Origin of the sequence: Sphingobacterium sp. BS-2, from assembly GCF_046161205.1 — a bacterium.
GTDB lineage: Bacteria > Bacteroidota > Bacteroidia > Sphingobacteriales > Sphingobacteriaceae > Sphingobacterium > Sphingobacterium mizutaii.
The window spans coordinates 1-57671 of sequence record NZ_JBIXGO010000008.1 but is presented as its reverse complement, the minus strand read 5'-3'; the positions used below and the strand labels follow the sequence as shown (position 1 = coordinate 57671).

At 39.6% G+C, this 57671-nt stretch carries 48 protein-coding genes (1 of these 48 running past the window's edge); 18 read left to right on the top strand and 30 right to left on the bottom strand.

All coding sequences use genetic code 11. The features are described 5' to 3' along the window. A protein-coding gene (locus tag ACK2WI_RS01800) for a hypothetical protein (RefSeq protein ID WP_169918963.1) crosses the window boundary here: on the top strand, positions 1–48 show its 3' end. Its footprint begins 117 nt before the window's first position; 48 of the gene's 165 nt are visible here — the last part of the coding sequence; the start codon falls outside the window, past its left edge; it ends in the stop codon at positions 46–48. Positions 49–249: 201 nt separating this feature from the next. On the opposite strand, the gene ACK2WI_RS01795 is transcribed toward ACK2WI_RS01800, so the two are convergent. From ACK2WI_RS01795 to ACK2WI_RS01770, 6 genes are all read right to left on the bottom strand, one after another. Next, positions 250–2544 carry a GH92 family glycosyl hydrolase gene (locus ACK2WI_RS01795; RefSeq protein WP_312698562.1) on the bottom strand — a complete coding sequence of 765 codons (2295 nt, stop codon included), beginning with the start codon at positions 2542–2544 and terminating at the stop codon, positions 250–252. A 72-nt stretch (positions 2545–2616) separates the two neighbouring features. After that, a complete protein-coding gene (locus tag ACK2WI_RS01790; protein ID WP_312698561.1) occupies positions 2617–3591 on the bottom strand; it encodes an NAD(P)H-quinone oxidoreductase in 975 nt (324 codons plus the stop codon). Further along, positions 3592–6291 (bottom strand): outer membrane beta-barrel protein, encoded by a 2700-nt coding sequence (locus ACK2WI_RS01785; RefSeq protein WP_093096028.1) that lies wholly within the window; start codon positions 6289–6291, stop codon positions 3592–3594. Positions 6292–6470: 179 nt separating this feature from the next. Beyond that, positions 6471–6998, bottom strand: coding sequence for a ferritin (locus tag ACK2WI_RS01780; RefSeq protein ID WP_409149572.1), 528 nt, complete (start codon positions 6996–6998; stop codon positions 6471–6473). A 168-nt stretch (positions 6999–7166) separates the two neighbouring features. Beyond that, the gene (locus ACK2WI_RS01775; RefSeq protein WP_312698560.1) at positions 7167–7529 is read right to left on the bottom strand and encodes a DUF6686 family protein; all 363 of its coding nucleotides are present in this window, start codon (positions 7527–7529) and stop codon (positions 7167–7169) included. 841 nt (positions 7530–8370) lie between these two features. After that, positions 8371–9327 carry an IS110 family transposase gene (locus ACK2WI_RS01770; RefSeq protein WP_312906545.1) on the bottom strand — a complete coding sequence of 319 codons (957 nt, stop codon included), beginning with the start codon at positions 9325–9327 and terminating at the stop codon, positions 8371–8373. Between the two features lie 402 nt (positions 9328–9729). Between ACK2WI_RS01770 and ACK2WI_RS01765 the strand changes: the two genes are divergently transcribed. Continuing rightward, a complete protein-coding gene (locus ACK2WI_RS01765) occupies positions 9730–10014 on the top strand; it encodes a GIY-YIG nuclease family protein (protein ID WP_312696979.1) in 285 nt (94 codons plus the stop codon). Between the two features lie 540 nt (positions 10015–10554). Here ACK2WI_RS01765 and ACK2WI_RS01760 read toward each other — a convergent pair. From ACK2WI_RS01760 to ACK2WI_RS01740, 5 genes are all read right to left on the bottom strand, one after another. Then, complete coding sequence (locus ACK2WI_RS01760) at positions 10555–11100, bottom strand: plastocyanin/azurin family copper-binding protein (RefSeq protein WP_093100823.1); 546 nt, start codon at positions 11098–11100, stop codon at positions 10555–10557. 65 nt (positions 11101–11165) lie between these two features. Continuing rightward, positions 11166–12788 (bottom strand): response regulator, encoded by a 1623-nt coding sequence (locus ACK2WI_RS01755; protein WP_093100873.1) that lies wholly within the window; start codon positions 12786–12788, stop codon positions 11166–11168. Positions 12789–12796: 8 nt separating this feature from the next. Then, positions 12797–13366: a chemotaxis protein CheB gene (locus ACK2WI_RS01750; protein WP_409149568.1), complete on the bottom strand. Its 570-nt coding sequence runs from the start codon at positions 13364–13366 to the stop codon at positions 12797–12799. 2 nt (positions 13367–13368) lie between these two features. Then, complete coding sequence (locus ACK2WI_RS01745; protein ID WP_312696977.1) at positions 13369–14202, bottom strand: protein-glutamate O-methyltransferase CheR; 834 nt, start codon at positions 14200–14202, stop codon at positions 13369–13371. After that, the gene (locus ACK2WI_RS01740) at positions 14190–17612 is read right to left on the bottom strand and encodes a response regulator (protein ID WP_409149566.1); all 3423 of its coding nucleotides are present in this window, start codon (positions 17610–17612) and stop codon (positions 14190–14192) included. Before ACK2WI_RS01740 ends, ACK2WI_RS01745 begins: the two co-directional genes overlap by 13 nt. Before the next feature lie 533 nt (positions 17613–18145). Between ACK2WI_RS01740 and floA the strand changes: the two genes are divergently transcribed. The 3 genes from floA to ACK2WI_RS01725 all read left to right on the top strand — a co-directional run bounded on the left by floA (position 18146) and on the right by ACK2WI_RS01725 (position 20620). After that, entirely contained in the window at positions 18146–19123 is a 978-nt protein-coding gene (floA, locus tag ACK2WI_RS01735) for a flotillin-like protein FloA (RefSeq protein ID WP_093100815.1), read from the top strand. A gap of 382 nt (positions 19124–19505) precedes the next feature. Beyond that, positions 19506–20024, top strand: coding sequence for a KdsC family phosphatase (locus tag ACK2WI_RS01730; protein ID WP_409149563.1), 519 nt, complete (start codon positions 19506–19508; stop codon positions 20022–20024). Beyond that, the gene (locus tag ACK2WI_RS01725) at positions 20024–20620 is read left to right on the top strand and encodes a Maf family protein (protein ID WP_312696974.1); all 597 of its coding nucleotides are present in this window, start codon (positions 20024–20026) and stop codon (positions 20618–20620) included. The genes ACK2WI_RS01730 and ACK2WI_RS01725 overlap by 1 nt, the downstream gene beginning before the upstream one ends. 69 nt (positions 20621–20689) lie before the next feature. On the opposite strand, the gene ACK2WI_RS01720 is transcribed toward ACK2WI_RS01725, so the two are convergent. From ACK2WI_RS01720 to ACK2WI_RS01675, 10 genes are all read right to left on the bottom strand, one after another. Continuing rightward, positions 20690–23347 carry a TonB-dependent receptor domain-containing protein gene (locus ACK2WI_RS01720; protein ID WP_409149561.1) on the bottom strand — a complete coding sequence of 886 codons (2658 nt, stop codon included), beginning with the start codon at positions 23345–23347 and terminating at the stop codon, positions 20690–20692. 59 nt (positions 23348–23406) lie between these two features. Continuing rightward, positions 23407–23859 (bottom strand): hypothetical protein, encoded by a 453-nt coding sequence (locus ACK2WI_RS01715; protein WP_409149559.1) that lies wholly within the window; start codon positions 23857–23859, stop codon positions 23407–23409. Positions 23860–24132: 273 nt separating this feature from the next. After that, on the bottom strand, positions 24133–24891 hold the full coding sequence (trpA, locus tag ACK2WI_RS01710) for a tryptophan synthase subunit alpha (RefSeq protein ID WP_409149557.1): 759 nt from the start codon (positions 24889–24891) through the stop codon (positions 24133–24135). A gap of 1 nt (position 24892) precedes the next feature. Continuing rightward, positions 24893–26077, bottom strand: coding sequence for a tryptophan synthase subunit beta (trpB, locus tag ACK2WI_RS01705; protein ID WP_313367566.1), 1185 nt, complete (start codon positions 26075–26077; stop codon positions 24893–24895). Continuing rightward, complete coding sequence (locus tag ACK2WI_RS01700) at positions 26055–26693, bottom strand: phosphoribosylanthranilate isomerase (protein ID WP_409149555.1); 639 nt, start codon at positions 26691–26693, stop codon at positions 26055–26057. Before ACK2WI_RS01700 ends, trpB begins: the two co-directional genes overlap by 23 nt. After that, on the bottom strand, positions 26686–27675 hold the full coding sequence (trpD, locus tag ACK2WI_RS01695; RefSeq protein WP_409149553.1) for an anthranilate phosphoribosyltransferase: 990 nt from the start codon (positions 27673–27675) through the stop codon (positions 26686–26688). Before trpD ends, ACK2WI_RS01700 begins: the two co-directional genes overlap by 8 nt. A gap of 204 nt (positions 27676–27879) precedes the next feature. Continuing rightward, complete coding sequence (locus tag ACK2WI_RS01690; protein WP_093100801.1) at positions 27880–28350, bottom strand: hypothetical protein; 471 nt, start codon at positions 28348–28350, stop codon at positions 27880–27882. Between the two features lie 141 nt (positions 28351–28491). After that, entirely contained in the window at positions 28492–28713 is a 222-nt protein-coding gene (locus ACK2WI_RS01685) for a DUF2795 domain-containing protein (protein ID WP_002996718.1), read from the bottom strand. A 135-nt stretch (positions 28714–28848) separates the two neighbouring features. Next, positions 28849–29586, bottom strand: a complete 738-nt coding sequence (locus ACK2WI_RS01680; protein ID WP_409149548.1) for a lysophospholipid acyltransferase family protein — start codon at positions 29584–29586, stop codon at positions 28849–28851. Positions 29587–29655: 69 nt separating this feature from the next. Beyond that, positions 29656–31026 (bottom strand): dipeptidase, encoded by a 1371-nt coding sequence (locus ACK2WI_RS01675; protein ID WP_093100799.1) that lies wholly within the window; start codon positions 31024–31026, stop codon positions 29656–29658. Positions 31027–31247: 221 nt separating this feature from the next. On the opposite strand from ACK2WI_RS01675, the gene ACK2WI_RS01670 reads away from it, so the two are divergent. Continuing rightward, positions 31248–34034 carry an outer membrane beta-barrel protein gene (locus ACK2WI_RS01670; RefSeq protein WP_409149545.1) on the top strand — a complete coding sequence of 929 codons (2787 nt, stop codon included), beginning with the start codon at positions 31248–31250 and terminating at the stop codon, positions 34032–34034. Between the two features lie 8 nt (positions 34035–34042). After that, positions 34043–34828 (top strand): GLPGLI family protein, encoded by a 786-nt coding sequence (locus tag ACK2WI_RS01665; protein WP_169918972.1) that lies wholly within the window; start codon positions 34043–34045, stop codon positions 34826–34828. A 285-nt stretch (positions 34829–35113) separates the two neighbouring features. Here the strand turns inward: ACK2WI_RS01665 and ACK2WI_RS01660 are convergent, their stop codons facing one another. Together ACK2WI_RS01660 and ACK2WI_RS01655 are read right to left on the bottom strand one after the other, a co-directional pair. Then, positions 35114–35293 (bottom strand): histone H1, encoded by a 180-nt coding sequence (locus tag ACK2WI_RS01660; protein WP_093100795.1) that lies wholly within the window; start codon positions 35291–35293, stop codon positions 35114–35116. Positions 35294–35420: 127 nt separating this feature from the next. Beyond that, positions 35421–37559 (bottom strand): S46 family peptidase, encoded by a 2139-nt coding sequence (locus ACK2WI_RS01655; RefSeq protein WP_409149543.1) that lies wholly within the window; start codon positions 37557–37559, stop codon positions 35421–35423. Between the two features lie 81 nt (positions 37560–37640). Between ACK2WI_RS01655 and ACK2WI_RS01650 the strand changes: the two genes are divergently transcribed. From ACK2WI_RS01650 to ACK2WI_RS01625, 6 genes are all read left to right on the top strand, one after another. After that, the gene (locus ACK2WI_RS01650) at positions 37641–39002 is read left to right on the top strand and encodes a DEAD/DEAH box helicase (RefSeq protein WP_409149541.1); all 1362 of its coding nucleotides are present in this window, start codon (positions 37641–37643) and stop codon (positions 39000–39002) included. Then, entirely contained in the window at positions 38999–39241 is a 243-nt protein-coding gene (locus tag ACK2WI_RS01645; protein ID WP_093100792.1) for a hypothetical protein, read from the top strand. Before ACK2WI_RS01650 ends, ACK2WI_RS01645 begins: the two co-directional genes overlap by 4 nt. Before the next feature lie 2 nt (positions 39242–39243). Further along, a complete protein-coding gene (gene gldC / locus ACK2WI_RS01640; protein ID WP_093100791.1) occupies positions 39244–39594 on the top strand; it encodes a gliding motility protein GldC in 351 nt (116 codons plus the stop codon). A gap of 50 nt (positions 39595–39644) precedes the next feature. Beyond that, the gene (locus ACK2WI_RS01635) at positions 39645–40055 is read left to right on the top strand and encodes an EVE domain-containing protein (RefSeq protein ID WP_093100789.1); all 411 of its coding nucleotides are present in this window, start codon (positions 39645–39647) and stop codon (positions 40053–40055) included. A 159-nt stretch (positions 40056–40214) separates the two neighbouring features. Beyond that, positions 40215–40952 carry a LytTR family DNA-binding domain-containing protein gene (locus ACK2WI_RS01630; protein WP_093100788.1) on the top strand — a complete coding sequence of 246 codons (738 nt, stop codon included), beginning with the start codon at positions 40215–40217 and terminating at the stop codon, positions 40950–40952. Between the two features lie 11 nt (positions 40953–40963). Next, a complete protein-coding gene (locus tag ACK2WI_RS01625; protein ID WP_409149537.1) occupies positions 40964–44167 on the top strand; it encodes a histidine kinase in 3204 nt (1067 codons plus the stop codon). Positions 44168–44355: 188 nt separating this feature from the next. Here the strand turns inward: ACK2WI_RS01625 and ACK2WI_RS01620 are convergent, their stop codons facing one another. The 7 genes from ACK2WI_RS01620 to ACK2WI_RS01590 all read right to left on the bottom strand — a co-directional run bounded on the left by ACK2WI_RS01620 (position 44356) and on the right by ACK2WI_RS01590 (position 52963). Next, on the bottom strand, positions 44356–44883 hold the full coding sequence (locus ACK2WI_RS01620) for an acyl-CoA thioesterase (protein ID WP_093100784.1): 528 nt from the start codon (positions 44881–44883) through the stop codon (positions 44356–44358). Between the two features lie 2 nt (positions 44884–44885). Continuing rightward, positions 44886–45815 carry an SDR family oxidoreductase gene (locus ACK2WI_RS01615; RefSeq protein ID WP_409149535.1) on the bottom strand — a complete coding sequence of 310 codons (930 nt, stop codon included), beginning with the start codon at positions 45813–45815 and terminating at the stop codon, positions 44886–44888. Further along, positions 45803–46744 carry a M20/M25/M40 family metallo-hydrolase gene (locus ACK2WI_RS01610; RefSeq protein ID WP_409149533.1) on the bottom strand — a complete coding sequence of 314 codons (942 nt, stop codon included), beginning with the start codon at positions 46742–46744 and terminating at the stop codon, positions 45803–45805. The genes ACK2WI_RS01615 and ACK2WI_RS01610 overlap by 13 nt, the downstream gene beginning before the upstream one ends. 67 nt (positions 46745–46811) lie before the next feature. Beyond that, complete coding sequence (locus ACK2WI_RS01605; protein ID WP_093100780.1) at positions 46812–47462, bottom strand: lipoprotein signal peptidase; 651 nt, start codon at positions 47460–47462, stop codon at positions 46812–46814. A gap of 57 nt (positions 47463–47519) precedes the next feature. After that, positions 47520–47903 carry a TraR/DksA C4-type zinc finger protein gene (locus ACK2WI_RS01600; RefSeq protein ID WP_093100778.1) on the bottom strand — a complete coding sequence of 128 codons (384 nt, stop codon included), beginning with the start codon at positions 47901–47903 and terminating at the stop codon, positions 47520–47522. Between the two features lie 3 nt (positions 47904–47906). Beyond that, positions 47907–51320 carry an isoleucine--tRNA ligase gene (gene ileS / locus ACK2WI_RS01595; protein ID WP_409149641.1) on the bottom strand — a complete coding sequence of 1138 codons (3414 nt, stop codon included), beginning with the start codon at positions 51318–51320 and terminating at the stop codon, positions 47907–47909. Between the two features lie 1289 nt (positions 51321–52609). Next, the gene (locus ACK2WI_RS01590; RefSeq protein WP_093100865.1) at positions 52610–52963 is read right to left on the bottom strand and encodes an iron-sulfur cluster assembly accessory protein; all 354 of its coding nucleotides are present in this window, start codon (positions 52961–52963) and stop codon (positions 52610–52612) included. Positions 52964–53321: 358 nt separating this feature from the next. Between ACK2WI_RS01590 and glyA the strand changes: the two genes are divergently transcribed. The 5 genes from glyA (at position 53322) to ACK2WI_RS01565 (ending at position 57283) form a co-directional block, all read left to right on the top strand. Continuing rightward, positions 53322–54593, top strand: a complete 1272-nt coding sequence (glyA, locus tag ACK2WI_RS01585; protein WP_409149530.1) for a serine hydroxymethyltransferase — start codon at positions 53322–53324, stop codon at positions 54591–54593. Between the two features lie 235 nt (positions 54594–54828). Then, positions 54829–55419, top strand: a complete 591-nt coding sequence (locus ACK2WI_RS01580) for an RNA polymerase sigma factor (RefSeq protein ID WP_093100770.1) — start codon at positions 54829–54831, stop codon at positions 55417–55419. Between the two features lie 343 nt (positions 55420–55762). Beyond that, positions 55763–56446 carry a zinc metallopeptidase gene (locus ACK2WI_RS01575; RefSeq protein ID WP_093100768.1) on the top strand — a complete coding sequence of 228 codons (684 nt, stop codon included), beginning with the start codon at positions 55763–55765 and terminating at the stop codon, positions 56444–56446. A gap of 207 nt (positions 56447–56653) precedes the next feature. Continuing rightward, positions 56654–56887: a hypothetical protein gene (locus tag ACK2WI_RS01570; RefSeq protein WP_409149527.1), complete on the top strand. Its 234-nt coding sequence runs from the start codon at positions 56654–56656 to the stop codon at positions 56885–56887. A gap of 90 nt (positions 56888–56977) precedes the next feature. Continuing rightward, entirely contained in the window at positions 56978–57283 is a 306-nt protein-coding gene (locus tag ACK2WI_RS01565; protein ID WP_409149525.1) for a hypothetical protein, read from the top strand. Positions 57284–57671 lie beyond the last annotated feature (388 nt).

The window sequence follows — 57671 nt, the reverse complement described above, 5'->3', positions numbered from 1 at the left end:
TCGATCGGCGGCTACGATGATTTTGATGACGAAGATGAAGATTTTTAATCTTCACTAGCCAAAACAATTAATTTACCAGAACGCATCTAGTAAAGGAACATGTGCGCGCCCTAAGGTATGGGGTAAGATAAAACGAATTTTTACGGGCTTGAATTTATTTCAAGCCTTTTTTTCTCTCCAACCTATTAACCTAAAAAAGCTCCAAGAAAGATATTCTTGGAGCTTTTTTTTCACTAGGTATTGATCAATCTATTGATCGTCCTTACTGATGGAGTATGGAAGATCAGCTTTATTGATTCCTCTTTTCTTATTGGGCTCTGCACCCATATCAAACTGTAGATTGGCACCCTTCAACAATTCACTATGATTGATATAGTTCTTTGTGTAGTTCTTACCATTCCATTTCATATTCTGGATATAACGGTTTTGATCTGAATTGTTTTTCGATTCAATATTTACGGTCTTACCATTGCTTAAATGCAAGGTTACTTTATCAAATACCGGTGAACCAAGGACATATTCGTCAGTTGCTGGAGTCACTGGATAGAATCCGATTGCTGAGAATACATACCAAGCAGAAGTCTGACCGTTGTCCTCGTCACCACAGTAGCCATCAGGATTTGGCGAATACATTCTATTCATCGTCTCCCTGATCCAATATTGTGCTTTCCAAGGGGCTCCAACATGGTTATACAAATAGATCATATGTTGGATCGGCTGATTTCCATGTGCATATTGCCCCATATTAGCGATCTGCATTTCGCGGATCTCATGGATTGGGAAACCATAATAGCTATCATCAAAAATTGGAGGCAAGGTAAATACAGAGTCCAATTTGATTTCCATTGCTTTGTGACCGCCTAACAGTTTTGCAAATCCTTCCACATCCTGGAATACCGACCAGCTATAGTGCCAGCTGTTACCTTCTGTAAAAGCATCTCCCCACTTGAATGGATTGAATGGTGTAGACCAAGATCCATCTTTATTCTTTCCGCGCATCAATCCGGTAGATGGGTCAAATAACTTCTGATAGTTATAGGCTCTCTTTTTATAGAAATCTTTATCAGAATCTTTATTCAATGATTTAGCCAACTGATAGATGGCAAAGTCATCATAAGAGTATTCCAGAGAACGGGCTGCATTTTCATTGATCTTCACATCATAAGGCACATAACCCAATTCATTATAATATTCAGCACCGGCTCTTCCTACAGCTGTAATCGGACCAGCATTGTTGGCTCCTTTTATAACTGCCTCGTACAAAGTCTCAATATCTTTTGATCTCACCCCTTTGATATAGGCATCAGCTACTACAGAAGCAGAGTTGTTACCAACCATGATATTTCTGTAACCAGGACTCGCCCACTCTGGCAACCAGCCACCTTCACGATAAGCGTTTGCCAAGCCTTCCTGCATCTTCTCGTTGATCTCTGGATACATCAGGTTCAAGAAAGGAAACAAGGCTCTAAAGGTATCCCAAAATCCGGTGTCAGTAAACATATATCCCGGTAATACCTTTCCATTATATGGAGAATAGTGCACAACCTCTCCTTGCGCATTGATCTCGTAGAACATCCTTGGGAACAATAAAGAACGGTACAAGGAAGAATAGAAAGTCCTCATCTGATCGATATTTCCACCTTCTATTTCAATCTTACCCAATTCCTTATTCCAAATGTCCTCACCTTTTTTCACCTGCTCGTCAAATGTAACGCCATCCAATTCCTTCAAGTTCTGAACGGCCTGTTCTGGACTGATAAAGGAAGAAGCAGCTTTCATCAGCACTTGCTCGCCAGCATTCGCATTTTGGAAGCCAACAATAGCACCAACATGGTTTGCCTTCACCATATACCTGCCATCCGTCAAAACGGAATCAGCAAAGGTTGAAACATTCGCAAATGGCTTGTCAAAAGTCATTACGAAATAATTCTTGAAGTTCTCTGGAACACCACCACTGTTTTTGGTACTATAACCTATGATTTTGTTTTCCTTAGGGATTACTTCCACATAAGAACCTTTGTCAAATGCATCGATCAACACAAAGGCTGAATCGGTCTTTGGAAAAGTAAATCTAAAGTAAGACGCACGCTCGGTTGGAGTAAGCTCTACTTTAGTATCATAATCAGCAAGATAAACTGAATAATAATGTGGTTTAGCGACTTCGGCTTTATGCGAAAAATAACTCGCACGTTTGTCCTGATCAAAGGTCTTATTATTGACCATCGCCATAATGGAAAACTGTCCATAATCATTCATCCATGGAGATGGCTGATGCGTCTGTTTTATTCCACGCAGTTTTTCCGCGGTATAGGTATACATCCATCCATCGCCCATCTTCCCGGTTTGAGGACTCCAAAAGTTCATCCCCCATGGAAGGGCTATTGCTGGATACGTATTACCGCTGGATAAAAAATAAGTAGATTGTGTACCCACCAAGGTGCTCACTAGATCGATCGGTTTCTCAACCTTCCCAACTTTCTGAGCAAATCCTGATAAGACAGTCGTACCTATCAATAAAGCTGTAGTAAGAAATTTTAAGTTCATGTTGTGAAAAATAGGTTTTATCAATTTTTTAAATATAGGAAAATAATTGATAAAACAAACCGCTAAAAGTATTTAGCCATTCATTCTAAGCACTATTTTCCCGTATTGTTCAGGGCTCTCAAAATAGCGATGTGCCTCAATGACCTCCTCAAAGGGAAAGATTTTAGTCAATAATGGTCTCAGCTGCCCTTTTTCCAAAAGAGGTAAAATATTTGTTTCAATTTCATGAGTGAGCTCAGCTTTGAAAGAAAGGTCCCTTCCTCTCAAAGTCGAACCTGTTACGGTGATCCGCTTTTGCATCAACTTCAAAAGGTTCAATTCTACTTTAGCACCTTCCATCGCATTAATCTGTACCAATCGACCATCTTCATGAAGTAAAGCAATATGTTTGTTAAAATACACCCCGCCTATGCTATCCAAAACCACATCCACTCCTACTGGCTTTAGTATATCAACAAAATCTTCGGTTTTATAATTTATGACTTTATCAGCACCAAGGTCCAAGGCTATTTTCCGCTTTTCCTCAGAGCCAACGGTACAATAGACGATAGCACCAAAAATCTTACAGATTTGAATAGCAGTGGTCCCAATACCACCCGTTCCACCATGGATCAAGACTTTTTCGCCTTTTTTCAAGCGACCTCTCTGAAATACATTGTGCCATACGGTGTAAACAGTTTCGGGTAGACATGCCGCTTCCTCAAAGCTTAAGTTTTTAGGCTTAGGGAGGCAAGCTCTTTCCGAAACACAGGCTTGGGTCGCATAGCCTACACCGGGCAATAAGGCCATCACTTCGTCCCCAACATTAAATTTCTTGGCATCTGGCCCAACAGCACGCACTACCCCAGAAACCTCCAATCCCGGGATCTCCTGGATCACATTGGGAGGAGCTGGATAATGACCCTTTCGTTGAAAGACATCAGGACGGTTTATTCCCGCTGCCCTCACTTCAATGACAAGTTCATCCCCTTCTGGCGATAAATCCGCTCTTTCCTCAATTCTAAACACTTCTGGCCCTCCAAAAGTCGTCATTACCGCTACTTTCATTTATTTATTCGGATAAGTTTGCAAACGCAGGTTAAAAGTCAACATAAGATATCTTCCCAACCTATTGTTTCTAGATTCAAAGACATCGTTACCAACATATGAAGTCATGACACCCACATTCTTGTTCTGGTCCATGATATCATTACATTGTAACCTAATTAACGCTGCTTTGTTTTTTAAAAAACTATATTCTAGATAAGTATTGATTATCGTCGGATTAACATCACTTAATTCGCTCACATAACCATTATAAAACTTCTGGGACATTTCCGCTCCTAACACAAAGTTCTCCGATAGGTAGCCTCGACCCGCCAAACTCAACAAAAAGGAATGGGCAGCAATCTTATTTTTGTACGGCAATTCATAAACCGCCCGATTCAAGAAATAGTTCGTATTGAATACCGATTCAAAGTACTCATTCGGCAAGTACCTAAATTGGATATTCTGGTTAAAGAGAACCTGTTGTGTGGTACTTTTCATGCTGTTGATATAAGACAGGTTATTGTAATAATCCACATTGCCGGAAAGCCCAAGATTCAGCTCATCTGAAAAAATCGGAGAATTAAACTCGTAGTACCATTTTATATCGTAATAACCATCGGTATTTTCAAAGGTGGTTTCCTGTATTGTTTCATTCGACAATGATTTCTTAGAAGTCACGATTTTATTCGCAATAAAAGTATAGGCAAAATCGGTCTGGAAATATTGACCTCGAGTAGGCACAAACTTCCTTAAGGTCGTAGAAAACTGATTGGAAAATTCAGCCTTTAGTGAGGGATTACCAATAATAATGTTCCTTGAATTGGAGTTATCTCTGACTGGTGAGATATGTAAAAAGGTTGGTTGGATATTTCTGCCTAAATAGGCCAATTTGATTTCCAGATCATTGCTGAATTTATAACGGATGGTCGTCGAAGGAACCAGATTTACATTATTATATTTATAGATCATGGTATCCCCTCGCACTCTACCTGAAAGATTGACTGGCTGCACTGAAAAACCCATATTCACCCTAAATTTCTTGTTTGGCTCATATTGGTAGTTTAATCCTGTCTTAAAACTTCTAAATTGATAGGCATAGTCCATGGCCAATGAATCCACAAATTCTCCACCCAGATAATAAGGATCCCTTACCGTACGGACTGCTTCAATATTGTTGATATCCATCTCATGGAAGATCTCCAACAAACTATGTTCATAGAATGGCTCCACATAAGATAAAGAACTCTTCACCCCTGCAACATCATTTCTAGCATCCACTAATTGTCGTTGCCTATAACTCGTCATCGTTGGGATGGTACCAGTAGAGTCGAAACTTTCATAGTATTCCGAAACCACATCATCTTTCGTCAAGGATTGATAGTTTAGTTTCAGATCTCCTACTAGCTTTCTTCCAGGCTTATGGAAGTATTTGGAATAGAGGACCGATATATCGGCCGAAGGTTTACTGTTAACGGTTGTATCTTGTCTTTCACCCAATTCATGCAATCTCCGGTTGGTCAAATCCGTACTTCTTTGGTTATAGAAATATTCCCGATTATATGCAACTTTAGGATTGATCTTTAATACATCATTATTTTTGAACTTGGCATTCATTTCTAAATTTAGGGTATGCAAGTTATCGTAGGTGCGATTCCGGTATTTCTCATAGCGATGGATCTTATAGCCGGCATAAGAAGATGTCAATAAGGAATTACCCTCTGTCAAATTAAATTTACTTTGATAGGAATAGCCACCATTCAAGGTGATATTATCTCCTAGATTATCAGTAAATGAAATCCCTAGGGATCCCAATTTATTTAACCCATCATTAGGGTCAGAGAAATCTCCTACCTCGGAAAGATCCGTATTTCTACCTCCTGCTCCGTCTGGTGACCCAAAAAGAAACAGACTGGTATTGGTATTATTCAGGGAACCGATGATGGACATCTCTTGGCCATCATTGAATTTATTGATCCCTATACTTCCAATAAATCGATCCCTCGTTCCGGCCCCTATGGTCCCCTGACCAAAGGTGATCCTTTTCTTGTCTTCCTCTAGGATAATGTTAATGATCTTTTCCGGATCAGAAGTTTTGATACCCTTCGCCGTAGAAAGGTCTCCATAATCATTGATCACTTCCACCTGTTTCACAAAGCCTGAAGGAAGATTACGGGTCGCGGTCAATAGATCCCCACTAAAGAACTTTTTACCATCTACACGTACCCCTCTAATCAGTTGCCCATTATAATAGGTGGTTCCGTCTCTCAGGACCTGAAAACCCGGCAATTGCTTGATGGCCTCTTCAAGGAGGGAATGTTCTGGAAAGGAGAATGCCGACATATTAAACTGAATGGTATCCCCACGGTCCACCACAGGAATGACCTTCACAATCCTAACCTCTGGAATTAACGTGGATTGCGGATAAAGCACCACACGAGGAACAAAGATCTTATTGATAAAAACGGTTGTTGGAATACTTTTGTTGACTATCTGAAACCCCAACATACTATAGGAAATATTGAGATTTTTCCCCTTGATATTTCTGAATCGGTAGAAACCATTCTCATCGGTGGTGGTGCTCATGGTGTCGGCATTACTTACCAACCTTACCGATGCGTCTTTCATGCCTAGACCTGTACTGTCAACTACCACACCCTCTACACTTTTCAAGCCTTCTTGAGCATGTAACTCATGAAATCCTAAAAAAGTAAGAAGCAAAATAAGTATACCTGAACAGTAATTTCTCACAGAGCAATAGACTAAATTGGCAATCTAAAAATTCACTAAATAACTATAAACTGAAATTTACTTATAAAACGTATAAACTTAAAATAATTGTATAAAAAAAAGGGGCTAAAATGTGATTTTAACCCCTTTTTTTATTTTTTTAAAGAATTTTATTCTCCATCGAAGGTCACTTTCACCAAATGACGGTCTATTTCCCAACGTCCAGTTCCTTCTTCACCGATTACATCGAATAGTTCAAGGATACGTCTAGCAATATATTCTTCCTCTACTTGCTCTTCTAAGAACCACTGAATAAAGTTGAATGTTACGAAATCTTTTGCTTTGAAACATTTGTCAGCGATTTTGTTGAATTGCTCAGTTACGAACATTTCTTGCTCCAATGTTTGTTCGAATACGCCTCTGAAAGATTGAAAATCAACTGGTACATTTGTGATTTCTGGCGAAATAGAACGGCCACCACGGTCGCTGATATATTTGAAGATCTTCAACATGTGAGTACGCTCTTCATCTGATTGTTTAGCAAAGAAATCTGCTGCATTGTCCAAGCCTTGATCATCACACCAAGCCGACATTGCTAGATACAATGCTGATGAGTGTGCTTCAACTTTTACTTGGGCATTCAATATGTTTTCAATCTCTTCAGAGATAGATGTTTTTAATTTCAATAAATCTTTCATAATATATTTTCCTTTTTATGTAATAACAAGAAACCTTATGTCGATTTCCTTAACACAAAGATAAAGCTAAACGAAAGAAATTGTAGGAAAAATATGTAATACAAATTCAGTCTAAATTAGCTATAATATTAGCTAAGCTATTTAGAATCAGTATAATTATAAAGAATATTAAATTGCAAGCAAAGCCTTGGATTGAAGGCAGGCTTTGATTTCGCTGTTCAGCTCGATCATGAACTTCGCCCCCGAAAGAACTTCCTTCAATTTAATGATATCTTGAGCAGACAAGATAAAGATGCTATCTGTCCTGAAAGGCATAATAATCTCAAAATCAAAGGATCTAGCCGAATTGCTCAGCATCATTTCCAGATCAACTGCATCTACCCTCTTTTTAAAAGCAAAAAAATCCCTAACCTTAAAAGCAGTTGTGGACCCTTGAAAATCTAACCAATAACAGTTTTTACGGCTACATTGGTATACAGCCCCATCCTCAGTTTGGAAAATCTCTTCAAAATTTGCTAATGGACAAATCATGTGCTCTTTTTTAATTTGGAACAAATCTAAATATTGTTAAGAATTATTCCAAATAAAAAGAGACATATTGTTTAGACAATAGACAACAGACATTATACAACAGAATTTTATGTTTTATTAACCGATCAAGTTCTCAAAGCCAGCAACTGAGGTTTAATTGTTTTTGTCGATTTGTAGGCGAATATTCCCTACCAAACTTCAGCAACCAAATCCCTATCCAATAATCCTGTGCCGGGTCTCGACGGTTATTGAGCGAAGCAGAGATGCCGCTCCATCGGAATAGATCGATCTTGATCCATCCTCTAATTCTCGCTGGATGCGAGCTCCGAGCGGAGTCGAGGGGGAATCGAACTCCAACCTTGGTACATGTCCAGATCTTGGTCCATCCTCTTATCCCGTAACCTGAGCGAAACCGAAGGGCATCCTGGTTCAAATGCATGTGGCGGGCGTATGCGATACGCCCCTACGAAAATTGGAGAATTTATTGTTAAATGAATAGCCAACAATAATCCCGTGCCGGATCTCGATGGTTATCGAGAGAAGCCGAGATGCCGCTCGACCATCGGAATAGATCTTGGTCCATCCTCTAATTCTCGCTGGATGCGAGCCCCGAGCGGAGTCGAGGGGGAATCGAACCCCAACCCTGGTACATGTCCAGATCTTGGTCCATCCTCTTATCCCGTACCCTGAGCGAAGTCGATGGGCATCCTGGTTCAAACCCCGTTCTTGGTCCATCCTCCAATCCTTCACATCCTGGTTCAACACAACGTACAGGTCCTCAATCTTCGATTGAGGATGAACTGTGTCTATTTCCAAATTTATTTTAAATTTTTTCCAAATTTTATTCTGCTAATCCTTTTTCCACTCGATATACCTCACCAGACTTTGCAATGGCGAACGCCTGTTTGATCAGTTTGTTTACAACCGCAATCATGGCCACCCGATGTGCCTTTCCTGCCGTCCTCAGTCTTTCATACAGCTCCTTGCAGCTTTTGTTGTGTAGCCTTGCCGCCCTTGCTGCCATGTACAGGACTGCCCGTACAGATGACATCCCCATTTTGCAGATACTGGCCTTTCCCCTGACGCTCGATCCCGACTCATAGATCCTGGGTGCCAGTCCGAAATAGGAGATGACCTGCTTGTGGCTTTCAAAATCCTGGAACCCATTTGTCGTTACGATCATCAGCACAGCGCTTTTTGGACCTATACCAGGTATACTCCTTAGGTTCCTGTGCAGTTCAGGGAAGGTGTCCTGGATCAAGGTGTGGATCTTGTCTTCAATCTGCTGGATATCCAGCTCATAACCCTGTAGTTGACCTTCCATTTTCTCACGGATATAACCGATGAAATTACCTCCGTGTTCAAATGCATGGAACTGGTTCATCAGTACCTGCCTGCGCTTGACCACACCTTTCAGATAGGTCTCCAATTGCCTGATCTCCTGTATCTTTTCATTGGGAACGCTCCATAACGGGGGTTGGTACATCGTGCCATATTCCGCTATGGTCAGGGCGTCCTTGCGGTCTGTCTTGGCCCTGTTCATCTTGGTCTGTGAAAACCTCCGGATGATCAGCGGGTTCACTACAGACACCCGGACATGGGATTCGCAGAGGAAGCATGCCAGGGAAAAATAGTACGGACCTGTGTGCTCCAGGACAACATGCGAATGCTGGATATAGGGGAGCAACTCCTGGAATCCCTTTGGGTTGTTGGCAAACCTGCCTTCAAAAACTTTCCTGTTCCCGTCTAAAAGAACAACATCAAAATAATCCTTTGAACAATCGATACCTGTTACCATATTTGTATATATTATTTTTGTGATCACAGCAGTTCTTATTCGTAACTTATCAATCGTAAAAACAGGCTCTGCGGGCCTAATGAACTGTCCAAGTTTGAATAAGGATAAGAGAGGGGGACTAACATCCTCCGGGGTCTTTATGACCAATGACAAGTTAAAGTCTTGTTCCCTCTCTCGGCTGGATCATCAAATAGACCAACAAAATAATATTCTGTCGATTGATCTCCAATTATACTTTCTCAAACTTACGATGACAGGATCAAAGGGGGGGGGAAGCGTACAGATTCTTCGCTATTCGCTCAGAATAAAATTTACTGAAAATCATTAAAAAAACACAAAATTCATATGTTTGGAACGAAGGCTTAATAGTAAAATGCTTATTTGTGAAAAAATCAAAATATAGTGTATTACGTTTATATTCTAACAAATTCCAATCGATCTGTCCTTTATGTAGGTGTAACTAATGATTTAAAAGTTCGATTGAATTACCATCAATCACCATCGTTATCTTCTAATTCATTTACCAAAAAGTACAAAGTGTATTTTCTAATTTATTTTGAAACCTATTCACAAGTTATAGATGCAATATCTCGAGAGAAAGAGATTAAGGGCTGGACGAGGAAACGAAAGGAGGAATTAATTAATACCCAAAATAAATCGTGGAAGTTTTTAAATGATAGTATGTGAAATTAAGCTTCAATTCTGAGCGAGGAGCGAAGAATCTGTACGCTATTATAACAAAAATCTGTCATCCTTAACCGAAGGTTAAGGAACCGTTCGGATGCAGGAACTATTCTTGGTTTATTAAAAGTTTCCTTTCCCAGTTGAGGCTTTCTTAGGCGTACAGGTCCTATTTGTTTCGCAAAAGGATGACAGGGATAGTGTGGGAAGAAAGCGTACAGATTCTTCACTTTCCGTTCAGAATAGAAATGTGCTTGAGAGGGATTCTGAGCGATTAGCGAAGAATCTGGGGCCTTTTATTTTTTTTTGGATGTCATCCTTAACCGAAGGTTAAGGAACCGTTCGGATGTAGGAATTATGGTTGGAAATTAGGAGTTGAAAAAGCATTGGCGTACAGGTCCTATTTGCTTCGCAAAAGGATGACAGGGATAGTGTGGGAAGAAAACGGACAGATTCTTCGCTCTTCGCTCAGAATGGAAAGTTTAGGCTGGTTAAAAACATAAAAGGCCCCTTATGGGGCCTTTTACTTATATTCTTGTACTTTGATTATTCAGCAACGATTTGACCATGCATAATTCCAAAGTGACCAGGGAAGCTACATAGGTAAGGATAAACTCCTTTTTCCAATGTAAACGTAATTTTGTCTTCTTGACCTGGACCTAACAATTTCGTGTGTGCAACGATTGAAGAAAGAGCTGATTTAGGGATATACTCGTTATCCGCTGCAGCAGTAGCTTCACCACCGAAAGTAGCCACATCTACACCTGGTTTCAAAACAACCAAGTTGTGACCCATTGATTCAACTGGCATAGAACCTACATTTTTCAAAGTCAATTCTACTGGTTCACCAGCTTTAACACGAATTAATGTAGTATTGAATTGCATTTGATCATTAGCTTCAACTGTCCATTGGTTTGACAATGTTACATTCTCAATACCTTCTACAGTTGCAGTAGATGCAGTTTCAGTAGCTTCAGGTTCAGTTGTAGTGGTTTCGGTTGAAGCGCCTTCTTCTTTCTTCTCAGCGTTATTGCCACAAGAAGTAATTCCAATTGCTAAAACTAGCGCTGGAATAATAAATAATTTCTTCATAGCTATTTTTAATAAATTTTATACGAATTTAACATAAATTATTGATTTAAACGAGGATTAAATCATTACGAAGTCAATTTTGGGTTTTTATTTTTGTTTGTAACCTGGATTATTTTCTGATATAATTCGATTGGATCGAATGGTTTTCCGATAACCCCGTCGGCTCCTGCTTGGAATGCAGCGGCTTGTTCATGTTCCAATACAGAAGCGGAAATGGTAATGATCGGAATGCCATGTTTTTCAGGTATAATATGGTTCTTGATTTCCTTAATGGCTTCAAATCCGCTCATGATTGGCATGTGCGTATCCATTAAAATTAAATCATATTGTTCGTTTTCTACTCTTTCGAGTGCAAGCCTTCCGTTCTTGACAATGTCCACTGCGCAGTTCCAACTACGTAACATATGGGCGAGCATAAAAGAGTTCAGTTCATTGTCCTCAGCTACCAAAACTTTCATCTCCTCAAACTTAGGGAAACTGTTGTAGGTCGGAACTTCTTTTTCCTTTTCGACTTCACTCTGAGCAGACTCTTCAAACCATCCTTCAAAATAGAATTCAGATCCTTCGCCATAAACACTGGAAGCGCCAACATCCCCATTCAATAGTTTTGCTAATCGTTTTACAATGGCTAAACCTAGTCCGGTACCACCGAATTTTTTGGTAATGCCGTCATCCGCCTGTTCAAAGGCCATAAAGATCTTGTCCACGGAATCCTCACGGATACCAATCCCACTGTCTTTCACGGAAAACCTTAACCTAAAACGTTCATAATCTTTATCGACAACCTTCACGTTCAGCTGGATGGAACCTTTTTCAGTGAATTTTAAGCTATTTGACACAAAATTGCTGATGATCTGTTGCAGCCTCAAGGAATCGTAATGGATATACTGAGGTACATCTTCATCTAACTCAATATGGAATTTTAGGTTCTTATGGGTAGCCTTGATCTTGAAAATCCGATTGATATCTTCGATCATCTTAGTCAGGCTGAAATCTTCGAATTCTATCTTCAACATTCCGGAGTCGATTTTGGATAGGTCCAGGATGTCATTGATGATAAGCAGCAGGGAGTGGGAAGCGTTGTCCAGTCTTTTTAACCAATCTTTTTGTTCAACCGTCAGTTCGGAGCTCTTGAACATGTGCATGATTCCCATGATCCCATTGATAGGCGTTCGGATTTCATGGCTCATATTGGCCAAGAAAATTTCTTTGGATTTCCTTGCTTGGATGGCTTCTTCACGAGTTTTCAGCAGTTCAATCTTAGATTCTTCCAACTCCTTGTTCTTTTGAATAAGTTCTTGTTGGATCAAGATCTGTTGAACAAATGACCTCACTTTTGCTATGGTAATTTCTGGATTCAGTGGCTTATATAAATAATCTACTGCACCACTTTCCAGACCTTTTAATAAGTATTTGTCTTCTTTGGAGATTGCAGTAACCATGATAGCCATGATATGGCTAGTCTTAGGGTTAGATTTTAAAAGGGATACGAATTCGAATCCATTTATTTCTGGCATTTGTACATCGACCAGGGCGATTGATATATCATCCTTCCAACAGATTTTCAAGGCTTCATTCGGGTCTGTAGAGCTTACGATGTTGATATGGTCAACCTCCTGAAGCAAAGCATGCAGACTGATGATGTTTTCTTCCTTATCATCCAATATCAGAATATTGATCGTTTTCATAGGTGACATTACTTTAATTGACTGAAATAATCTATGATATGTTGATTTGAAATGACTTGCACTTTTTTAGAGACTTGTGTGCCAGCTAAAGGCATGGTGTCAATAATAGCTTCTTTGGGGTCTTGGACAAAACATTTTGCACCTTGGTCAACTAGGGCTTTTAGGCCGGTTGAGCCATCATTGTTGGCACCAGAAAGAAGAAAAGCAGTCGCATCCTTGTGGTAAACAGCCGCTACTGAATCAAAAAACACATCGATCGATGGTCTTGAAAACTGTACGGGGTCTGAGATGTCCAAGGAAAATATTTGGTCAGGTTCTACCAAAGTATGGTAGCCTGGGGGAGCGAAATAAATATGGTTTTGCAAAATAGGTAGCTTATCACGAACCGAAATAACATTCCTGTTCAATCTTTTTGATAAACTGGTTTCGATTTTAGTTTCGTATTTCGAATTTCTATGCAATACAATGACGATAGCATCGGAGAATTTGCTCGGCAAATGATCGAGGATCTCCACGATCAGTTCATAAGCGCCTGCTGAGCCCCCAATTACTATGATATGTTTTGCCAAGTTTTCCATTTCTATTTTATTTTTTGATAGATATTGTACTCCTTGTCGATTACTTTAAAATTATCCATGATCTCATGCCTCATCAAGGTTTCTTTCGTTCCAAGGCATAAAAAGCCAAAGAGTGCCAAAGATTGGTAAAACAAGTTGATAACATGTTCCTGTAGCTTCAGGTCAAAGTAGATCAGTACATTTCTGCAGGTGATCAAATGGAATTCATTGAACACTTGATCTGTTGCCAGGTTATGGGTAGAGAACAGGATATTTTGCCTCAGATCATGGTTGATGATAGCGGCATCATACCTTGCGGTATAATAATTAGAAAGACTTTCAGTAGAATTGTATGCATTGAAATTGTCGGAATATTCCTTGAATTTCTTGATGGGGTAGATTCCCTTTTTAGCTACTTCAAGAACTTTGCTGTTGATGTCGGTCCCGTAAATAAAGGCACGGTCGCTTAAATTGTTTTCCTTTAATAAAATGGCAAGGGAATAGACCTCCTCACCGGTGGAACAACCCGCGCTCCAGATCTTTATCCTTGGGAATGTCTGTAAATAGGGAATTATATCTTTGTTGAGTTTGTTGAAGAATCCAGGGTCCCGGAACATTTCGGTCACATTTACCGTAACTTCCTGGATAAAATATTGTTGGAAACCTTCTACGTTGATCAGAGCATTCTTTAAGTCCACCATGTCCATGTCCTCAAGGTTCATGATACGTTGGATCCTGCGTTTCAATGAAGAACGTGTATATCCAGACAGATCAAAATCTGACACATTCTTCAATAGAAAGACAATCTCCTCTACTTCTTGAAAACTTAATTCATTGGAACCTTTTAACTCAGCCATACTTGCATTAATGATACTAATTTATCCAGATCGATTGGCTTACTAACATAATCGTTGGCCCCCAATTCAATGGATTTTTCCCTATCGCCCTTCATCGCCTTTGCTGTTACAGCAATGATTGGTAATTCTTTAAACTTCTTGTTCTTCCTGATTTCTTGGATCGCCTCATAGCCATCCATCTCAGGCATCATAATATCCATCAGCACAATATCGACGTCCTTGTTCTCATCATTGATGATATTAAGAGCTTCTAAACCGTTATTGGCAATTTCAATCTGCATATTATATTGCTGCAGCGAGGATGTCAATGCAAATACATTTCGCATATCGTCATCCGCTATCAAGACTGTTTTATGATCTAAGGTACTTGTTCCATAATTTTCTTTAGGACCAATTTTCTCAGGATGTTTGATCGGGTTATATGCCGGAGCAGAAAGCTTGTTCAAGAAAAGATTTACCTCGTCGATCAATCTATTGTTGGATTTGCTTGATTTCAAAACCATAGACTGTGTGTGACGCATGATTCTTTCTGTCTGCTCGGTGCTCAAATCATATGCCGTATTGATGATAACCGGAAGTTTCTCGAATTTTGGATTCGATTTGATGACATCTAGCATTTCAAGACCACTACCATCAGGCAATTTCACGTCCAATATTATACAGTCCAGGTTCTTCTCTTGTTCCAATTTTTTCAATCCGGATTCTACAGTGAAAGCTTGGATAACATTGATGTTCTGTTCTGCAAATGCTTTTTTGATCAGGTCACTTTGGAATTCCTGGTCTTCGATCAATAGGATCTTTTTCAGGTCCTTATTGATATTGAGTTTAATGTTTTCAAAGGCAATCCCAATGCTCTCTTCAGTAACAGGTTTTGCCATAAAGCCAATCGCGCCACTTTCCAAAAAGTCTTTTTTGTTGAAGTTGGCTGCGGACATCATGTGGATTGGGATATGCTTAGTGGTATCATCTGCCTTTAAGGTTTTCAATACTTCCCATCCATCGGCCAATGGCAGCATCACGTCCAGGATAATGGCATCTGGGATGTTTTCCTTCGCCAATTGTATACCGGCAACTCCATCATAAGCATTTAATACATTGAAGCCAAATTCTTGCGCAAATTCTTTGAGGATATCTGCAAAATTCACATCATCTTCAATGACTAGGATCGATTTCTTATCTCTTACGACTTCAGTTACAGGTGCGGATTCGACCGCAGGAACTGGCGCTGGAGCAGTGGTTTCCTTAATGACTGGAGGGGTTAATTTTACAGCTGTCTCGTTGGCAGCAGGCTCTTTATATTCAGTGTATGGAATAATCAGGGTAAACTTACTTCCTTTACCAGATTCACTTTCCAAGGTAATCCTTCCACCCAACAAGGAAGAGATTTCCTTAGAGATGGACAGTCCCAAGCCTGTTCCTCCGTATTTGCGACTGGTTGAGCCGTCTTCCTGACGGAAAGCTTCAAAAATCAGAGCTTGCTTGTCTTCCGATATTCCTTTTCCAGTATCTGAGACTGCAAAATGCAAGTTTCCAGATTGTTTGATGATCTGAAGGTTGATCTCGCCATTTTGATCGGTGAACTTGAAGGCATTGGATAAGAAGTTCTTCAATACCTGCTCCAAACGGTATTCATCGGAAATAAATTGGTCTGGAGCTTTTTTGATATCGATATTGAATCGGATAGATTTTTCTTTTGCTACCTCCTTGAATAGGGATTCCAGATTTGCCGCAAAATATTTGCTATTGATGTTGTCCTTATGGATTTCCACCTTGCCAGATTCAATCTTAGCCAGGTCTAACAATTCATTGATCAATTGCAACAGATCTGAACCCGCATTGTGGATTACAGAGGCATACTTGACCTGTTCTTCACTTAAGTTGCTATGTTTGTTGTCCTGCAAAAGTTTGGCAAGGATCAAGATACTGTTTAGCGGAGTCCTCAGTTCATGGCTCATATTGGCCATAAACTCGGATTTATATTTACTTGCCTGTTCTACTTCCGTAATCTTTTGTTCAACGACCGTATGGGCATGGTTTAGATCATTATTACGTTTCTCAAGTTCTGCAGCTTTTTCATTCAATTCCTTGTTTGCTTGAGAAAGTTCTTCTTGTTGTACGCGGAGCTCTTCTTCAGATGCTTCCAAGAGATTGGTCTTGTAAACCAATTCCTCATTGGTAATTCTCAACTCTTCCTGTTGTGCTTCTAATTCTTCGGTTTGTCTTTGGGTTTCCTCTAGCAGGCCTTCTACCAAAGCATGGCTCTGACGACTATGAAGTGCTGATCCTATGGAACGGCTAGTCCTGGTCAGATAACTTAGAATGTTTTCTTTTTTATTATCATGGAAGGATCCAATGATTTCAATCAAGGCAATACAATAATCCTCATAAACCACTGGAAATAGAATCACATCGGCTTCGATAGATTTTATCATGCCAGTTTTGATCTTGCTATTGCTGACATCAACAGAGGAGAGTACCTGCGGTTTTTTAGATTCCACAACCGAACCTAAGATGCCTTCACCGTGACGGAACATTTCAATTTTATCCTTCGGGTCGAGACCTTTGCAGTTTTGCATCCTGAATTCGTAAGAATCGATCTTCCTTACGTAAAATGCTCCAGCGTATGAATGGGTCACCTCTGAAATGACATTCAAGGATGTACTCGCAATTTCAGATTCTGTAGATACACCAGAGATGGTGTTATGGAGTTTGGAGGAGTTGGTAAGAACCCAGTTGACACTTTCCAGTTCTTCGGAAGTCTGGGTTAAATTGTGGTTGAGTTCCTTTTCTTTTTTGGTATTTCTGCGCAGGTATTCGAGAATCCTTAGGGTTTGAATGAATGCAAAGAAAATCCCCAATAAAGATAGGATTCCGAAAACGGCAGTGTAAACCCTAGTGCTGTTCAGTTCTTTGGATTTTTTATCTGTCAGTTGTTTTCTGGCATCAATGACATCATTGGTAAATGTATTCCTAGCCTCGTTGATGATGGTTTGTTCATCTGCGAGCGACTTAAAGATTTGATCGGTTGTTTCCGTGTTGAAATCGTGCTCATTTGCACTGATGGTCGCTGTTAAAGTTTTGATGTGTTCTACAGACTTAGGAGGCGTTTGGTACAATTCATTTGGGCGCTCCATCTGTAAGATCAGGCTTTGGATCTTATCTTCGAGTTGTTCTTCAACCAATGGGTCTACGCTTTTTTCCAGGTTCTTGTACTTGGAAAGTTTCTGGATATCAAGTTCCCATTCTTGAATGTTATAGAACTGTTTTTGGGCTAATTCTATATATCGGTTGATGGTCTCTGAATATTCACGTTGTTTGTTCAGGAAATACCAATAGGAGAATATAATGATTAGGTTAGCGACAATAATGCTGACTATAAATTGCCACTTTAATTGACTAAACTTATTCATGTTTGAATAGTATATTAACTTTAAATTTCATAAGTATAAATTCCATTATCCAGCTTAGAGAAGTAAATAATGTTTTTCTAATTAAATCTTGAAACCCCCAATTGCGCCATGTGATTAAATCGATTCAGGATTTAGAAAATTTAGACAAAGGTAATGAACTAAATAAGAATCATTAGCACTATATATTCCATTTATACTTAGTATCAATTGTTTTTCCATAATTTAATCGGTCCAATTTTAAAAATTGTCGAAATACTAAAATCTAAATTTATGATTTAAATTTTAAATTCATCGGTATAAAAAATTAATAATTAGCGTTTTAGGAATGAATTGTACATTAAAAAATGTTGATAACATTCCTTTTCTCCAACGTTGCTTGGTGTAACATATAAATTTAAAAATAGTTTTTTATTGTTTATTAATTTTTTAAAACGTTTTTTGACTAAAAATTTATCGAAATAAGGGTAAGGATAGCATGTTCGGATTATTTTTTTATCTTTAAGAAGTCAGAAACAATATTAATCTACATATTAATGGATTCACCGATTCAATTAGTGCTAATTATTACTGGTTCAGTAATCGCTATTTTTTTCCTCCTGTATTTGTTGCCCGTAAATCTTTGGTTTACCGCGCAATTGTCTAATGTAAAGATCAGCCTGTTAAATTTAGTGCTGATGAGGTTGCGTAAGGTACCACCATCTTTGGTGACCAATGCCATGATTACTTCGACCAAGGCAGGTTTAAAGATTACTTCCAATGAGATAGAAACCCACTATCTAGCGGGGGGTAATGTCAATAAAGTTATTAAGGCTTTGATTTCTGCAGATAAAGCGAATATTCCCTTGGATTTTAAGTTGGCTACTGCTATTGACCTTGCTGGACGTGATGTCTTTGATGCGGTTCAGCTTTCGGTAAACCCGCAGGTTATCAACACGCCTCCTGTTGCAGCTGTTGCAAAGGATGGTATTCAGTTGATAGCAAAGGCAAGGGTAACCGTTCGTGCAAACATCAATCAATTGGTCGGTGGTGCTGGTGAAGAAACCATTCTAGCACGTGTAGGTGAAGGTATTGTAACAACTATTGGTTCTTCTGCCAACCATAAGGAAGTATTGGAAAACCCAGATCGTATTTCAAAAACTGTTCTTTCTAAAGGATTGGATTCAGGAACGGCCTTTGAGATCCTATCGATTGATATTGCAGACATTGATATTGGTGAAAACGTTGGAGCGAAACTTCAGACGGATCAAGCAGAGGCTGACCTAAAAGTAGCGAACGCTAGAGCAGAGGAACGTAGAGCCATGGCGGTTGCGACCGAACAGGAAATGCGTGCTAAGGCACAGGAAGCTAAAGCTAAGGTAATCGAAGCGGAATCTCAAGTTCCTATGGCGATGGCCGAAGCTTTCAGAAACGGTAACCTCGGTATAATGGACTATTATAAGATGCAAAATATTCAAGCGGATACAGATATGAGAACTTCCATATCTAAGCCGCAAGGACCAGATAAAAAATAATTTATCTAATTCAACAAGAAAAGCCATGATAAAGAAAGTTTAGCAGCTTCTTGATTCATGGCTTTTTTATGTGCATTTATTTAGGATTATATACGAAAAAACCCTGACGATGGGCGCCAGGGTTTGATACTAACCAATTATAAACCTAAATTATGAAAAGACAATTTTAATATTAATTCTACTTATCCTTCGAATTATGAAACAAAGGTACGGTGAGAATTAACATTTACAAAGAAATGTCGATAAAAAGTTTCCCTTGCAACCATTTTCTGACAATTCAATGATTTATCTGTTACAACAAATAAAACTTTGGCGTAAATGGATTAACAATTAAAGATTTTGGTCTATAAAAAATATTTACTTTTGAAGATATCTATTCATTATGGTGTTAAAGAAATTTGCTGCGATCAAAGCAGTCGTATTGGATGTTGATGGGGTCCTGACGGATGGCCGACTTTTGGTGACAGAGGCAGGGGAGCAGTTGCGTTCATTTTTTGTGAAAGATGGATATGCCATGCAATTGGCGATAAAAATGGGTTTGGATATTTGGGTGATTTCAGGAGGTAATTCCAATGGAGTCCGCTTGAGATTGGAAGGCTTGGGTATCAAGGAAATTCATTTAGGGGTGAAGAACAAAATGGAGGTGATGAACCAACTGATGGAGAAACATCAATTGCGTTTGGAGGATTTGATGTATGTTGGTGATGATATGCCTGATTATGATGTGATGCAAGTGGTTGGTTTAGCGGTGTGCCCTAGTGATGCTGTGGATGATATCAAGACTATCTCGCATTATATGTCGCCAAAGAGAGGTGGAGAAGGTGTGGTTCGTGACGTATTGGAAAAAATATTGAAGCTCCAAGGTCGTTGGGGTGTTCAGACTGAAATAAAGAGTGTTTAATGATAGTCCAACAAAAATTAAAATCAATCCCCATCATATTGGGATCTAAATCGCCGCGAAGAAAAGAACTTCTGAAATCTATGGATTTAGATTTTACGGTTGAAGTCAGAGAAACCGATGAGTCCTTTGATAAAAACTTAAGCGCTATTGAAGTTGTAAGGCATATTGCTGAAGCAAAATTGGCTGCGTTTAATGAAGCTGGCTACCAAGATAAATTAATTATTTGTGCAGATACCATCGTAGTGGACCATTTGGCTGAGGTAATCGGTAAGCCGAAAGATTCCAAGGAGGCTGAACTGGTGATAGCAGGTTTAAGTGGAAAGGAGCATCAGGTTTTTACGGCGGTTGCAATATCCTATCAAGGTCAAAAAAGATCTTTCGTTGAGGAAACCAAGGTTTGGTTCAATGACTTGGATACAGATGAAATCAATTACTATGTTGAACAATATCAGCCCATGGACAAGGCCGGATCTTATGGTATCCAAGAATGGATAGGTAGGATAGGAATCGAGAGAATCGAAGGTTCTTATGAAAATGTGATTGGCTTGCCTACTGCGAGATTGCAAAAAGAACTTAAAGAAATGTTTGCTGTTTAAAGGTATCCTAGCAAATAAAAATAAAGGGCGGAAAACAATGTTTCCCGCCCTTATTTTTTACATTTTACTTTACTTAATATGGTATCTGATTCCAGTGTAGAACATTCTACCTGTCATCGGTCCCCAAAGCATATTGGTGTCGAAATGTTGTCCAAAAGGTTGGTCAAATGCCAAAATTGGATCTTTTTGATAGAAATTGCTTAGGTTTTCTCCTCCGATATAAATATCAAAGTTTTTGTTCTTGCCCAATGTTTTGCTAACCTGTGCATTCATAGTTACATAGGCATCCGAATGACTTGCCAACTGGTATTCTACTGGATTACTACTTGTATTTGGTAGCCTTTTCTTGCCCACTACATTCAGTGTGTAGTCAAAATGCCAACCTGAATGGGTATTGTATGCCAAGTTCATAAAACCACGGTGTTTAGCTGTCAGTGGTTTTTGTAGCTTTCCTGATTTAAATTCTGTTTCTACATCCAGCATACGGTATGCCATTCTAGCCTCAAAGTGAGGGGCAGGCATAAACCTGAATTCAGCCTGTAAACTGTTGGAGTATGATTTTCCATCCAGGTTATAGAACGATACTTCACGAGGGTTCTCAAAATCCACTACCACTTGGTTTTGGAAGTTGTTGTGGAATAGCTCAACCGATAAGCCTGATTCTCTTCCGAACAGTTGGAAGCTTTGGTCGATGGTAAATCCGGTATTCCATGATACTTCAGGTTTTAGACCATAAGCGTTTTCACCATTTGCTAAGTTTGCTAGGCCGTTGATAGCCCTGCTAGAGGCAAAGATGCCCAGATTTTCAGCAAAGATATTCGCCGTACGTTGTCCACGACCTGAGCTTAAACGCAAGGTGGTACCCAAGATCGGCTCGTAACGTAAAACTGCACGAGGGGTAGTGAACCAACCGTATAGATTGTTGTAATCCTGACGGATACCCAAAACCGCATCAAACTTTTCGCTAGGACTGAAAGTGTATTCTGCAAAAGCACCTGCCACTGCTTCCTTACGGCCAAAGTTGTATGCGTAATCGTTATTGGAATTCACTCGATTTAGATCTTCATCATACTCGTCATATTGCACAGAAGCTCCCACTTTATATTTGTGGGATACATCGCCGATGATATCCTGGAACAAAAGGTTCGCATAATAGGAGTTTTGTTCATTGTCATAAGTATTCAAACCAAAGAAGCTTTCTTGTTTATATTGGCTTGCAGATAATTGAAGCCCGATACTACGGTGCTTGTTGGTTGGGAATACATAGCCCAACTTACCAAAACCTTCAATTCTTTGGTTTTTAAAACCTAGACCATATTTGTTGGTCGTCAATTTATCAGTGTTCTCATTGAATTCAATTTGACCACCGATCCTATCGTCATGTAGGAATTTTACCCCGAACTGAGCGATGATTCCCTTTCCATTTTCGAAGTGCCAACGGTTGACTCCGGAAAACAGGTTTCCTACTGGAATATCGCGGAAGCCATTGTCACTGAAGTTCATTTTCTTATTGTACATGAAGTTGTCATGCAGCAATAATCCAACTGACCATTTTTCATTGATATGCTGGGAAAGGTTTAAATTGATATCCGTACGGCCCATATTATTGGCGTAAGCATTGAAAAATAGCTTCTCGCTATTATGTGGCTTCTTCAGTTCAACGTTGATTTGACCGGCCATGTTTTCAAAGCCATTGGCTACAGAACCGATCCCTTTACTGATATTGATGGCTTCGATCCAAGTTCCTGCAATACTATTCAGCCCTAATGGTGAGGCAAAGCCCCTAGGTCCTGGTAATCCTTCTACGGTAAGTTGGGTGTAGATACCTGCAAGACCAAGCATTTGAATTTGCTTACTTCCTGTTACTGCATCACTGCTCACAACATCTACAGAAGCATTAGTCTCAAAACTCTCGCTTAAATCACAACATGCAGCCTTGAATAGCTCTTTTGCAGTAATGGTCTCTACACGGTTTGGAGTCAATTTAGAAATGTAATTCGATTTCTGTCTTCTCGTTACGACAATCTCCTGTAAGGTATTGTTTTTGGCTTGAACGACAAGGACCTCATGCAGGTTCTTTACTTCGATGGTATCACCCTGCATACTGGCATGGGAAATAACCAACTTCCTGTAAGGTTTTTGGTGCATGATTTTGAAAACTCCATTTTCATTGGTCTTTACCTTTTTGCTTGGGTTATCCAACCAGAAGATGGTGACCTCAGTAATTGGGGTCAAATCCCCCTTTTCACTTTCGTTTACTACGACTCCGGTTACTTCATGGTCATGATCATGGTTGTGTCCGCCATCATCATCATGGTCATGTTCTTGGCCTTCTTCATGTTGATGGCCTTCTTCTGCATGTTCATGGTCATGATCGTGCTCATCCTCTGCATCCATTCTTGGATACAGACAGCATTCGTGTAATTCTTCATATACTGCATCAGGTGCACGGAACTCTTTAGTATCATGGCCTGCAGCTGCTATTCCTTGTTTGATTTTTTCCAAGGAGTTTTTGCTGGAATCAAAGGTTACCGTGGCCATACCTGTACTGCTATCCCATTCGATGGAGGAAGCACCAGCATCTTTTCCAGCGGTTTCAATGCGTTTCTTACACATGGCACAGTTGCCAGAAACTTCAAATTTTTCTGTGTTAATATTATTTTGGGCAAACAGACTTGTGCCCACAGCGATAAAAATAAATACGATTAAATATCTAAATAAGTGCATAGTTCATTGTGATTAAAAAAAACTCAAAAAGTCTAGATTGATTTTGAAGTTTTATTTAATCAAATGATGAATGTGCAATTGAGAAGGTATACAGAATGAGATTCCGCAAATAAAGCGGGTTTGAAAGGATTAGGTACTTCAGGTTTTTCCTCGATGATTTGTACCCAATTATTGATGATCCAAGGGATCAATACGATTGCTGGAGAAAAGTCGAATGCAGTGCCAAAAAGCATCTTTGAACGCAATTGGTCACTTTCTGTGGTCAATTCCAGGTTTACTTTTGAGTCTTGGCAAGTGTGGTCGTCTTCACATTGAGTGTTGGATTCTAAATCATCAGGGTGCTCATGATCCTTGTGCAGATCACTGCACATCGGGCAACTGTCATGTGATACTTTAGCTTCTTCAAGAACGGAAAACATGGTACTTTTTCCACAATGGTGCATATGGATGGTAGCCCCTGTACTACATACAGAATAAATCAATAGTAAGCATATGGCTACAATTTTTCTCATGTCGGTTTCAAATATAGGAAACTAACACTGAATATGTGGATAATTAATTGTAATTTTTTCTTGTCAAAAGAATTCACACTAATTATATTCGAATTGACTTAGTACTTTATAAACCTTTGCTTATGGAAACTTTAGCTGCACATCCAAATCTGTTGTATTTGGGCTTGGTAAGCCTAGTATCAGCAGGAATCTTGGTAATTTTCCTATTCAACAAAATTCTGAGAAGAGTTAATTAAATAAAAAACCCTGACTCATTTGAATCAGGGTTTTTTTCTATCCTTTGATGGAGGCAATAAATTCCGGTATTTTCTCCAAATAGTTTTCTTCTGTTAATAATTTCACAAAAGCAGTTCCTACAATGGCCCCATTAGCATATTTTGTGGCCTTTTGGAAGGTGTCTTTATTATGGATACCAAAGCCTATTACTACTGGGTTCTTGAGATCCATATCTTTGATCCGTTGAAAATAGCTTTCTGATTGCTCCTGAACATTCAATTTTGTTCCTGTGGTCGCATTCGAGGAAAGGAGGTAGATAAAATTGGTCGATAGGGAATCAATTTTTCTAATCCTGTCTTCAGAGGTCTGAGGAGTTACCAAAAAGACATTGCTCACTTGGTTCTCTTCAAATACTCCTTGGTATAATTCTTCATATTCGTACATCGGCAAGTCTGGGATGATCGTACCATTAACTCCGACCTCCTTGCAAGCCTTGCAGAAGTTTTCTACGCCATATTGAAGGACTGGATTCACATAACCCATGAGAAAAACTGGGATATTCACTCTTTTGCGTAAATCTTTCAATTGTTCGAATAGCACCTTTAGGGTCATGCCATTCTTCAATGCTACCTCTGAACTATGTTGGATGGTAGGACCATCAGCAACAGGATCAGAGTAAGGGAAGCCTATTTCTAGAAAGTCAGCGCCTGCTTTTTCCAGTGCTTCTGCGATTTCAAGGGTGCTGTCTATCGATGGGTAGCCAGCGGTAAAATATATAGATAGCAATCCGTTTGCCTGTTTATTAATCTGTATCATGTTAAAAACCGAAATATTTCATGTAATTGTCCAAATCCTTGTCGCCTCGTCCAGAAAGACAGATGACAACTGTTTCATCTCCTTTGAAGTTCATTTTTTCTAGATGTGCTAAGGCATGCGAACTTTCAATTGCCGGAATTATACCCTCTAGTTTTGTCAATAGGAGTCCTGCCTGCATGGCTTCCTCATCTGTAGCACTCACATAGGTACCACGACCCGATTTGAACAGCCAAGCATGCTGCGGTCCAATGCCTGGATAATCCAAGCCCGCTGAGATGGAGTATGGTTCGATGACCTGACCATCTTCGGTTTGCATCAGGATGGATCGGCTACCATGTAATACACCCTCATTTCCTAATACTGTAGTCGCAGCAGATTCTCCACTGTCCACGCCATGGCCAGCGGCTTCAACGGCGATCAATTGTACATCTTCATCGTCCAAGAAATGATAAAACATACCTGCTGCATTGGATCCACCACCTACACAAGCCATGACGATATCGGCTGTTTCCTTACCTGTTTTTTCCAACAATTGTTTTTTGGTTTCCTCAGAGATGATGGATTGGAATCTAGCTACCATATCCGGATATGGATGTGGACCAACAACGGAGCCGATGATATAATGTGTATCTACAGGATTGTTTATCCAATCTCTTAACGCTTCGTTGGTTGCATCTTTCAAGGTTTTGCTCCCCGAAGTCGCAGCTACGACCTTGGCGCCCATCATTTTCATACGGGCAACATTTGGAGCTTGCCTTTGGATATCGATCTCGCCCATATATACCACACATTCTAATCCCTTTAACGCACAGACCGTAGCGGTAGCCACGCCATGCTGCCCTGCGCCAGTTTCTGCAATGATACGTTTCTTGCCTAGTCTTTCTGCTAGTAAGATCTGTCCGATGGTATTGTTGATCTTGTGCGCTCCGGTATGGTTGAGGTCTTCGCGTTTTAAGAATATCTTGGCATTGTATTTTTCCGAAAGACGTTGAGCATGATATAGGGGAGAAGGTCTGCCCACGTAATCACGTAATAAGTATTCAAATTCTTCTTTGAACGAAGGGTCTTCCATGATTTGCAAGTACTGATTTTGCAATTCTTCAACATTTGGATAAAGCATTTCAGGAATATATGCCCCTCCAAACGGTCCATAGTATCCTTTATTATTTACTTGATATTTGCTCATTTCTAATGGTTTTCAATGCTAATTTTAATTTTTCTATGTCTTTGAGTCCAGGTTCGATTTCAAATTTAGAATTTAGATCCAGACCGATCAATTTGTTGTCTTCAAAGTTGACAGCTTCTTGTAAATTTTCCAATGAAAGTCCACCGCTAAGGAAATAGGGTGTTTCAAAGGGATATTCTTTTAATTTTTGCCAATTGAAGCTTATTCCAGTGCCTCCATAAGCAGGGTTCTTGCTGTCAAACAGGAAGTAATCCACATGCCCAATATAGGGTTCCAATTGCTTCCAATCAAAATCCTCTTCAATTCCGAAAGCTTTGATGACTTCAAAACCTTTGGTTTTTAATGTGCTGGCCAGTTCAACAGATTCATGGCCATGTAATTGAATGCTATCTAGGTTGTATCTTTCAGCTGCATTCATGATCTCATCTAGATCTGAATTTACAAATACACCTGCTTTTTTGATACCTTTAGTAGTAATATTCGTTAGGTCGCCAACGTACCTTGCAGATTTCCGATAGAAAATATGGCCGATATATTGGATAGGGAGCTCCAAGAGCTGCAAGATATTTTGCTCTTCCTTCATCCCGCAGACCTTTACTAATAATTCCTTAGCCATTTATCAATGTTTTAAAGCTTTTCAAGGCTTTATGTCCTAAAAGAGATTCTTCAGCTTCATAATAACAATCAGCAAAGCTTTTCTCTGGGTGGAAAGTCTTTATTCCAAAGGCAGCATTGGTCAATACTACATTGTTTTGGATACCTGTGCCTTCTCCTTCGATGATCTGCCTGAAGATCTTGGCAGCCTCTTCGATGGATTCACCACCCGCAAGGTCTTCTGGAGCAACCGCTTTAAAGCCAAGTTCATCAACGGTATAATAGTTCTCGCCTTGATTGTTGATGACCTTGAAATCGCCTGTTAAGGAAATTTCATCATAGCCATCCATGGCGTGCATAATACTGTATTGTTTGTCGGTATTCTGGTAGAGATAAGCATAAAGCCTAGCCAATTCAAGACTAAATACTCCAACCGATTGGAACTTCGGATTTGCTGGGTTGGTCAATGGTCCCAACATATTGAAAAAGGTCTTCACCGCTAGAGCTTTGCGGATTGGCGCTACTGTCTTCATGGCAGGATGAAACAGAGGCGCATGCAGGAAGCAGATGTTCGCTGATTCTAATTGTTTCTTTAGAACATCTTTATCAGCGGTGAAAGTATAGCCCAAGTATTCCATTACATTGGAAGAACCACAGCTTGAAGAGACTCCGACATTGCCATGTTTTGCAACATGGTAACCTGCTCCAGCTACCACGAAAGAAGCGAGAGTTGAAATGTTGAAGGTGTTTTTCCCATCGCCACCAGTTCCGCACATGTCGATTAAATCGAAACCATCGAAGTCTACCTTATTGCAAAGGTCGTACATCGCATCACGGAAACCGCCCAGCTCCTCCACTCGGATGCTGCGCATTCCATAGATGGTCATAAAGGCTGCAATTTGGTGGGTGTCGTATTTTCCTGTTGCAATGTTTGTCAGGATATCATAAGCCTCTTTTCTGCTGAAGGACTTGTATTCAAATAGATGCGCTAAAATTTCTTTCATATTTTTTCAATAAAAAAGGGCTTGCCGAAAAGGCAAGCCCACTATTATTTAGTTCTTTAATTCAACCAATAGGTGTCTGCCACAACATTATTTGTTGTGCCACCACCAAGCTGTATTGAATTGTATTGTTATCATCGTTAGTTCAACAAATATCCAAGATGTTTTTGAGAATTGCAAGAAATCCTTTTAAAAAATGATTTTTTGTTAATATGTAACAAAATGTGCCATTTCGTTTCCTTTAGAAACCAAAGTGAAAGACCCGATTTTATCACCTTCCACATAAATGCTTGTCACCAGTCTATTCTTATAATAAACGAAGTACATATTGTCAACATCTAGATCTTCAGGGTCGATATCACGAACTTCTTTGCGTGGTAGCTCTGAATAATTCCTGATTTCGATCTGATCGATGTTCTTGCTGTTTAAGTTTAGTCTGATTTCCTCCAGGCTTACCTCTAAATAATCGTAAAGTTCATCAGAAGGCTCATTCACAATGACCCATTTGCTTAGGATTACATCCAGTGCAATTTCATTGTCATTCAGGTCATAGATAAAATCTGTAGCTATATCCCTGCTATTGAAAGTATATTCTTCCGTTTGATCATCATGCTCAATTTGGGCAGAAGTGAACAAAGGACTTAGCAAAAGCAAGAAATAAAGTAAGTAATGTTTCATTCAGTAGTTTTTATTGTCGTTCTATTGACATAAAAAATGCAGAAAGGATTAATTTGTTTAGAATTTCACGAATGTTCCGTGGCACATTAACCCCATGATATTAAAAAAGCGCCTTTCTTCAAGGCGCTTTCTATACCGATTTTAATATTCGTCTTCGTTGAAAAAGAAATCATCTTTTGTTGGATAATCTGGCCAGATTTCCTCAATGTTTTCATAAGGTTCACCATCATCTTCCAACGCCTGAAGATTCTCAATTACTTCAACTGGTGCTCCTGAGCGAATCGCATAATCAATTAATTCGTCTTTTGTCGCTGGCCATGGAGCGTCTTCTAAATGAGAAGCTAATTCAAGTGTCCAATACATATCTCTTTAATTAAGTTTCACGTTTTCGCAAAAATAATATTTAATTTAACTAATGCAAGGAAATTATCTTTAATTCTTTGTTAACGAGTATATTTTGCAGAAAATCAACGTGTTAAAATGAAACATTTCTTAAAATCAGCTGCTCTCATTCCAGAGTTTTTTCATTTTTTCATAAACTTCCATTTCAATTGAGTCATATTTTTGACTTGAACCACTGTCATAAGCAATCGGTTTGAGTACCGATATTTTTATTACCCCTGGTTTTGAACCAAATCTTCCGCCATCATCCCATAAGATTTCCCAAGCATTATGGATTACAACCGGTAGGATGGGAGTGTTGTTTTCAATCGCCATTTTAAAGGCTCCTGCCTTGAACTTGTGCAGTACCGGTGGAAACTCCTCATCTATCTTTCCCTCCGGAAAAATCACGACAGATTTACCTTCTTTTAAGAGCTCAGTTGCTCTTTTAAATGCCTTAAAGGCTGATATCTTACTTTGTCTGTTTACTGGGATGTCAATTGATTTAAAGAATATTCGCGTAACGGGATTCTTCATTAATTCTACTTTACCAATAAAAGAAAATTCTTGGGGACAGAGATAAGTGAGTGCGGTAATGTCTAATATGGAAGTGTGGTTTGGACAGATGATATAGGGTTTGCTCCAATCAATCGGTACCTCATAGTCTATTTTGAACCTGATACCGACTAGATGTACACTGAGGATGGAAATCCATTTCCTGAACCAAACTATAGAAGAGTAATGCTTAACGGGGTTTTTAGAAAGGAAATATAAAATTGGAAAACATAATGAAAAGAAAAAAAGGACGGATACGAAATATAATAACCTATGTATTTTCTTTAAAAATATTAACATATCTTCCTTAAACATCTTTTCTGATGGTATAAAAATATAAAAAGCTTCACAATCGTGAAGCTTTTTATTTTATTTACTTAGTTCAGCATAATATTTATGGAACAAAGGAATAGTTTCGATTCCCTTTAAATAGTTTTCAATACCATACTTTTCATTTGGAGAGTGCAGATTGTCTGAATCCAATCCAAAACCTAGCAATACAGTTTTGATACCTAATTCTTTTTCAAATAGAGCAACGATTGGAATAGAACCACCACCTCTTGTAGGGATTGGTTTTTTATTAAATGTTTCTTCCAATGCTTTTTCAGCAGCTTTATATGCGATGCTGTCCGTAGGTGTAACTACTGGTTCACCACCATGATGAGGTTTAACTTCTACCTTAACTGATTTAGGAGCGATCTTTTCAAAATGTTCCTTGAACAATTTAGTGATACGCTCAGAATTTTGATTAGGAACTAAACGCATTGAAATCTTTGCGAATGCTTTTGAAGGCAATACAGTTTTCGCACCTTCTCCAATATAACCACCCCAGATACCGTTTACCTCCAAAGTAGGACGGATACCAGTGCGCTCAATCGTAGTGAAACCTTTTTCTCCCCATAATTCCTTCACACCAAGATCTTGTTCGTATTCTTCAACATCAAAAGGAGCTTCGTTCAAAGCTTTTCTTTCTGCTTCGGTCAATTCCAAGACATCATCGTAGAATCCTGGGATCGCGATATGATTATTCTCGTCATGTAAAGAAGCAATCATTTTTGAAAGGATGGTAGCAGGGTTGGCTACTGCACCACCATACACACCTGAGTGAAGGTCACGGTTAGGACCAGTAACTTCAACTTCAACATAAGAAAGACCACGCAATCCTGTTTCTAAGGAAGGATTTTCTAGGCTGATCATGGAAGTATCTGAAATAACGATTACATCAGCTTTAAGACGCTCTTTGTTCGCATTGACAAAGATACCCAAGTTAGCTGAACCTACTTCTTCCTCTCCTTCGATCATGAATTTAACATTACATGCCAATTCATTTTCTTTCATCATATATTCAAAAGCCTTAACGTGCATGTAGAACTGACCTTTGTCGTCAGCAGCACCACGAGCATAGATTTTACCGTCGCGAACAGTTGGCTCAAATGGAGGAGTTTCCCATAATTCAATGGGATCTGCCGGTTGAACGTCATAATGTCCATAAACCAAAACTGTAGGTAAACTTGGGTCGATGATCTTCTCCCCATATACGATAGGATAGCCTGCAGTTGGACAAATCTCAACATTGTCGGCACCTGCATCCTTAAGTTTTTGAGCTACAAATTGTGCGGTATTGATTACACCTTCCTTGAACTGTGGGTCAGCACTAACTGATGGAAAGCGCAATAATTCAAATAATTCTTCTAAGAAGCGATCTTTGTTTGCTTCTACATAGTCTTTGATTTTTTGCATTTCAAAAGTGTTTTTACAAAGGTAATGAAATAAATTTTACAAGAGCTGTAACTTTTTCTTTCTCCCGACGACATATGATTACAAAGAATTTCAATAAATGAAATCTCGTTTTTTAAACCATTGTGTTAAATGATTGTTAAAGAGCTTTTAGTTTTCTGTTATTTCTCACAATAGTGATAATTTAGTGCTGCCTTTATTTGATTTGAAACTTTAACTTTTTTATGAAACCACTAACCAAAGTAATCTTAAGCCTATTTCTCGGTTTATTTTCACTTGCAAGTTTTGCCCAAACTAAGATCACGGGTACTGTCGTTGATGAAACCGACAAGACAAAGCTAACAAATGCCACAGTCATGCTATTGCAGGCGAAAGATTCCATTCTCGTTGATTTCACGCGAGCAAATCAAGAGGGCAAATTCTCTCTTAATAATCCCGATACCACGGATTATATAGTCATCATCAGTTATCCAAAGTTCGGTGACTTCTTTGAAACGATCAGCAAAGGCTCCGGAAACAAGAGCCTTGGTGAGGTCACTATGCAAAGTGCCGCCAACCTAATTGAAGAAGTATTAATTACCGGTAAGATTCCCGTAGTCATCAAGGGTGACACCGTAGAATACGATGCGTCCAGTTTTGTTACGGAGAAGAATGCGAAGGTAGAAGACCTGTTAAAGGTCCTTCCGGGTATCTCTGTCGATGCTTCTGGTAAGATTACCGCTCAAGGGAAGACCGTTGAAAAGGTCCTTGTTGATGGTGAAGAGTTTTTCGGAGATGACCCTAAGCTCGTAACCCGTAATATCCGTTCGGATATGGTGGATAAGGTGCAGGTCTTTGAGAAAAAATCTGAAGAGGCTGAACGGACAGGAGTTGATGACGGAACGCGTGTGCAGACCATCAACGTAAAATTAAAAGAAGATGCCAAGAACGGTATGTTCGGTAAGCTTGAAGGAGGCGGAGGTCTAGATGATAACTCCGGTTATTACCTTGGAAAAGCGGCCATCAATAAATTCAAAGGTTCTCAGAAGATCTCGGCATACGGAATTACTTCTAATGATGGTACAACAGATTTAGACTGGCGTGAAGCTGAGAAATTTGGTGTCGATAATGGAAATATGACTGTCCTGGATGATGGCGGAATCATGATCACTGGTGGTGGCGGATTCCTGAACAATACCAATAGGGGACAACCTAAAGCCTTGACCGCTGGGGTTTCATTTATGGATGCTTGGAAAGAAAAGAAACATAAGCTAAACCTTAATTATAAGTATGGTATGGCGGAAAATGAAGTCAATACCAACACCATTAGCCAAACACCATTGACGGAAGGTATCTCAAATTCTGAAACTGATAACGATGATATCTCAAAAAGTACTGGACATCGTCTGAATACAAAATATGATGTCAATATCGACTCCTTGACCACCCTGACATTACGTGTGGCTGCTTCAAAAATGAACAGCGAAAATAATACACAGCGTAGTGGTAAGAGCTTTAAGAACGGTGAACTTCAATCGGAAGATGAGCGTTCTCAAGATATCAATTCTTCAAATGACAACTTCAACTACGATGCTAACTTCACTAGGAAATTTGCAAAAGAAGGCCGTTCCATCAACTTAAAGTTCACTGGAAACTTGGGTAAGACAGAATCAGATATGATGTTGAACTCTTCTTTAAAGAATGTAGTAGAAGGAACGGAAACAGTAGTTGATCAGTTTAAAGACAATTCCAACAACTCGAATTCGATCATGGCTGCTGCAACATATACAGAGCCAATCTCCAAGAAGATCAATATGGCCTTTGGGTATGAGTACACCAATTCTAAAGCACATTCCATCAATAGCGCCTACAACAAAGATGCTTCTGGAAATTATACCGATTTCGATGAGGAATTCAGTAATGACTTCAATTTCAATACGGTTAGAAATGCTGCGAATATTTCATTCAACTATAAAGCTGATAAAATTGAGTTTAACTTGACCAATAATATCAGACATGATGATATGTTCCAGAAGAACAACTTGGCAGGGAATGAGATGAGCAGAGATTACCTAACTTATAATCCTAGAGCTCGTTTCAGGTATAACTTTACCAAGGCAAAATCATTGAACTTATCCTATAATAGGTCCAACTCATTGCCTTCCTTGTTCCAAATCCAACCCTTGAAACAAAACGAAGACCAAATGAACCAATATTTCGGTAATGAAGGTTTGAAACCATCCGTTTCAAACAACTACAACCTGAACTATTATTGGTATGATATGCTGAAAGGAAAGAATATGTACACTGGAATTGGTATGACGCAGACATTAAATGCGATCCAGACCGATGTGGTTATCCATCCTTCCCTGAAAAGAGATCTTTATTATGTCAATACCGATAAGGCCATGATCAATGGTTATGTATATGGTGGTTACTTTTTTGATCTGATCAAGAAACAGCAGATCAAGATGAACTTAGGATTGAATGCAAACCTAAATAACTATTACAACAAGATCAAAGACCTTTCTGATGTCAATAATCCAAAGGATTTTGAAGAAAATAAAAACATCAGCTACAGCTTCGGAACGGATATCGGTTTCCAAAAAAATACAACCAAAGGATTTGATTTTTATCTGAATTTCAATCCAGGCTATAGAGTCTTGAAGACGACATTGAACCCTGAGTTGAACTCTGAAGGTTTCACATTCGACTCTTACGGTAGATTTACTTACTACCTACCTGCGAAAATTCAGTTGACTGGTGAGTTGAACTACGAATATGAGGCAGCGACTAAATCATTACCTACCGATTTCAGTAGGTTGAAGTTCAGTCCTGGTGTCTCTAAGAAATTCCTGAAAAATGAAAGCCTGATAGCATCGTTCTACGTGAATGACGTATTCAACCAAAACGTTGGATTTAGCAGAAGCCAATCTGGTCAAGCGATCACCCAACAACGCTTTAACAATATCGCAAGATATTACATGCTGAAACTATCTTGGGAATTCACATCAATGAAAGGAGCTGAGTAATTATGAAAATGAAATATATATTATCGACTATACTTTTGGCCATCCTGAGCATGGGATTCGCCAATGCACAATATGCGTTCTTCCCTGAACAAGGAACCATTACCTATGACAAAACTGTTCACGTCAAGAATCTGATGCGTAGGCATATCCAAACCTTAAAAGACGGAGATTTCTCCAAGAAGTATTTTGAGGAAATGATGACCAAGGCTCCAGAAACTGCGGTATTGACCAAGAAACTGTCATTTAGCGGTTCCGAGTTCTCCGTTGAGCCTGTTGAAAAGGACCAGCCGCAAATGGTGGCCAATCTATTGCGTATGGGACTCCTGGATTACGGAGCTAAAGTATACCAAAACTTGGCAAAGGATGAATCCTTACAGACCATGGAAATGGGAGGCTCTCAGATCAACATTAAAGACTCCCTGACGAACGTTAAGTGGAAGATAACAAATGAGTACAGAAACATTGCAGGATACGATTGTAGAAGAGCTAACGGCGTCACATTGGACTCTGTGTATGTAGTTGCCTTCTATACCGACCAGATCCCAACAGCAGGATCACCGAGTACCCTTCATGGCTTACCTGGAATGATCTTGGGATTAGTGGTTCCAGAACAACATTTCAATATCTATGCAACAAAGGTGGAAATGCAAGCAACCACAGTGAACTCCAATATCTTTAAGAAAAAAGCGGATACCATGACCAGACAACAAACCAAAGACCGTATGAAAGAGATCTTTGGCCGTTGGATGACCGACAAACAGTTTAACCTGATCATGGCTGCCATATTCTTATAGGATCATAATAAGATCTTAATTTATTAAGCAATTCAAAATTAATGATGATGCAAAGAGCCGGATTTATCCGGCTCTTCGCTTTGAGAGAGTAATTAGTATATAGTATTTAGTATATAGTATTTAGTATTTAGACCTATGTCTGTGCTCGAAAGAGGTGACCGTTTTAATCTTGGTCTATCCTCTTATCCCTTTAATCCTGGTTCAAAAGTCTCCCCAATCCTGGTTCAACTGAAAAAAAAATCCCGATCAGTACTGACCGGGATTTTTATGCTTTAATTCAACGAATTATTTCTTCTCGTTTTTCTTAGAAGTAACTTCGTTACGAATTTCTTGAGCTAAAGTTTTGATCTCTTGTAACCCTTTACGAACGCGTGTTCCTGCAGCAGAGTTTCCGTTATTGAAGAATTTTTCTGCGTCAGCTTCGATTGAAGCTACTAGCTCTTTTAATTTAGTGTAGTTTTCCATTTTTTAATTAATATAATTTTAGTTTTTCTTAATTAATTCTCTAATATATCATAAATATACAAAAGGAATGCAAACAATGCGAATTTTAAAATGTTTTTTTGTGTTATAAACGCCTTTTTTGTGGCATCTACTCTACTATTTTCAATTCGTCGATGATGTTTTGAGCACCCGCAAACTTGTCAATTATGAAAAGAACGTATCGGATATCAACCGAAATCGTACGTTGCAATTTCGGGTCGAAAATCACGTCTCCAGCCATTGCTTCAATGTTTCCATCAAAAGCCAAGCCAATTAATTCGCCATTTCCGTTTAAAACTGGTGATCCTGAGTTACCTCCAGTGATATCTTGATCACTTAAAAAGTTAACAGGTAGATAGCCAGCTTTATCAGCATAACGTCCAAAATCCTTGTTTTCATATAGTTCCATTAACTTTTTAGGTAAATCGAACTCCTCATCTCCCGGTTGGTATTTCGCAATCGTGCCTTTCAATGTGGTGTAATAATTTTCTTTGGCATCATTCCTTTTGTCCTTAGGCAATGCTCTGATCGTTCCGTAAGTTAAACGCAAAGTTGAGTTTGCATCTGGGTAATACTTGCCGTTAGGATCCATTTTCAATACCCCAGCGATGAACTTTCTAGAGGCAGCCAAGAACTCATCATTCATCTTTTCAGCCTCAGGAGAGGTCTCGCGATATTTATCCATCAAAGATGAAGATAGTTTGTAAAGAGGATCTGCATCAATCAGCTCAGCTTTAGGGTTTTTTAGGTATTCGGCCAATTTCGCTTGGGATCCAAAAATACTGTTGTCAAATGCAGATTTGATATCAGCTTGGAAGTTTCCGTTGTTTTTGTTGGCCATTTCGCGAACATAAGGAGCGATATCACCAGCCTTAGCAGCATATAGGTTCAATTCATCCGCTAATACATCGATTTCCAAAGGCATGTATGCTTTCTCATAGTTGTCTGCAATAAATGCTTCCAAACGAGGAGCCATTTCTTTGCGTTTAGCCTCGTTTTCCTGCGCATATTGTTTCAAGCCATTACCTAAAGAAGCAGGGATAGCTGCGAAAGTCGAAGAACGTAACATACCGATCAGGTAATTGTCTTGTCTCGCCTTATCGTTTGTCTTTGCATAGAAATCATTGATTACAGCGATCACATTTCCGTATTCTTCCTTGTTTTCAGGACGGTTAGCCCATTTGTTGAATTTCTTCTCTTGCTTGCGTTTTGCAGCTGCGGTCTTATGCTTTTTCAAGGCATCGATCATCCCTTGTCTGTTTTTCCAGTAGTTAGCCACTCCAGAATATTTAGAAGCATAGTTTAATTTTACCGCTTGGTCTTTGTCCATGTATTTTTTCATGGCATCCATACCTACTTTAGAAGCTTCAACCCATGCAGGATATGCATAATTAACATTTTGGTCAATTCCTGCTGCATTCATCCAACGGTTTGTACGGCCTGGGTATCCTAAGATCATCGAGAAATCGCCATCTTGGAATCCTTTGATACTTACCGGTAAGAACTTTTTAGGCTTCAAAGGAACATTGTCTTTTGAATATTCAGCAGGATTACCGTCTTTATCAGCATAAACGCGGAAGATAGAGAAGTCACCGGTGTGGCGTGGCCATTCCCAGTTATCGGTATCACCGCCGAATTTACCGATACTGCTTGGCGGAGTTCCTACCAAACGCACATCCGTAAAGTCTTGGTAAACGAAGTAATAATATTCATTTCCATTATAGAATGGACGAACAGAAACTACATACTTTCCGTTTTCACTATTTTCTTGTTGTATCTTAGCAATTTCTTGATTGATAACCTTTTCGCGTTCTTTTTCCGACATCTTATCGTTTACCAATCCTAAGATACGTTTTGAAACATCATCCATGCGGACAAAGAAACGAACGTACAATGATTTAGGCTTCAGCTCTTCGGCGTGGTTTTTAGCCCAAAATCCATTGGTTAAATAATCATGTTCTGGAGTAGATAATTCCGCGATTGCTCCATAACCACAGTGGTGGTTCGTGAATACCAATCCGCTTCCCGAAACAATCTCTGCGGTACAACCACCGTTAAATTGCACGATTGCATCTTTTAAGCTAGAGTTATTGATGCTGTAAATTTCTTCGGCTGTGAGTTTTAAGCCTTTTTTTTGCATGTCAGCTTCGTTCAGACGCTTTAGGTGCATCAAGAACCACATGCCCTCATCTGCAAATGAGAAAGTGCCAACGAGCGTCAGCACACATAGTAATACTAGTTTTTTCATATCAACCTTTTTTGTGGTAGGACAAATTTGCTGGAATTTAGGCGCAAATCAAAATGATTTGTAAGGAAATCAGGCCACTGCATGTCCTTGGATTTAACTATCTTTGCCAAGATGGCGTCATTTGAAGACTTTAAATTTAATAAGCAGATCCTAAATGCAATAGCCGAAGCGGGCTATACAACCACGACTGAAATCCAAGAAAAGGCGATTACACCGATTCTTGCAGGGCAAGACGTGATGGGAATTGCGCAGACTGGTACCGGAAAGACTGCAGCATTTGTGCTGCCCATGCTCATGAAGCTGAAATATGCCCAAGGGAATGACCCAAGAGCATTGATTTTAAGCCCGACCAGAGAACTTGCTATGCAGATCGAAGAGCATATCAAGCAATTCTCCACTTACCTAGACTTAAGAACCGTTTTATTATATGGTGGTTTGGGACCTAAAACCCAAAAGGAACTCCTTGCTAAAGGTTGCGATATCATTGTCGCTACCCCAGGCCGTTTCTTAGACCTCTATTTAGAAGGCGATATCAATGTCAAGAGCCTTAAATTCTTGGTGCTTGATGAAGCCGATAAGATGATGGACATGGGCTTTATTGGAAAGATCCACCGTGTCCTTGAAATCGTCCCTAGGAAAAGACAGAATCTTCTTTTCTCTGCAACCATGAGTGAACTCGTGCGCAAGATTGCAGGTGATTTCTTGGCTTTTCCAACCATTATTGAAGTAACCGAACAGGCCACTCCAGCACAAACCGTGACCCAGGAGCTTTACCATGTTCCCAACTTAAAGACGAAGATCAACTTATTGCAACACTTCTTCAAAGACGATGAAACCTTCAGTAGGATCATCGTTTTTACCAAGACAAAAGTGGTTGCCGATCGTATATATGCTTTCCTTGAACGCAAATATGGTCCTGAGGAGGTCCGTGTTATCCATGCGAACAAAGGACAGAACACCCGCATCAACTCCATTAATGCCTTCAAAGAAGGTGAAGTACGGATCTTGGTAGCTACCGATGTGGCTGCCCGCGGATTAGATGTTTCCCAAGTGAGCCATGTGATCAATTTCGATGTGCCTATTGTGATTGAGGATTATGTGCACCGTATCGGGAGGACCGGACGTGCCTTTCAGACAGGTGATGCGATCACCTTCTGTAATCCAGCAGAAGAATATTATGTGGCAAAAATCGAAAAGCTAATTAGGCAGACCATTCCTTTGAAGGAATTACCTGCTGATGTGGTTATAGAAAAGACACCTTTCGACGAAAAACAGGATATCGCTAGAGAAATTGATAATCAGAAGAAAAAAGATAACCCTGATTTCAAAGGTGCATTCCACGAGAAAAAGTATGCCATCAAGGCGAATAACTCAAAAAGAGCGGCTCGCGGAAAAGGTAAGCCAGTAAAAAAAGGAAATAGCAAACCCAGTAAGAAGAGATGAAGCTAACCCCTTTGAATATTACCTTGGCTTGTATCCTGGTATGGGCAATTTCTGAAATGGGTTCAGGAGATAAACCGCTGTTTTCATGGGCTTGGCTCCTCATCCTGTCTATTGTGCTCATCGTTGTGGATATCTTGTTCCGCTTATGGACCAAGAATACCCAACGCCTATGGATCATGCAGATCGGTTTTATCTTAGTGGTGGGTATTGTTTCAATGTTAATAAAATTACAGTTTTAGATATGAAGAAAGCAGAAATCAAACTCCAAATCGAGTTAGATGATTCAAATGTTCCAAATTCCATCCAATGGAGTTCGACCGATGGACAGAATACAGAAGAATTACCGGCGAAAGCTATGTTTTTAGCTTTATGGGATGCCCAATATAAAAATTCATTGCGAATTGACCTTTGGACAAAAGATATGCCTTATGATGAAATGAAACGTTTCTTCTACGAAACTTTGCAAACACTAGGCGACTCTTTCTTGAGGTCTTCTGGAGGCGATCCAATGGCTGAAAAAATTATTGGCGATTTACGTGACTACTGTGCCCACTACGCTGATAAAATGGAAATCTTGGAGCAACAGAATTAATTGATTTGGGAATCTGCCAGCAGTGATGTTGGCTTAATCTATATGCAGATATGAATTACTTTTTGGTGAAATCAGAACCATTTAAATATAGTTGGGAACAATTTAATAAAGATGGGGAGACTTTTTGGGATGGCGTGCGAAACTACCAAGCTCGTAACAACCTGAAAGCTATGAAAAAAGGCGATTTGGTCCTTTATTACCATAGCAATGAAGGTAAAGAGGTTGTAGGTTTGGCTAAAGTCGTGAAGGAGTTCTACCAAGATCCGACCACTGAAGATGAACGTTGGGTAGTGGTGGATTTGGCTCCAGTGGAAACTTTCAAACATCCAGTTACCTTAGAAACCATCAAGGCAGACCCACTGTTACAAGATATAGCCTTGGTCAGACAAGGAAGGCTATCCGTGATGCCCCTCAAAGCCGAAGAGTTCGATCGAATCGTTCAACTCGGAAATTCAGACTAATGACTTAGAAACTCCCCAAATCGGGGAGTTTTTTTATTTTCTCATTATCTATCCTCTTTCAATAGCTAAAATCCCTTCTTTGCTCATTCATCCTAATTAATTCAAAAATTTCAAATAACTTTATAGAAGCTGACTCATTAATAACCAATCACCAGAAATATGATCAAGGCAATTATTTTGGATGATGAAATTCGTGGTTCCGGATTATTGCAACATAAGCTGCAACAATTCCAGGAGCTTTTGGTCGTCACGGCGGTATTCAATGATCCCCAAGAAGCCTTGCTGCAAATGCCCAACATGGAATGTGATGTGCTCTTCCTGGATGTAGAAATGCCTTTCATGAATGGATTCCAATTTCTGGAAAAACTTGGTCAATTTGAATTTGAGGTCATATTTGTCACCGCATATAATATCTATACCTTGGATGCCTTAAAGGCAAATGCCCTTGATTACCTCTTGAAACCGGTCAATAATGAGGAACTCAAGAAAGCCATTGTCAAACTTGAACTTCGGATCTCCCAAAAGGAAAAGTTGAAAAAAGCTGACCTTTCGGAAAACCGAGTATGTATGGGCAGGCTAGCTCTACCAACAGCAGAAGGGATACATCTCGTGAAAAAAGATGATGTGATCCGCATCGAAGCGATGAGCAATTACAGTATCTTCTTCCTAAATAACCTTTCTAAAATCATTGTTTCCAGAACATTAAAGGAATTTGAGATGTTATTGGAGAATACACAGCTATTCCGTGTCAATAGAAGTGTCATCGTTAATTTAGATTATGTCGTAAAATATAAAAAAGGAGAGGGGGGAACTTTGGAATTAGTCGATGGATCAGAGATTGAAGTCTCCCCGAATAAGAAGAAACAATTGATGGATAGGCTGTTTACAACCTTCTAAATCGAATAGATGTGAGGATTTTTCTAACGTTTGTCCTTGCTGTATGCTTGATATCTTCAACTGCTTATGCTCAAAAACGAATTTATAACTTCCTTCATTTTACCGAGAAGGAGGGTCTTTCCAGCAATGAAGTTGAAGGGCTTGCACAAGATAGCAATGGACTGATCTGGATCAGTGGTAAACGTGGGCTTTCTTATTTTGATGGACAGAAGTTTACCGAAGTGAAATTTGAACACACGAACGGGGTGATGCTCAATTATCTCGGTAGCATGGCTATTGACCATCATAACAGGATCTGGATTACCAGTAACAGCCATGGCTTGATCTGTTATGACCGCAATAAACCAGCAGGAGAAAACTTGAGTTCCTATACGGCCAAAGTAAGCAACAAAGGATTGGTGAAAACCAACCTCTATGATGTATTGGCTTCAAAATCTGGTCTTATATACTTTTCTGGTCAGGAGACAGACCTTCAATCCCTCAATCCAGAAACAGGAGAAATCAAACAGATATCCATGCCTGGGATTCCCAGTAAGAACTATCTGACCATCTTTTCCTTAGACGAAGATTCCCTGGGGAATATATGGATGGGAACCCGATATGATGGGTTGATCTGCTATAACCCTAAAAAACATACTGCAAAACAGATAAATCTCGAGAATGAAGGTGAAAATGCAGTGGATGGAATTGTCCTTCGTCCTGATCGTATCTATGCCGGCTATTATGACCATGATCTTATCGCCGCTGATTATAATTTCCAGAACTCTATTTCCTCTATTTTGGGTTGGGACAAAAGCGTCAATTTTTATGATAATAGCATTAGTTCCATCGCCTTTTGGCCAACTGAAAATAAAATCCTGATTGGCCATGTCTCCAATGGTATCTACACTTATCAACCGGAAACCAATCAGGTCGAGTATATTTCGCTTCAAACCTTGATGCCAATTACTCCTAAACCAACCCGAATATTTGATTTCTGCATCGTTAAGGATGGATATTGGCTAGCAACCAATTCAGGTTTGTTTTATTATTCTACCAAACTCAACCAAATCAATAACCTTATCGAAGATCGCTATGCTGATCCCATCATAGAATTATTTAATTGGAAAGGTAAAGTTTGGTATAGGACAGAAACTGATTTTGGGGAATTGGATGCAAATCAAGATTTTCGCCTATCAAAATATTCCTTAAAGCAACTAAAGATTGGATCCCTATTAACAACAAATGAGGCTATTTATGTTTCGACTATCGATCAAGGAGTTTATGAATTTAAGGACCCTAAAAAAGGTATGGTTCCATTAGAAGTCAGCAATGAGGATCAAGGTCTTAGAAAAGCCGATTGCAATAGTATTGTCTTGGATACCGTTGCTAAGCAAGCCGTTCTTTGGATAGGTTCTTGGAATTCAGGTTTATATCGGTATAATTTAAAAACAAGGCAACTGGATTTGTTCACGGTCAATGATGGGCTCCCAGACTCCAAGGTTATCTGCGTCGGCAAAGATGCCGAGGGATCCATTTGGCTTGGTATGGATGGCTATGGATTGGTCCGATTGGAAAATAAGATAAAGCCCGAATTCATACAGTTCTCCCAAAATAAACAACAGTCCAAAACCATTCAATCCAATACAGTGTTCTCCTTTCTCTTAGATCGCCAAAGCCGTTTTTGGTTCAGTAATGCCAGTTCAGGAATTGCAGAAATCAAGAAGAATAATAAAGGTGAATATGAGTTTATTCAATATCCTGAAAAAAACACCCAACCTTGGCTGTATTCTGTGAAATTGCAAGAGGATAAAAATGGATTGATTTGGATGAAATCCCAGGATGGAACCATGTTATTCCATCCAGATGCCAAGGTTTTTTTCCATTTAAATGAATCAGCTGGAATCTACCCACCTGAGGAATATATTACCCATAGTTTTTTTATCCAAGCGAATACATTATTCTGGTGTACCAATTGGGGTTTGGTCAAAGGAGACTTGCCAGTTTTTTTTCCAAATAATGAAATCAGTTTTAAGCCTTTAATCAATCAATTTATTGTTCAACATTTGGATAGATCGGAAGAACTATTCCAAAATGAAATCAAATTAAGCCCCGATGAGAATAATTTAATATTCAATTTCTCAGCAGCGGAACAAGTTTTTTGGCAAGGACTTAAATTTCAATATCAATTAATAGGATTCGATACTGATTGGGTAGAAAGTTCGGTAGATCAGCTAGCCGTCTATAATAATCTAGAAGGGGATGATTATACGTTTCAGGTTAGGGTAGGCGATCAGTTTGGAAACTGGTCCACCCAGCTTGCGACAATCGATATCAGTCTTGCTTCACATTGGTATGCAACACTTTGGTTTAAGCTGCTGTTTATTGTATTATTTCTTTCGGCTATTACCCTGTTTTATTTCTATCGATTGCAACAACATAAGAACATCAATAGATTGCAGGCAGAATACAACCAAAAGCTTCAACAGGAACTACTGATGAACGAATCGAAGATCAAGGAGCAAGCTGCTGATATTGAAAAGGAGAAACAGGAGCGCTTGGAGAATGATTTCAAGCAGAAGCTATATGAAAGTGAACTGAAAGCTATCCGTTCTCAGATGAATCCCCATTTCATCTTTAATGTTTTGAATTCCATAGAGGCCTATGTCGTAGAAAAAGATAGCAAAAGTGCCAGTGACCTGATCCAAAAATTTGCCAGCATTAGCCGATTGGTCTTAGAAAATTCCCAATATTCTATCGTCAGCCTGAGTTCAGAGATCCAATTATTGAAACTTTACCTCGAACTGGAACAGGAGCGCTTTAATCATGCTTTCGATTTTGAATTGGAAATTCAAAAAGATCTGACACTAAAAGAAAGAAAAATTCCTTCCATGTTGATTCAGCCAATTGTTGAAAATGCAGTGCATCATGGCGTGCGACATTTGAAATCCAAAAAAGGACTGATCAGAATCTCCATTGCGGAACATGACAAGAAAATTGTCATACAGATTATGGATAATGGGGTTGGTTTTAATAAAGATTCCGATAATAAGTCCTCGGCTTTCAAACAAAGTTCCTTCGGCATAAAAGGCGTGCAAGAAAGGATCAATATCATCAATAGCTATTATCCTATGCCTATTGCTTCCATGCAGATCAATCAGGAGGATGAGGATTCCATATTTACTACGATCGTCTGTATTACCTTGCCGTCAAGTTCCGATTTAATGGAGACCTAAAGGGAAACATTTTATAAGGGTATGCATGCGGCGGGCGAATTCAATTCGCCCCAAAATTCCTATCCTAATTCTCCCCATGATCCTGACGTATCCTCCTATCCTTTGAATCCTGGTTCATTCCATGATCTTGGTCTATCCTCCCATCCCTTTAATCCTGGTTCAAACCCCCGTTCAACCAAAAAAATCCCTTATCCCTTATGCTCGAAAAGGTTGACTAAATTCTTGATCTCTGTTGCATTTTCTGGTTTTAGTTTACCCGCTAATAACAACCTTAATTCCCTTCTTTGCATGGCTTCATCGTATAAGGTCTTTTCTTTCTCAGACTCTGGAATCAATTTAGGGATAGCTTTTGGGCGGTCAGACTCATCGATGGATACAAATGTATAGTATGCCTCATTGGACTTCACTTTGGTGCCTTGAGGAAGGTTTTGGGCAAAGATTTCCATTCTTACTTCCACGGAGGTATTGAAGGCACGGGTTACTTGCGCCTCAATGGTCACCACTTCACCTAACTTAATGGAACGCTTGAAAGATACATTGTCCACCGAAACGGTTACCACCTGGTTATTGCAATGCTTTTGGGCAGCCATTGCCGAGCAGATATCCATCCAATAAAGTAGTCTTCCGCCCATTAGGTTTCCAAAAGTATTGGTGTCATTGGGAAGTACCAATTCATTCATTTCGGTATAGGACTCCCTTGCATATTTATCTTGCATAGTTATTTTCTAAAGTATGTATATTGTTGATCGATATAAGCCAATGATTCGCGGAATGGAGTCGGTTTAAATCCCAATTCGCGGATCGCTTTATCTAAAATAAACCCTGTTTTTCGAGGACGGTTTTCAGCTTGCCCAATTTCAGCCGCTTGGATAGGACTGATCAGGGACTTATCGAAATTCCAATAATCTGCCAACTCCTCAACCGCTTCCAAAATGCTGAACATTTTTTCGCTTGAAATATGGAAGAAGCCTTCTGCATTCTTGGTAATACAAAGCAAACAAGCATGAGCCAGATCATCAACCCAGGTTGGCATTCGCCATTGGTCGCTGACCACTTTGATAGCCTCTTGGGCTTCCAGTTTTGATTTAGCCCAAAGTACTAAATTCGATCGGTTCGGGTCTGCAATGATGCCATATACCAGGATGGTCCGCAATATAGCAGCCCGGCAACCGGAATAGCTCACTGCCGCTTCGGCATCCAATTTACTCTGTCCGTAAGCATTGCATGCTGCGGTCTCAGCAAGTTCATCATAAGGACCATTTTTTCCATCAAAAACAAAATCTGTAGAAAGGAAAGTTAGGTGGATATCCTTGGTTTTGCATTCCTCAGCAAGCAATTTGACCACATCTACATTGAGCTTTTTGCAGTTTATGGGATCTTGCTCGCAAGCCTCCACACTGGTCATTGCTGCGGTATGTACTATATGGGTAGGATTAAACGAGTCTATAAGGCGAATAAGGCCTGCGGAATCTAGTAAGTCCAATTGTACAAATTGATAACCTTGGTTATTCGGATTTCTGTTTTCCGAATGAGAGGTGCAGCATAGTGTATAGGCTGTTTCTTTTAAGATGAAATCTGTTAATTTCTGTCCTAGGAAACCATTGGATCCTGTGATCAAGACTCTGATATTCGAACTTAGTTGGTCCATTGAAAGTCCATCTTAGGTTGTTTCATGGAATTGTCCAGCACATCGATCTCCAATTTCAGAATAGCTTCCATGGCTTTGTAGTCTATCCTTTCCTCATCATCAGTCGGTTTATGGTAGTCATCATGCCCACCAGTATGGAAAAATAGGACAGGGATGTTTTTTCTGTAAAAGGAGGTTTGGTCTGAGCCTCCATTTCCATCACGGCTCTTGTTGAATTTGATGGTACTGCTTATCCCTTCGAAGATCTTAGGGAAAGCTGAGCTTGTTCCATATCCAATGACGGCCAGACCGTTGTCGGGATTATAACGGCCGATCATATCCATGTTTAACATCCATTGGATGGATTCTAAAGGGATAGTTGGATTTTCGGTAAAATATTTTGAGCCTATTAATCCCAATTCCTCGGCGCCAAAACCGATAAATAAGAGATTAAAGGGTTCTTTGATGTCGTTTGTAGCATAATGCCTCGCTAATTCCAATAATCCAGCTACGCCAGATGCATTGTCATCGGCTCCATTATGGATTTTCCCTACACCCAAGGAGTCTTTAGAACCGCCGATTTCACCTTTGCCTAAGTGGTCATAATGTGCTCCGACAACGATAGTGTAAGGAGCAGCATTGTCGATGAATCCGATGATGTTGTCCGATCTTCTTTCGGCATTTTCTATCTTCACTTTAGTCACCTTTGCGGGAAAATTCTGTCGGTATCCATTTTCTCCTTTTGGTTGCAATTTATATTTCTTGAAGTATTTCTCGACGTAGTCTGCTGCTTTTGAAGAACCTTTCATCCCTGTCTCCCTTCCAAGCATTTTATCTGCTGAAAGATATTTGATGTGTTTTTTGAGATTTTTAGGGTTTACTTGCGCATTTGCTGAACCTAAAATTGCCAGGCAAAGAGCAACAGAAAATAGTATTCGGAGATTTTTCATGTCCAAATATACGGATAAAGCGAAAAGTGTCGTAATTAGCTTTGTTAACTTTGTTTAATCGAAAGGTTTAGTCCTCTACGATTTCACTATTTGCATGTGATTTCTCATCATGTTCTTCCTTAAAATAGCGTTTTTGGAAAATCAGGATAAGGAAAACCCCTACAGAGATTGCCGAGTCGGCAATATTGAACACTGGTCGGAAGAACAAAAAGTCCTCACCACCCCAAATAGGGAACCAGGTAGGGAAGGTCCCGCTGATCAGTGGGAAGTAGAGCATATCGACTACCTTGCCGTGCAAGAAAGTCGCATATCCTCCGCCATCAGGGAATAGGACTGCTTTGGAGAATGGAGTACTCTCGCTAAAGATCAATCCATAAAAGGCACTGTCTATGATATTGCCGAGTGCTCCAGCAAATATCAAGGCTACGTTCAGGATAAAACCACGGTTATACTTGTTCTTGACCATATAATGGAGCCCATAACCAATGCCCATGACAGCAATGATACGGAACACACTCAGGAAAAGCTTGCCATATTCTCCACCGAATTCCATTCCATAAGCCATGCCTGGATTTTCAATAAAGTGAATCAGAACCTTATCACCTAAAACTTTGAAATCCTGACCAATGGTCATGTTTAATTTGACCCAAAACTTTGAGATTTGGTCAACTAATAAAATGATAATAATCAGTAGAACGGGCTTGGAGTATCCTTTCATAGCATATAAAAATGGTCTTTGCTGTTGATAACAAAGACCATTTAATTAATCTTTTGCTTAATATTGTTTGTTTTTAGCCTCAATACTCAAGGTGGTATGAGGTACAGCTTTCAATCTTTCTTTTTGGATCAACTTGCCAGTCTCTCTGCAGATGCCGTAAGTTTTGTTCTCAATGCGCACTAAGGCTGCTTCAAGATTGTCGATAAATTTCTTTTGACGAGCTGCTAATTGGTTGATTTGCTCTTTTTCCAATGTGGCAGAACCATCTTCTAATGTCTTGTAGGTACCTGCTGTATCGTCAGTTCCATTCGCATTGCTATTACTTAAAGAAGTAGTCAAAGAGGTCAATTCCTCTCTTGCTATGCGCAACTTCTCAAGAATTATTGCTTTAAATTCCTGTAATTCAGCATCACTGTACCGTGTTTTCTCTGTGTTTCCCATACTTTAAATTTTTTCTATTGATAGCAATAAATTCTCTCCATCAATTTCGATAGCATCTCCATTTGCCAGTGCACTATCGAATTTCAGACTGTCGGCTAAAATTTCCGTACAAATATACGAGAAATTATTATCTACAGCTTGTTGAATTTCAGTATTTTGACTTAAGGTCACATTTATTCGGTCTGTAACTTCAAATCCTTTATCTTTTCTGAGATTTTGAATACGGTTAATAAGCTCTCTGGCCATCCCTTCATCCTTTAACTCTGCAGAAATATTAACGTCTAAAGCTACTGTTAAACGTCCTAAATTAGCAACTTGCCATCCTTCTACGTCCTCTGCTATGATTTCTACATCTTCGCTGCTAATTACATATTCCGTGCCAGTTAACTGAATAGAACCTTGGTTTTCTAGTTCTTGGATCTGTGCTGCATCCATACTTTGGATAGCACTGGCTACCATTTTCATATCCTTACCTACCTTAGCACCAAGCACTTTGAAGTTAGGTTTTACCTTTTTCTTGATGATTCCAGTGGTGTCGGTAATGAATTCAATATCCTTGATATTTGTTTCTGAAAGAATCAAATCTTTTACCTTCTCTACCTTGGCTTGGAACGAACTGTCCAGTACAGGCACCAGGATCTTGCTCAACGGCTGTCTTACATTGATTCCTGTTTTCTTTCTCAAGGATAAGGTCAATGAAGATATATCTTGTGCCAAGGCCATGCGTTCCTCCAATTCCTTATCGACCAATTCCACATGGTAAACAGGATAGTCAGCTAAGTGAACAGATTCATATTTTTCTTTACCAGTAGCGGCATTTAAATCCAAATACAACTGGTCTGCAAAGAATGGCGATATAGGTGCAATTAATTTTGCAATGGTATCCAAACAAGTATATAAGGTTTGGTAAGCTGAAATCTTATCCTGTGAGTATTCACCCTTCCAGAAACGACGACGGCATAAACGAACATACCAGTTACTCAAATGCTCGTCCACAAAGTTCTGGATTGCACGTGCTGCTTTGGTCGGTTCATAGTCTGCATAGAATCCGTCTACCTCTTTGCTCAAACTGTTCAATAAGGAGATAATCCAACGGTCGATCTCAGGACGGTGTTTCAATGGGATCTCTGGCTCTGCATAGTTGAATTTATCAATGTTGGCATAAAGCGCAAAGAATGCATAGGTGTTGTACAAGGTGCCGAAGAATTTACGACGAACTTCATCCAATCCTTCTTCATTGAATTTCAGGTTATCCCAAGGTGCTGCATTGCTGATCATGTACCAACGGGTTGCATCGGCTGAGTATTTGTCGATCGTAGCAAATGGATCTACTCCATTGCCTAGACGTTTGGACATCTTGTTTCCATTTTTGTCCAAAACCAATCCATTAGAAACAACATTCTTGAATGCAATCGATCCGCGTACCATGGTTGAAATAGCATGCAGGGTAAAGAACCAACCACGGGTTTGGTCAACTCCTTCAGCAATGAAATCCGCAGGGAATGCTGAAAAATATTCTTCCTTGAAAGGAAGGGCTTCCCCTTTTTCCAATTTATCGTAATCTAATCCCCACTGCGCATAAGGCATAGCTCCTGAATCAAACCAAACGTCGATCAGATCCGGTTCACGGAATAATTTCTGGCCGCCATCTGAAACCAAGATGATGTCATCCACATAAGGTCTATGCAGATCTAGATCATCAGTTCCAAATTTGTCCAAGTAGGATTTGTTGGTTGCTTTTTCATCTTCTGTTAAGACATCTGAGTTTAATGAAGCCTCCAAATAAGATTTCAACTCTGGCATAGAACCAATGCAGATCTCTTCATTCTCATCTTCACTTCTCCAGATCGGTAGGGGAGTTCCCCAGTATCTCGAACGGGAAAGGTTCCAGTCAACCAGGTTTTCCAACCAGTTGCCGAAACGACCGGTTCCTGTTGCTTCTGGTTTCCAGTTGATAGTTTTATTCAAGGCCACCAATTCTTCTTTCACTGCTGTGGTTTTGATAAACCAGCTATCCAAAGGATAGTAAAGTACCGGTTTATCCGTTCTCCAACAGTGTGGATAGGTGTGCTCATATTTCTTTACATCAAATGCTTTGTTCTCTTCTTTCAGCTTGATCGCGATCAAAACATCCGTAGGGCGGAAATCCTTTTCTGCGCGCTCTTCATTCGAGTAATATTCTTCTTTTACAAAACGGCCTGCAAAATCAGTGATTTCTTTCACGAATTTCCCTGTTTTATCAACCGTAGGGACTTCTTTGCCATTTTCATCAAGTACCATAATGGATGGAATACCATTCTCACGAGCTACCCTAAAGTCATCTGCACCATAGGTTGGTGAGGTATGCACGATACCTGTACCGTCTTCAGTGGTCACAAAGTCACCTAAGATCACACGGAATGCTTTTTCTCTTAGCTCTTCAGAAGTCACGTAAGGCATCAATTGATGATAACGTAACCCTTCAATTTCCGCACCTTTAAATTCTTCAACGATTTCCCAAGGGATAACCTTGTCGCCAAATTTATAGTCTTGGAAGGAAACCTGTTGGCCATCCGCTTTAAAGTGCTTAGCGATCAGGTTTTTTGCCAAGATTACCGATACTGCAGTTCCAGTGTATTGGTTGAAGGTTTTTACTTTGACATAGTCAATGTTTTTACCCACGGTCAAGGCACTGTTTCCTGGCAAGGTCCAAGGAGTAGTCGTCCAAGCAAGGAATGCCACATCTTCATCTTGGTTTTCCACCAAGCGATCCATCATAGGGTGGATCTGTTGCTTGTCCAAACGGAACTCAGCAACGATGGTCGTATCTTTCACATCCTTGTAGGTTCCAGGTTGGTTCAACTCGTGTGAACTCAGGCCTGTACCTGCAGCAGGAGAATATGGCTGTATGGTATAGCCCTTGTACAGTAAACCTTTTTTGTACAGATCCTTCAATAAGAACCAAAGGGTTTCGATATATTCATTTTGGTAAGTGATATATGGATGTTCTAGATCAACCCAATAACCCATTTTTTGGGTCAGGTCGTTCCATACATCGGTGTATTTCATGACTTCCTTGCGACAGGCGTCATTATAGTCCTTTACGGAAATTTTCTTACCGATATCTTCTTTGGTGATCCCTAAAGTCTTTTCCACAGCTAATTCAATAGGCAAACCATGGGTGTCCCAACCACCTTTACGTTTAACCTGATAACCTTTCAAGGTTTTATATCGGCAAAAGATATCTTTGATCGTCCTTGCCATAACATGGTGAATACCAGGCATTCCATTTGCTGATGGAGGTCCCTCATAAAAAGTGTAGGGTTTGCTGGCTGGTCGATTGGAGATACTCTTTGCAAAGATGTCGTCAGTCTCCCAACGTTTCAATACTTCTTTGCCTATTTCTGAAAGATTTAACTGCTTATATTCCTTGTACATCACGTAATCTAATTCTGATTTTTAAAGGTCGCTAATTTAGTGAAAAATTTGCATAAATAATAGACAGAAGGGATTGGGGCTTTTGGGCCGGGGTACTGGGGTTGAACCAGGATTCCCTTCGGCGCCGCTCAGGGTACGGGATGAGAGGATGGGCCAAGATCTTTTCCGAAGGTCGAGCGGAGTCGAGACCCGGCACAGGATTAATGAGGCAAGATCATTAACGGTATGTTCAAACATGGCACGTTAGCCTGGAACTAATCCTAAAAACCTTTCCCTTGCCCTTTTCAGTGCATCCTGAGAAGGAAAAATTTGAGCTAAATTTATCGGAAGGTAATGACAGCATGTTGGAAATGAAAATCTATTAGCTCTTTTGTTTTTTAAATATAGAACCCCATTTGGGGTTCCATTTTTTTAGCTGGCATGGCACGTTAGCCTGGAAGTCGCGCAAAAACGAAGTTCGATTAATCGAACTTCGTTTTTGCATTAACCCTATATTGTTTCCTATCCATGCTAAAATAATTTATCCCCGCTGGGGATGTATGGCGGATAAATATTCTTCAGATAAATAAATATGGGACTGAATGGCTAGAAACACATTTTTATTAAACTTGTCATTGATACGCAGGAAGGATCTCGGAACTATTCAATCCGTAAATGTATTGGCGAACAGGTCATCCATCGAAGATGGATGATGACAAGGACATGTTGAGACATTTACGTACAGATTCTTCACTGATCGTTCAGAATCGCAAGTTTCTCAAAGAGAGATTCAGAGCGAAACGAAGAATCTATTTTGATTTTTTTTTTAAGGATCGGTGTCATCGTAATCGTAAGATGAACAAACTATTTTCAAATAAAGAGTGGAACGTTCCGAGACCCTTCGGGCAGGCCTTCAGGGTGACACGATAAGGGTATAGAAAAATGTGTCACCCACGATGGGGCAGTTTATCGCAAAAAATAAGGTTTTTCCGGTGTCATCGTAATCGTAAGATGAACAAACTATTTTCAAATAAAGAGTGGATAGTTCCTAGACAATCGGAGGGATCCCTTAGGGGCATACGAAAAGGGTATAGAAAAATATTTCACACTCGCTGCTGGTTGCCTTTCCGGCATTATCATGCTATTGGGAATAGCATAAAAAAAGGCTTCGCCAAAAAAGACAGTTTGAATAGTTTTGCTGCGCAGGCGTGTAAAAATTAAACAACAGATTTTTGGGTATTCTCGCTAGCGATGTTTCAATACTGACTGTCGATGTACAAGGCGAAACCTTTTAACGGCAATAGTTTTCTTTATGCAGAGAAGCTGCTTCCGCAGCCGCAGGTGCTTGATGCATTCGGATTATTAAAGGTGAATCCTCTCGCATCTAGACCGTTTTTAAAGTCAATCTCCATACCTGCTAAATATAGCCCATGAGCTTTGTTCATAAAGACGCGCATACCCTGAATATTATATTCAGTATCGCCATCTTTGATTTGGTCAAATCCCAAAATGTAGCTCATCCCTGAACAACCACCACCTTCTACGCCAATGCGCAATCCAAAATCAGCACCAATTTCTTGTTGGTCGATCAGTTTGTTAAGTTCGTTTAGTGCACCTTCGGTAAAAGTTACCGGAGCTACAGCTGTCAAATTATCTGAAGCCATATTAATTTCCTCTGAATTTATAGCCACAAAAATACATAATTTTAGGTTTCCTTTTAAATATGCAACCTGATTATGACAATCGGCAAACACAGAGCAGATTGCCAATGAAGGGCAATTGTCAGCGGGATAATTGGCCAATTAACCAATTAGGGGGGCAAGGAAATACTATCGTTAACCAGCGGCCGTTTTAAGTAGGAGGGGTTCGACAGTCCTTTATTCAATTGAGAAAAAACTTAACAAAATGGCAATCCTTAAAAATCATTGGAGAAATTTAGGTAATTATAAGTCCAATTCTTTGTAATTATCTATATTTGCAACAAATTTGAAATTTTAATACCCCCCAATAAAAAATAGCAATATGGAAAGAGATCAATCCATTTTTAATCTAATTGCCGAGGAGCTAAAACGCCAAGAAGAAGGTATTGAGCTTATCGCTTCAGAAAACTTTGTGAGCAAGCAGGTTATGGAAGCTGCTGGTTCTGTTTTGACCAATAAATATGCAGAAGGACTTCCAGGAAAACGTTATTACGGCGGTTGTGAAGTTGTGGATAAAATTGAAACAATTGCCATCGACCGTGCAAAAGAATTATTTGGCGCTGAATGGGTGAACGTACAACCTCACTCTGGTGCACAAGCTAATGCGGCCGTTTTCCTTGCCATCTTAAAACCTGGTGATAAAATCCTAGGATTCGATCTTAGCCATGGTGGTCACTTGACTCATGGTTCTCCAGCAAACTTCTCCGGTAAACTTTACCAACCATTGTTCTATGGTGTAAAAGAAGATACTGGTCTTATCGACTACGAACAATTAGAAGAAACTGCTCGTCGTGAAAAACCAAAAGTAATTATCTGTGGTGCGTCGGCTTATTCTCGTGACTGGGATTACGCGCGTATCCGTAAGGTAGCAGATGAAATCGGTGCACTAGTAGTTGCAGACGTTTCTCACCCTGCTGGTTTGATCGCTCGCGGATTATTGAACGATCCAATTCCTCACTGTCATATCGTAACAACCACTACCCACAAAACACTTCGTGGCCCTCGTGGTGGTATGATCATGGTCGGTAAGGATTTCGAAAACCCTTGGGGCATCAAAACGCCTAAAGGTGAAACCCGCACGATCACTCAATTATTAGACCTAGCGGTATTCCCTGGTACACAAGGTGGTCCTTTGGAGCATACTATTGCTGCAAAAGCGATTGCTTACGGTGAAGCCCTGTCTGATGATTACTTAACATACATCAAACAAGTAAAAACAAATGCTGCTGCATTAGCCCAGTTCCTTGTAGACAGAGATTATAAGATTATCTCTGGCGGTACTGACAACCATTTAATGTTGGTAGACCTTAGAAACAAAGATATCTCAGGTAAAGATGCAGAAGCTGTTTTAGGCTTAGCTGGTATCACAACCAACAAAAATATGGTTCCTTTCGATTCTCGCTCACCATTCGTTACCTCAGGGGTTCGTTTCGGTACTGCAGCAATCACGACACGTGGAATCAAAGAAAACGAAATCATTCAAATCGGTGAGTTGATCGACGAAGCATTGAACAACCGTTCAGACAATGCAGCACTAGATCGTATCCACGGAAAAGTAAAAGAAATGATGGCTCAATTTCCTTTGTATAAGTAATTGAGTAAAAAATAACATTCAGATGGCTCTAAAGGATAACTTTGGAGCCATTTTTGTTATTAGGATTTAATGTGAAGAAATGTTAAAATACCAATGCATTTTTTGATTAATCGGAAATTTTAATTCTCTTTGAACTAATAACATTAAACAAATCGCTTATCGAAACACTACTACGCTTAAACTAAAATATTACAAAGACATAGAAAACTCTTACATCATTTGTGGAGGCATAATTATGAAACTATTGAATAAGAAAAGTGACCAGGAACTGGTACAAGCGTATGTTAAAGGCGAAGAAAGAGCCTTGCAAGTACTATTAGAGCGTTATAAAACGAAAATCTATACCTCGATCTACCATCAGGTTAAAGATCAATACTTAGCTGAAGATATTTTCCAAGAGACTTTTATCAAAGTGATCAATACCCTTAAAGCTGGTCGATACAATGATGAAGGTAAGTTCTTACCTTGGGTCATGCGCATTGCCCATAACATGGTCATCGACCATTTCAGGAAAGAGAAAAGAGCACCGAACGTAGTCAATAACGATGGTTTCGATATTTTTGAAATCCTGCAATTCTCGGACGATAGTGTTGAAATGAAGATGGTAAAAGATCAACGAGATGTAGATCTAAAGAAAATCATCCAATTGCTTCCAGACGATCAAAAAGAAGTGTTGATCATGCGTCTATTCTGCGATATGAGTTTTAAAGATATTGCCGATATCACTGAAGTGAGTATCAATACGGCCTTGGGTAGGATGCGGTATGCCTTGAGCAACTTGAGGAAAATGATCGAAGAAAACAACATGATGTTTCAATTAGGATAATAATAGGATCAAGATAAATTTCAAATAGGCCTGCAATTTTTGCAGGCCTATTTTTTTGTCATGATGTCATGGATTCGGGCTTGACTTTATTCGAGACATATTCCGAATTTCAGCAATGTGTCTCGAATGAGACCCGAATCAGGTCAAGAAGAATCTTGCGGATTTTTGAAGATCGGAAATTCATTTTTATTTTAACTTTTGGGTAAGTTTTCTGTCACTTTGTCCTTTTTGTGTACATTTCGACTTGTTTTCGTGTTAATTTTTTATTTCTTTGTGGTAAAAGGTCTATTGGAATTAGATTTGATAGGTTAATAGAAAATAGAATAATAAGATATTATAAGATATGTATTGGATAATTTTTATCGGAATCATGGTAGTGAGCTGGATAGTTCAGTTTACTTTCAGAAATAAGTTCAAGAAATACTCGGAGATGCCACTGTCTTCAGGGCTTTCTGGAGCGGAGATAGCACAGAAGATGCTAAATGAGAATGGAATCAGTGATGTACAGGTTATTTCTGTAGAAGGACAATTGACAGACCACTACAACCCTGCACACAGAACGGTTAACTTAAGTCCTGATGTTTATCATGGACGTTCGGTTGCAGCTGCTGCCGTTGCTGCCCACGAATGTGGCCACGCGGTTCAACATGCGACTGCCTATTCTTGGTTGCAGTTCCGTTCTGCCATGGTGCCAATTGTAAGTGTCGCCTCAAAATTGACCACTTGGGTGTTGATGATTGGGGTAATTATGATGGCATTCTCTGGTAATGTGTATGTGTTGGCCATTGGTGTTGCTGCGCTTGCGTTGACTACCTTGTTCAGCTTTGTCACCTTACCTGTGGAATTTGATGCTTCAAACCGCGCTTTGGCTTGGTTAAATGCTTCCAATATCACCCATAGCACTGAAGAACATGATGGTGCAAAAGATGCATTGAAATGGGCTGCTATGACCTATGTGGTTGCTGCGCTTTCAGCTTTGGTTACTTTATTGTACTACGCATCTCTATTGTTCGGTAGAAGAGACTAAGGTTTATTAAACCATAACAAAGAAAGCCCTGATTGAAAAATCAGGGCTTTCTTTGTTATATGTCCTTCTGATGAATAGCAATGCTCTGGAAAAAAATCAAGAAAAATAATTCCTTACAGTTAAACTTTTTTCATTAATTTCAGTCAGTATCTCTAGTGAAACTTCCAGGAAGAGTTCCACTTAAAAACTAATTTAATTGCTAATCATATGAAAAAGTTGCTTTTTACTGTGCTGTGCACTTGTTTTATTTTTGCAGGCTATGCGCAGAATGATGTTCTGACCTTGCGCGTGGATTCTGCTGGAAATACGATCTGGAAAAAGGAAGCCGAAATTTTTGAGATCCCAACTTTAAAGTTAAATGCCAGCGGTAAATTTGTTTGGCAAAAGGCCTATGAGACCGATCTAAGTCCAGAAGAAGTTTTTATGCGGATTAATGCATAAGGTTTTATACAGGACCATTTCCGAATTGGAAATCAATTCTCAGGCCGACTGGTGAATGTGACTCCAAATTACGAGAATGAAAGAAAATATGTGAGCACTAGGACTCAAAAATTAGAATTTTCCGTCATTAATGCTGGTTTATTTATAGAGGTGAAAGACGGTAAGTATATCGTTACCCTTTCCAATATAATACTCGAGCGAGTAGCCGTCCCGCACTATCATGCAGAATTAAATCCCAAAGGAGAGCTTTTCCCCATTGAGGGATTGGCATACCATAAAGGAAAAATAGGTCCTATGTTTTTGAAGTCTTATGGCGTGATTATCGATGATTCCTTTGATCAAGTGTTCCGTGATCTTTCTACTCAATTGAAGGATGCAAAGGCAAATGTGGAGTAAGGGAGATTTAGACTAGACATAAGACATAAGACGATAGAATAGGGGGGTTAGAGCCAGGGGTGGGATTCGATTCCGCTGAGCCATCGAGTATCAGCGGCGGCGAGGTGTTCCCCGGAGTCGAGACCCGGCACAGGATTATCGTTGGTATTACATTCAACAATAAATTCACCAAATTTCGTAGGGGCGTATCGCATACGCCCGCCGAATGCATTTGAACCAGGATTGGGGTTCGGCTCCCCTTCGGCTCCGCTATTAGATTTGTAAAAGAGATTTATATTAAATTTATATATCTGAAAACCTGAAGAATTGAGGTGAACTAGTTCGGCTCGTAAGTTCATGACTTATCGTGAGCATTAGTCCTCAATTCTTCTTGGGTTTTGGTGCCATT

Excerpts from the sequence above, each read along its gene's own strand:
- ACK2WI_RS01795 (WP_312698562.1), bottom strand. The coding sequence starts at position 2,544 with ATGAACTTAAAATTTCTTACTACAGCTTTATTGATAGGTACGACTGTC.
- ACK2WI_RS01790 (WP_312698561.1), bottom strand. The coding sequence starts at position 3,591 with ATGAAAGTAGCGGTAATGACGACTTTTGGAGGGCCAGAAGTGTTTAGA.
- ACK2WI_RS01780 (WP_409149572.1), bottom strand. The coding sequence starts at position 6,998 with ATGAAAGATTTATTGAAATTAAAAACATCTATCTCTGAAGAGATTGAA.
- ACK2WI_RS01775 (WP_312698560.1), bottom strand. The coding sequence starts at position 7,529 with ATGATTTGTCCATTAGCAAATTTTGAAGAGATTTTCCAAACTGAGGAT.
- ACK2WI_RS01770 (WP_312906545.1), bottom strand. The coding sequence starts at position 9,327 with ATGGTAACAGGTATCGATTGTTCAAAGGATTATTTTGATGTTGTTCTT.
- ACK2WI_RS01760 (WP_093100823.1), bottom strand. The coding sequence starts at position 11,100 with ATGAAGAAATTATTTATTATTCCAGCGCTAGTTTTAGCAATTGGAATT.
- ACK2WI_RS01755 (WP_093100873.1), bottom strand. The coding sequence starts at position 12,788 with ATGAAAACGATCAATATTCTGATATTGGATGATAAGGAAGAAAACATC.
- ACK2WI_RS01750 (WP_409149568.1), bottom strand. The coding sequence starts at position 13,366 with ATGGAAAACTTGGCAAAACATATCATAGTAATTGGGGGCTCAGCAGGC.
- ACK2WI_RS01745 (WP_312696977.1), bottom strand. The coding sequence starts at position 14,202 with ATGGCTGAGTTAAAAGGTTCCAATGAATTAAGTTTTCAAGAAGTAGAG.
- ACK2WI_RS01740 (WP_409149566.1), bottom strand. The coding sequence starts at position 17,612 with ATGAATAAGTTTAGTCAATTAAAGTGGCAATTTATAGTCAGCATTATT.
- floA (WP_093100815.1), top strand. The coding sequence starts at position 18,146 with ATGGATTCACCGATTCAATTAGTGCTAATTATTACTGGTTCAGTAATC.
- ACK2WI_RS01730 (WP_409149563.1), top strand. The coding sequence starts at position 19,506 with ATGGTGTTAAAGAAATTTGCTGCGATCAAAGCAGTCGTATTGGATGTT.
- ACK2WI_RS01725 (WP_312696974.1), top strand. The coding sequence starts at position 20,024 with ATGATAGTCCAACAAAAATTAAAATCAATCCCCATCATATTGGGATCT.
- ACK2WI_RS01720 (WP_409149561.1), bottom strand. The coding sequence starts at position 23,347 with ATGCACTTATTTAGATATTTAATCGTATTTATTTTTATCGCTGTGGGC.
- ACK2WI_RS01715 (WP_409149559.1), bottom strand. The coding sequence starts at position 23,859 with ATGAGAAAAATTGTAGCCATATGCTTACTATTGATTTATTCTGTATGT.
- trpA (WP_409149557.1), bottom strand. The coding sequence starts at position 24,891 with ATGATACAGATTAATAAACAGGCAAACGGATTGCTATCTATATATTTT.
- trpB (WP_313367566.1), bottom strand. The coding sequence starts at position 26,077 with ATGAGCAAATATCAAGTAAATAATAAAGGATACTATGGACCGTTTGGA.
- ACK2WI_RS01700 (WP_409149555.1), bottom strand. The coding sequence starts at position 26,693 with ATGGCTAAGGAATTATTAGTAAAGGTCTGCGGGATGAAGGAAGAGCAA.
- trpD (WP_409149553.1), bottom strand. The coding sequence starts at position 27,675 with ATGAAAGAAATTTTAGCGCATCTATTTGAATACAAGTCCTTCAGCAGA.
- ACK2WI_RS01690 (WP_093100801.1), bottom strand. The coding sequence starts at position 28,350 with ATGAAACATTACTTACTTTATTTCTTGCTTTTGCTAAGTCCTTTGTTC.
- ACK2WI_RS01685 (WP_002996718.1), bottom strand. The coding sequence starts at position 28,713 with ATGTATTGGACACTTGAATTAGCTTCTCATTTAGAAGACGCTCCATGG.
- ACK2WI_RS01680 (WP_409149548.1), bottom strand. The coding sequence starts at position 29,586 with ATGTTAATATTTTTAAAGAAAATACATAGGTTATTATATTTCGTATCC.
- ACK2WI_RS01675 (WP_093100799.1), bottom strand. The coding sequence starts at position 31,026 with ATGCAAAAAATCAAAGACTATGTAGAAGCAAACAAAGATCGCTTCTTA.
- ACK2WI_RS01670 (WP_409149545.1), top strand. The coding sequence starts at position 31,248 with ATGAAACCACTAACCAAAGTAATCTTAAGCCTATTTCTCGGTTTATTT.
- ACK2WI_RS01665 (WP_169918972.1), top strand. The coding sequence starts at position 34,043 with ATGAAATATATATTATCGACTATACTTTTGGCCATCCTGAGCATGGGA.
- ACK2WI_RS01660 (WP_093100795.1), bottom strand. The coding sequence starts at position 35,293 with ATGGAAAACTACACTAAATTAAAAGAGCTAGTAGCTTCAATCGAAGCT.
- ACK2WI_RS01655 (WP_409149543.1), bottom strand. The coding sequence starts at position 37,559 with ATGAAAAAACTAGTATTACTATGTGTGCTGACGCTCGTTGGCACTTTC.
- ACK2WI_RS01650 (WP_409149541.1), top strand. The coding sequence starts at position 37,641 with ATGTCCTTGGATTTAACTATCTTTGCCAAGATGGCGTCATTTGAAGAC.
- ACK2WI_RS01645 (WP_093100792.1), top strand. The coding sequence starts at position 38,999 with ATGAAGCTAACCCCTTTGAATATTACCTTGGCTTGTATCCTGGTATGG.
- gldC (WP_093100791.1), top strand. The coding sequence starts at position 39,244 with ATGAAGAAAGCAGAAATCAAACTCCAAATCGAGTTAGATGATTCAAAT.
- ACK2WI_RS01635 (WP_093100789.1), top strand. The coding sequence starts at position 39,645 with ATGAATTACTTTTTGGTGAAATCAGAACCATTTAAATATAGTTGGGAA.
- ACK2WI_RS01630 (WP_093100788.1), top strand. The coding sequence starts at position 40,215 with ATGATCAAGGCAATTATTTTGGATGATGAAATTCGTGGTTCCGGATTA.
- ACK2WI_RS01620 (WP_093100784.1), bottom strand. The coding sequence starts at position 44,883 with ATGCAAGATAAATATGCAAGGGAGTCCTATACCGAAATGAATGAATTG.
- ACK2WI_RS01615 (WP_409149535.1), bottom strand. The coding sequence starts at position 45,815 with ATGGACCAACTAAGTTCGAATATCAGAGTCTTGATCACAGGATCCAAT.
- ACK2WI_RS01610 (WP_409149533.1), bottom strand. The coding sequence starts at position 46,744 with ATGAAAAATCTCCGAATACTATTTTCTGTTGCTCTTTGCCTGGCAATT.
- ACK2WI_RS01605 (WP_093100780.1), bottom strand. The coding sequence starts at position 47,462 with ATGAAAGGATACTCCAAGCCCGTTCTACTGATTATTATCATTTTATTA.
- ACK2WI_RS01600 (WP_093100778.1), bottom strand. The coding sequence starts at position 47,903 with ATGGGAAACACAGAGAAAACACGGTACAGTGATGCTGAATTACAGGAA.
- ileS (WP_409149641.1), bottom strand. The coding sequence starts at position 51,320 with ATGTACAAGGAATATAAGCAGTTAAATCTTTCAGAAATAGGCAAAGAA.
- ACK2WI_RS01590 (WP_093100865.1), bottom strand. The coding sequence starts at position 52,963 with ATGGCTTCAGATAATTTGACAGCTGTAGCTCCGGTAACTTTTACCGAA.
- glyA (WP_409149530.1), top strand. The coding sequence starts at position 53,322 with ATGGAAAGAGATCAATCCATTTTTAATCTAATTGCCGAGGAGCTAAAA.
- ACK2WI_RS01580 (WP_093100770.1), top strand. The coding sequence starts at position 54,829 with ATGAAACTATTGAATAAGAAAAGTGACCAGGAACTGGTACAAGCGTAT.
- ACK2WI_RS01575 (WP_093100768.1), top strand. The coding sequence starts at position 55,763 with ATGTATTGGATAATTTTTATCGGAATCATGGTAGTGAGCTGGATAGTT.
- ACK2WI_RS01570 (WP_409149527.1), top strand. The coding sequence starts at position 56,654 with ATGAAAAAGTTGCTTTTTACTGTGCTGTGCACTTGTTTTATTTTTGCA.